The sequence below is a fragment of the Pseudoalteromonas sp. MSK9-3 genome, assembly GCF_003590335.1.
Lineage (GTDB): Bacteria > Pseudomonadota > Gammaproteobacteria > Enterobacterales > Alteromonadaceae > Pseudoalteromonas.
Genome location: NZ_MIET01000011.1, coordinates 288,357 through 331,507 on the forward strand (window position 1 = coordinate 288,357; position 43,151 = coordinate 331,507).

The following is a 43,151-nucleotide window of genomic DNA, read 5'->3' on the forward strand; positions in this document are numbered from 1 at the left end:
AGACGCTTCACGGCCGGTTAAGCCCCCTAATAGAACTAAACGGTTAAAACCATCGTTTTCTAGGGTGTTATTCCATACATTGGTCAATGCAGCTCTGAAGCGTGCTGATACTTTATCAAAATCAGCAACCCCTTTGCTATCCAACAACATTGAGAAATCCATGATCCAGTTAACTCGACCATCATTAGTTTTAACTGCATACGGTGTTTCACCGATAACGCGTAAACCAAAGTTTTCAAGCATTGGCATAACATCAGAAAGATGAATTGGCTCATCTTTATGGAATAAGCTTAAGCGTACAATTTGTGAGTTTGCTTCTTCTTGTGGACGATAAAATAGCATTTCAAGCTTATGTTCATCATCTAATTGCTCAAGCTTTTCAATATCTACTACCGCAGCACTTGGTAATACTTGATCTTTATAAGCGTGTGGGAACGCACTCGCATATTTACGATTTAATTCATTACCTCTAGACTCACCGGCACTTTCAAGCAGTGCACCTTGTAGTTTGTCTTCCCACGTACGAGCGGCTTCAACCAAGTTGTTTTCGATGTCTTTCACGTTATATTCAATGTTGTTGTCAGCTACGCGCACGGTGTAATGCGTTCGTGCAAGCGTAGACTCGGAGAAATAAGTTGTGAACTCAACCTTTTCAGAAGACTGAAACGCATTTGCTAAAAGTTGCTGAGTTTCACGACGAAGTGCTGTGTTATAACGCTCACGAGGAACATACACCATGCACGACAAGAAACGGCCATATATGTCTTTACGAACAAATAAGCGACACATATCGCGTTCTTGAATTTGTAACACCCCCATCGCAACTTCAAGCAATTCTGCTTCACGAGCCTGCACGAGCTCATCACGAGGGTATGTTTCTAGAATATTCAATACCGCTTTATATGCGTGAGTGCCTTGAGCAAAATCACACATTTGCATTATGCGGTTAATCTTTGATTTTAAAACCGGCACATCTGCGGCACTGTTATTATAGAAGCTTGATGAAAACAAACCGATGAAACGGTCTTCACCAATAACATTGCCTTTGTCGTCAAATCGTTTAATGCCAACATAATCAACATAGGCAGGACGGTGAACACGGGATAATGAATTGGTTTTAGTCAAAATCAGTAAGTTTTTACTACGCGCTTCTTTGCGCGCAACTTCTGGCAATTCAGACAAAAGGCGACTGCCTTCCGATGATGAGTTTTTCATCAAACCAAGACTCGTTCCTGAAACAGGTTTTAATTCATGATCCCCTTGCACTGGGCATAAATCGTATTGGCGATAACCCATAAAGGTAAAATTATCGCGTACTAACCAATCGAGAAACTCAACCGTCTCATTAATTTCGGCTTTGCTGCAATCCGAATCCCTTGTCGGTAATTCATTACTAACCGCAACTAACCTTTCTCGAATAGCCAACCAATCCGCTACAGCAACCGAGACGTCTTTTAATACTGACTCTAGTTCTGTTTTAAAAGATTCTATGATTGTTTCATCCGTTTGACGGTCTATTTCAATAAAGAAAACGGTTTTAGTCGAAGTAAGTTCTTGTTCTGTTTTTAAGTTCGTAAGGTCGCTGATTTGCCCATTGTCACTGCGCTTTATTTTCAAAGGGCAATGGAGTAACAGGTGAGATACTATATTTTCGCGGCTTAATGCCATGCGAACTGAATCAACCAAGAAAGGCATGTCTTTAGCTATGATCTCAACAATCGTGTGTGACGACTGCCATCCATCTTTCGCGACTTCTGGATTAAAAACACGAATGACAGCATCATCCGAAGTCTTTTGTTCTAGAGAGTTCCAAAGACTAAGTGCGGCACCATATAGGTCACTGTCGTTACGATTGGCCAAATCCTCTTTAGACATGTTGCTGTACAAGGCTTTGGCGAATGTTTCAACGAGTGACACGTTTTCGGCATGAACTTTCTTATGAATCAACTTGCAGACGTTATCAAGAATAACCGATGCTGAACCTTCATTTTGTGTCATTATGTGTTCCTTAATCTATACCACCTTTGAACGGTAGATTATTTGTACAGCCATTTATTAGCGTGGAGTCAAATGAATTTTAACCTTTCTGGCGCTAATAAACAGCTTTTTCGATGAAAACATTTGAGCCTTTTCAGCTATTTGCTCATCTATTCACAAAATATAGATATAAATGGCCAATCATGGCCATTCTAAAGCACAATTATTCACAGTTTTTTTTCTGGTCGGTCCACAGTAGCGTCCCAATAGCCGGTAATAACAGCACGGCACCCAGCATATTAACCAAAAACATGAAGGTTAATAATATGCCCATATCAACTTGAAACTTCAGTGCGGAGAATATCCAGGTACTCACACCAATTGCTAATGTAATTCCCGTGAATAACACTGCACTGCCTCGCTCAGCTAATGCGTTTCGATAAGCTGCTGTCAATGGCACACCTTGCTTTAATTGGCCCATCATTGACGACAATATATAAATACCATAATCAACGCCAATACCTACACCCAATGCAATAACCGGAAGTGTAGACACCGTCAGTCCAATCTCCAGTTTAACCATAAGTGCTTGTGCTAATGTCGAAACAATATAAAGCGGTAATACCACAGCAATAGTGGCTTTAACACTTCTAAAACTGACCAAACATAAAATAATCACCGCACCATAAACATAAATCATCATAGGTAACTGAGCCGCTGCAACAGATTCATTGGTTGCAGCCATAACACCAATTGGCCCCGACGCAAGTTTAAAGGCCACCTTATCTGTGCCCTCTTCCTGTGCGAATAGCTTTATGTTTGAGATTACATGATCAATTGTCTCTGCTTTGTGGTCTTGCATGAAGATGATCACTGGCATCACAGAGCAGTCGCCGTTCAATAAACCGGTACTGGTCTCAACGCGAGATGTAGCTTGTACCAAAGACGCGCTATTTCTAGGCAGTGTCTGCCACTTTAGATTACCCTCGTTGTAACCCGTATTCACTGCTTGTGCAACAGAAGACAGCGATACCGCTGATTGTACACCAGCTAAGTTCTCTACCCGCCATTGAAAGCGACTAATACGCTCCATGGTGTCATATTCAGTACACGCTGCAGGGTAAGCCTCTACAATGACCTTCAGTATATCTGATGAAATGGCATACCTATCAGAAATTAAGAACGTATCTTGATTATACTGTGCATCTTGATGAAGCGCAGGTGCGCCAGCATGTAAATCTCCGATACGCATACTCTGAGACTGCCAATAGCCAAACGCAAATAAAATAGCCGACACAAACAATATAACGCGTGCCCACTTTTTATCTGTGGCCTTCACCAAGCACTCGCGCACCATAGTAAATGCCTTATTAGACCGACTATTACCATCATCTACCCGCTTTATTTTGCTTGAATTGAAGTACGAAGCCAAAATAGGGAGCAACACCAAATTAGTAAATATAATAACCGCCACACCTAAACTCGCAGTAATAGCTAGTTCGCGAATAATACCAATATCAATGGCTAACAAAGTCAAAAAGCCGACTGTATCCGAGAGTAGTGCAATTCCCCCGGGGATCAACAAAGCCTTAAAGCTTGCTTGCGCTGCCACTTTACTTGAAACCCCTTCAGCAACCTTTTTACCAATTGCATTGATCATCTGTACGCCATGACTCACGCCAATAGCGAACACCAAAAATGGCACAAGAATAGACATAGGATCTAAGCCAAAGCCCAGTGCAGATAACAGCCCTAGTTGCCACACAACGGCAATAAATGAGCACGCTATTGGTAACAGGGTTAACTTAAAACTCTTACAGAACAACCAAACCATGATAAACGTAAACGCAATAGCTAAGGCAAAAAAGAACACCACCCCTTTTGCACCATCTGCAATATCGCCAGCCATTTTTGCAAAGCCAATGATATGGATAGATACTGACTCAGTGCTCAGTGGCTTTCTGATCTCATCTTCTAGCTTTTCAGCAAACGCCAATGTGTCTAACTTTTGTTGCGTTTGCGGATCAATTTCCATTAATTGAGCCGACACCATTGCACAACTATAATCACTGGCAATCATTCTGCCCACGACATTCGCTTTTTCAATATTTTGCTTTACAGTCGCCAAACCTTGCTCTGTTGGGGAAAAGTTGGCAGGAATTATAGGCCCCCCCGCAAAACCATCTTCTACAACCTCGACAAAACGCGCACTTGGCGAAAATATAGAGTTCACTAATGGTCGATTCACACCGGGGATGAAATACAGCTGATCATGAACCGCCTTAAGCTGGGCGAAAAAATCAGCATTAAAAATATCGCCACTTTCATCACAGACAGAAAGTAAAATACTATTAGCACCACCAAACTGCTTTTCATGTTTTAAATACAGCTGCATATACTCGTGCTGCAGCGGAATATTTTTATTAAATGAGGCATCGAGTTGAATGTGAGTCGCTTTGTAGCCCAGCACTGCCGTAAGCAAGCAAAACAATACAACCACTATCAATCTATGTCGAAACACCATATATTCAAGTTTACTTAATATAGCTTGCATTACTGCCCTACCTCCCAAGCTACTAATCCTTTCTCTGTTGCCATGAACAATTTATCATTCAGCTTTACCGCAGCCATTACAGAGTGGCCACTTTCAAGTTGCGATTGCGTTACCTGTGTACCATATTTGAAAATAAAACCACTATTGGCTAACAAATAAGCTTGTGCTCCTACATGCACAATAGAATTAATTGTCGCTGTTGTGTCAATTGACAATGACTGGAAATCAAGCGTGTCAATATCAGCAACAAAGGCATTCCCTCTTAATCCCGCAACAATAAGCTGGTTACCTGTATGCTGAACAACCGTAAAAAATGATCCAGGGTAAAACTCCTCTAGCCTCTGCCATGATTTTCCATCATCATCGCTGAATGCAACAAGCCCCATTTCACCGACTAAAACCTGTTTGCCTTCTAACAGTAAGAGTCGATTAAAATGTGGCAGGATAAACTGGGTTTCTTCTTCGTAAGCGGCAATATCTTCTTCTTTTAATTGCGCCAAATATTCTTTGTCATCTGGATGTACAAATTCATTAATAAACTTTTTATGCCAGGTTTTACCACCATCATGGGTGCTATAAAACATGCCATATGCGCCAATAGCATAGCCATTCTCTGCGTCTTTAAATTCGATGTCTAAGCACGGCTTACCCATATCAGGTGCATACTGTTGAACTTCCCAATTTCGGCCGTCATCGTGACTGAATAAAATAGTGCCATCATGACCACATGCCCACGATAATTTTGCACTTAATGAGGTAACTGCTGTTAATAATACTTGCACTGGCACACTTGATTGCTGCCATGCGTTACCATCCGAACTTGTTATAATCGCGCCATGTTTACCTACAGCAATTAAACTAGACCCATTGTATGTAATATCAGTAAATAAGGTCTTTTCAGGAGATTGAACTTGAAGTGCGGCCTCTGGTACGGCATAACTATTTGCAGAAATTACAAACAGCATAAATATACTAGCAATGGTTTTTTTAATCATGCTGACTACTCAAAATGCTATATGAACGGCGAGAGTTCGCCTAGATATGAAATGCCAATAGCCCAAGGGCTATTGGCAAAATGGAAGTAACGCTATATTAACGCTTACCTTCGCGACGTAATGCGCTTTGTGTAAACTCATTATCTTGGAACGACTTGCTGAAGTCATACATTTTCTCTTCATTATCTAACCCTATTGCTAGGTAACGACGAGAGTTAAGATCATGATACACATCTAATGTACTCCAATGTGTAGGTACATCGTAGTAGTTTAAACCATGTGCCATAGCAACTCGGTACATTTGATCTCTGTTGTCATAAAGATCGGCAACGTGAATTTGCCAGCTGTCCTCGTCGATGTAGAAAACACGCTTTTTATAAATATGACGCGTTCCATCTTTTAAGTTAGCTTCAACCACCCATACACGGTGCTTTTCATAACGCACATGCTCGGGGTTAACATGACCGGCCATAAGAATGTCTTCATACTTTAGCTTATCACTATGCAACTTATAGCTATTATATGGAATGTACAGTTCTTGTTTGCCTTTCAATGTCCAATTGTAACGGTTTGGTGAGCCGTTAAACATATCAAAGTCATCAGTCGTACGTAGACTATCTGATGCAGTTCCTGGTGCATCGTAAGCAACATTTGGCGCGCGACGAACTCGACGCTGACCCGTGTTATAAGTCCAAGCTTGACGTGGTGTCAAAATTTGGTCCATTGTTTCATGCACAAGCAAAGCTGTACCTGCCAATCTAGCGGGTTGTGTTACTTTTTGCTTAAACTTGAACAGCACGTTAGATTCTCTAAGCTCATCAGGCGTCGCACTTGGATCTGAATATTTAACCAATAACTTTTCATCAAACCCAATAACATTATAAGACCCCGACTCTGTCGGCATCGCCTGTCCACCAAAACGAGCAATAGATAAACCACGATATCTTAATAAATGATTCCAGATTGCTTCTAGGCCATTTTTTGGCACCGGAAACGGGATCCCAATCGCGGTATTTTTAATACCGTTACCACCTTCAATCAGCTCGGCGGTAGATGCATATTTTTTGGTTGCGTCATAAACAAATTGCGGATAAGCAGCCGTTCGACGTGTTTCATACACATTCATTTTAAACGTATCTGGGTAAGTCTCGAAGAGCGAAACTTGACCCGGGCTCAGTAATGACTTGTATTTATCTAAATTTGACTTATCAATCGTAAATAAAACTTTGTCATTTGCAAACGGATCTGGATGATGCATCCCTGGCTTGTAATTAGCTGGAGGCTTCGTGATCCCACCAGACCAAGCTGGGATAGAGCCATCAGCGTTACCTGCTTTTTGCGCACCAATTGGTGTCAGATCTGCGCCTAAACGTGCTACTTCTTCTGCCGACATTTTTGCCATCGCACTTGGTGCTGAAAGCATTGCTATTATTGTAGCGGCGATAAATGTAGGTTTTCTAAACATACTGAAAGCCCTTAAATTGAATACTTAATATTGAAAGATACAAAATCACGGTCTGCAAATGTGTTGGTTGCACCGCCACCCCAGAACGTGTTGTAGCCAAAATCAAATGACCATGCATTTTGATAGTTGAAGTTCATAGTCACACCCAACGATTTACGATCTTCTACAAACAAAAACATTGGATCAGGGGTAATACCATTTACATCATGGGAAAAAACGACTCTTGGCGAGAAGTTAACCCCTGCAAATAAGTTGTTATAATCGCCCTTCGCGATGAGTCGGTAGCCCCATGCTGAAGCTGACGGGAATGGATTAACCTCAGGACCATTAGACACCGCTTGGTGAATAAGATCATAGCTGCGCCCTGTTAAACCTTCAATCGTGCCACTTCTGCCTGTACCTGCAACATTCAAACGCAATTCATCGTAACTCGGCATGTCTTTAATTGTCACACCACCGACTTCACCTACCACTGCCCAGCTATCGGCACCAAGAGTTGGGCCAAACAAGTGAGTTGCAGTAAATTGTAACTGCATTGTATCTTTCAATACGTAGCCTTGTGCGATCTCCCCTGGATTCACATAACTCACCGCATCGCCTTGGCTCAGCTGTGAAAAACCAGCAAAATCGTCTCGACGACCTGCATAAGCTAGCTGCTCAACCATACCGGCATACAGTAACTCTACATCATCAATTTGAAGAGGCTCATCTTGACGGTACGTAAACTCACCAGCAAATGCCGTCTCACCTATCGCCGTATTAAAACTAAGACCGTAAAGCTTAATATCTTCAGGGTACGCAATCTGACCCTGAGTAAACGCTTTTAGATTGGTAATGTTGTCTTCTGTGATGGTATTTTGCGAGATATATTGCAGATCAGCGCCAACCGCAGCGTTTGTAAAATCAGATGCTTTACCTGATATTAATGGACGGCGGCTATGGTAGTTAATGTAATACAGTGCAAATTCAGTGTCATTTAGTTCAGGAGAGTAAATGCCTAAACGTAGACCATACTGACCAGAGTCTTTCGGTTCTACTTTCCCCGCATCTCCTTTGCCTTTTAACGCAACTTTTGTTGGGTACTGTAAATACATATTGCCCAGTAAAGACTGTGCTGACGCGCTGTTTAATACATTTGGATCTGACGTATCTAAACCTTGTAAAGCTAATGCGCCCAACCAGTTAGCCTGTAAATTATTCAATGAATCACTTAAGTGCATTAAATCAATATCAGGGTTTGAAGTGAAGCCTAACTGTATATTCTGGCCATACCCGTTTTCAGACGCAAAATCGTTGGTAGAGAAATAACTACCAGAAGCCGGTAAGCGTGTCTCATGCCACTGGTACTGATAAAAGCCTTCCAGCGTGATATTTTCAGTGATCCCTAACGATGCCCAAAGCATTCCAACCGGAATAAACGCTTCTTTTAATTCAGAGCCAGGCGCTTTCAAGCGGTCAATATCAACAGGGTTAACGTTTATACCATGAGAAATAAGGGTGCTTTCCCCCCAATTCACTACTTGTTGACCTAATCGGACTGATAATGGATTATTGCCACCGTTAAGGTCAAAGTCAGCCCATACAAACGCATCTAACAAGCGAATGTCAGAACACACTTGCTTTTTAGTATCGTCATCCGCGCACGGATCGACTTTTCCTCCTGATACCGGATTACGATATGCGAAATCACCATCTTCCATCGCAAAATCGTAAAAATACATAAAGCGAGAAAAAAAACCGTAATTGTCTTTGGAAATACCAAAGTCATGAGTCCCTTTTATAAGCTGCGAAAATGTATCGCCTGAATCGAAGTTCAAGTTCCCCGCATCACCATTGTTTGAATAGGCGCCTGAATTTGCCCATACCTCCGCAGATGAATAAACAGTATTACCTGTCAATGCGTTGTAACCGTCCCAGTTAAACCTTGGGTGATTACTTTTACCAATATATTGGAAGTCTCGATCCTCAACACGGATACTTTGGCCGTATGAAAAAGTTGAGTCGAAAGTAATCTCAAAGTCACCAACTTCAAAATTTGCAGCGAACAAAGGTGAGCTGCCTAGCGTTAACGCCGCAGCACTAAGACCGAGCATTATTTTGTTTTTAACAAAGAGCGATCTTTTTATCATTATTTCTCCCCCTTAAAGCGGGTTTTTATAATCAAGTTATTGTTTTTTGTTGTCGTAACGATAGAAGCGATTAAGTCAAATTACAAATAGAACGCGTTCAATCGGTGCTTTTTTAACGTTTTAGGCTCTATATTACTCATGGTAAGACGTCCTACCAGATAATATATAACACGTAATTTAAGTTTATAACAAACTCATTTAACAAAAATACAATATTAGTCATAAGAAAACGTCATCACTAAGCTATTTTTTCAAGCGAAATGAATGCACTTTGTTCATCTAAACAGAGCCGAAATCGTCCACGGATCCCTATCGACGATACAAATTTTCTTACATGGATAACCGGAAAGCGAATTCGCTTTCCGCCGTCTTCTACTACCTGAACAAATTTTATGCTGCCATTATAAAAATCTAAGCACTGTTCATAGTCTAAATACATGCTAAAAAAGTACTCTTGCATAACTCAGCTCAGCGCTTTCTCAACTTTTTCATAGAGATCGTCGCTCAAATTCGGTAAGTCTGCCAAACGCTGTAATTGCACCTTCATCGCTTCTTGACGCCTACCATCAAATTTGCGCCAAGACATAAATGGTGTAACCATTCGAGATGCATTTTGTGGGTTTATGGCGTTGAGTTCGATTAATAAATCACCAAGGAGTTGATACCCAGCACCATCCTCTCGGTGAAATTGAGCTGGATTATTTCGAGCAAAACTACCAATTAAGGCGCGAACTCGATTTGGGTTTGATTTATCAAAGCACGGGTGTTCATAAAGCTTGTATAAGGTATCAATGGTATTTTCGTTGTCAGTCGTTGCCTGCAAAGAGAACCACTTATCCATTACTAACAGGTCATGACGCCATTCAGCATCAAACTTATCCATTAGTTTATGAGAGCAATCAAGCTGCGCTGACGTACCAGCCTTCAATGCCCCTAATTTCAACGTCATGTTCTCACTGTCACTTTGTGCACAGATCCAATCCTGTATTTCAGGATCACTGACTAATGCGAGATAATATAAACATATATTCTTCATCGCGCGTGCAGATACACCGTCATGCGATAACTGTCCGTGTTCTTTAGATGCACAGAATGCCGCTTTAAGTTCATCAACTAAATGATTAGCAATATTTTGTTTAAAGTTATGGGTAACTTTCACAAGCGCATCGACAGGCACTACTTCAAACATGGCAGCTAACGCATCAAAGTTTGGTAAAGTCAAAAGTTCAGCCAGTAGAGCAACATCACCTTTGCGCTGGTTCAGAAGCTCTTGAAGCGTGTTAATCAGTGTAGATTGCAGGCTATATGTATTGCCCACATTGAGCTGCTCTACAGCTGTGCAAACTTCTAACGAAAAGGCCTGTTGCATTGCTTCCCAACGTGCATAGTCACTACTTGCGTATTTAATAATATGCAGTAGCTGGTCGAGATGATAGTCATACTTCACAATACACGGGGCTGAGAAGTCCTCTAACAAGACAGGTACCGGCTTTGACTCAACATTTTCAAATACAAATTGATGAGTATCAGTCGTTAAACTTAAAGTTTTAGCAACTTCATGGCCATTACAAATGAGTGGAATTGCCTCCCCAGCGTCGTCTAATAGTTCAATTGCAAACGGAATATGTAGCGGATCAGATACCGGGTCATTTTGTGCATGATGTTGGCTCACATTCACTGAGAATATGTTCGCGTGATCATCATAATGCGTCGTCACGTTTAGTGTAGGAGTACCAATCTGTTCATACCACAATTTAAACTGCTGTAACTCAACGCCACTTGCATCTTGCATTGCACTGACAAAATCATCACATGTCACTGCCTGACCGTCATGCCTGTCAAAATATAGTTTCATCCCTTTTTGAAACCCTTGCTCACCTAGTAAACTATGCATCATTCTAATGACTTCTGCACCTTTGTTGTACACAGTCACTGTATAGAAATTATTCATCTCTATTACTTGTTGCGGCCTAATTGGATGTGCCATTGGGCCTGCATCTTCTGCAAATTGATGTGCTCTCATTGCCATCACTGCATCAATACGGTTTAGTCCCCTAGAGCCAAGGTCACTACTAAACTCTTGATCACGGAATACCGTGAGACCTTCTTTTAGCGATAATTGAAACCAATCTCGGCAGGTTACCCGATTACCAGTCCAATTATGGAAATACTCATGGCCTACAATAGACTCAATGGTATGATAATCTCTATCGGTTGCAGTTTGTTGATTCGCTAAAACACATGCACTGTTAAAGACATTTAACCCTTTGTTTTCCATTGCCCCCATATTGAAAAAATCAACCGCGACGATCATATAAATATCTAAATCGTACTCGAGATCAAATCGACTTTCATCCCATGCCATCGCGCGTTTAAGCGACTCCATAGCATGAGGCGCTTTATTAAGATTGCCTTTATCAACAAATAATGCCAGTTCAACCGAACGACCAGAGCAGGTAATAAACTCATCTTTTAAGACATCAAAATCACCTGCAACCAAGGCAAATAAATAACTGGGTTTTTTAAATGGATCTTGCCACTTGGCAAAATGACGGCCATCGTCAGTCGTTCCTTCATCCACTTTATTACCGTTAGATAATAAGTAAGGAATTGACTTATCCCCAAAAATAGTGACATCGTACGTCGTTAATACATCGGGTCTATCTAAAAAGTACGTTATCTTTCGAAAACCTTCAGCTTCACATTGCGTACAGTAGGCGCCGGCAGACTGATATAAGCCCTCTAACGAGGTGTTCGTACTTGGCGAAATCTCAGTATGGATCTCTAAATCAAACGCACTTGGCAACGCCCTTAGTACTAAAAGCGTGGCTGATTGTTCAAAATCAGTATGCGCAACGCCGTTAACCAGTAACTTGACTAATTTTAGTTCAACGCCATTAAGACTTAACTCTGTTTCACCGCTTTGCGCAATATAATGGGCCTTTGAGATCACCGATGTGGCTGTTGGCTTTAAATCAAATGATAAATCCAAATGAGAGATCTGGTGTGAGGGAGGTTGATAATCTTTCAGATATTTTGCTTGTGGCTTTTCTTGCATATTCATTTCCTTAAAAACGCCCCAATGCAAATTGGGGCGTAACGAATTAAGCTTGCTCTAAATTTTTAGGCTTGATCCTTAGTATTTTGACACCTAAATAGGCATAAATCACGGCTAATAGAGGGTTAATTAAATTAAAGAATGCATACATCGCATAGTCAAACGGGTTAATTAATAAAACGCTTTGCATATAGGCACCACAGGTATTCCAAGGGATCAACGGACTGGTGATAGTCCCCCCATCTTCAAGTGTTCTTGATAGATTTACACTGCGTAATCCACGTTTTTTATATTCATCTTTAAACATGCGCCCTGGCACTACAATAGCAATATATTGATCCGCCGCAACTACATTGGTCCCGATACATGTCGCTATCGTTGAAGCAATTAATGATCCCGTACTTTTGGCTATCTTTAGAATACTACGGACAAATATCTCTAATAATCCCGTTTTTTCCATAATGGCGCCAAACATCAAGGCTGTCATGATCAACCAAGTTGTTGTCAGCATGCTCGCCATGCCACCGCCACTGAGCAGATCATCCATCTTACCGTCACCCGTTGAGATGTTAAACCCTTCATAGAAAGTGGCCCATACGAGTTTAAAGTAGCCTATTAACTCTCCTTGAGAAGCATCAATTTGACTTTGTAATAACTCGCCCTGAAAGAGAATAGCCCATATAGCGCCTACTACAGCACCAATTGATATTGCTGGAAATGCGGGCATTTTCTTAAACGCTAAAACGAGTAGCACTAGCAGCGGTACAAGCATTAATAAATTAATATTAAAGTGACCTTGCAAGATCCCCACAATTTCGTCTATGCGCCCTACGTCAGCACTTACATCAGCATTAAATCCCATAAAAATAAAAATGATCAATGCGATGACAAAGCTCGGAACTGTCGTCCATAGCATATGATGTATATGCTCAAATAAATCAGCACCTGCAACGGCAGGCGCTAAGTTCGTTGTTTCAGATAATGGACTCAGTTTATCACCAAAATAAGCTCCTGAAATTACTGCACCGGCAGTCACTACTTGGTCTAACCCCAAACCTGTGGCCACGCCGAGTAATGCAACACCAATGGTGGCGGCTGTGGTCCAGGAGCTACCAATGCTCATTGCAACGATGCCACAAATTAAACAACTCGCTGCATAAAACCAACTGGGGTTGATGATTTGTAAACCATAATAAATTAATGTCGGCACGGTGCCCGATAATAGCCAAGTACCAATTAATGCACCTACCATCAATAAAATTAAGATAGCACCAAGGGAAATCGTGATCCCTTTGATCATGGCCTCTTCCAGTGTTTTCCATGTATATCCATTCTTTAAACCCACTAATGCTGCGGTAAATGTTGCGAACAGCAATGCTATTTGGTTGGGGCCGGAAGATGAATTATCGCCATATAGATATACAGCAGCTCCTAATAAGCTGACAAGAACCACTATTGGCGTCAATGCATCCAATAGTGATGGTACTTTTTGTTGTTTCAAATTGAGCACTCCTCTGCATAGCTAATGCTAATGCTTATTCTTATTTTTTCTAGTCCCTAGACGAGACCCTTGTTGCCATATTTGCAGGTCGCAAATTAAATTGTCAGCATAATAACAAATTCACTGTTAAATACGTAACAAAAAAGGCGCCTAAGCGCCTTTGTATCTATATAGGGGTCGACTTAAAGGTCGTTTTTCGCCAACCGACCGAACGAAATCAAATCTTGTGTGATCAACGCCGCTTCTTCAAGATACGGGTCAAGCTCACTAATCACATCTGGTACGTCGTCTAAATCTTTAATTGCTTCCAACCCTAAGCGTTTTAATCGCGCATTTGTTCTCACTAACGCTCTTTGCTCCGACTCTTCACGTTCTTTTAAGCGTTCAGACTCCATCAAAGAAATTTTCTTATCATCTTTTTGTGCTTTATAACGAGCAATATCGTCATAGACATAATTGAATTCAGGCTCTGTTTGCATACGAGAAACATGCTTCGAATCCACATATTTAACTACTGGCGTAAGATTATCTAAACTATTATATGTTGCACGTTTGATGCTATCCCAAGGTAACGCATTGTCTTCTTGGCTTTCGCCCCACTCTTGAGGCTCAATAGCTGATGGCAACATAACATCTGGGATCACGCCTTTGTGTTGGGTACTTCCACCATTAATACGATAAAACTTTGCAATTGTGTATGTCACGCTTCCTAACGGGTTGCTGAATAAATCTAGTGTTTTTCCAAGCCCACGATGTTGTTGAACGGTGCCTTTACCAAAGGTTTGTTCACCTATTACAACACCACGCCCGTAATCTTGAATTGCCGCCGCAAATATTTCTGAAGCCGATGCGCTATATCTATCAACGAGCACTGTCATAGGTCCATCATAAAATGTGATCCCATCTCTGTCTTTTTGCGCTTCAACACGGTTATACAAGGTGTGAATTTGGACTACAGGACCTTTATCAATAAACAAGCCTGTCAGTTGCGTCGCTTCGTAAAGTGAACCACCGCCATTTTGACGAAGGTCAATCACGATGCCATCGACTTCTTGTTCCTTCAGTTTTGTGATCTCAACTTTAACGTCTTTTGAAAGGTTATTGTAAAAACTTGGAATTTCTATTACACCAATCTTACTCGTCAAGTCTGAATATTTAGCTTCGAATACTTCTGATTTAACTGCACGGTCTTCAAGGCGAATTTTATCACGTGTTATTTCAACAACCTTTGGCGTACCATGCGCATCTGAGCCTTTTAAATATTGTAATCTTACTTTAGTCCCTTTTGGGCCTTTAATTAAGTCAACAACATCGTCTAAACGCCAGCCAATAACATCGACGAATTCTTTGTTATCTTGGGCCACACCCACTATTTTATCGTCAGCTTTGATCCGCTCAGACTTATCTGCTGGTCCACCCGGTACCAAAGACCGGATCACCGTATAATCTTCATCGTACCCTAGTACAGCACCAATGCCTTCAAGCTCTAGGTCCATATCCATTTTAAACTGTTCAGCTCGACGTGGAGAAAGGTAAGAGGTGTGAGCTTCAACACTGCGCGCAAATGCATTCATCATTACTTGGAAAGCATCTTCACTGTTAGTTTGTACCAATCGTTTTTGCGTATTTTTATATCTTTTTGTTAGGATCTTTTTTATATCTGCCCAATCTTTACCTGTGAGCTTTAATCGTAATGCATCTGACTTCACTCTCTGACGCCAATATTCATCAAGTTCATCTTGGCTCGTGGCAAAAGGAAGGTCTTCTCTATCGTAATAAAAAGCATCAGGCTTATCGAACGTGATTTCAGTATCCAATAAGTCAATTGCAAACTGAAAACGCTCGTAACGACGCTTCATGCTCATATTGAACATTTCAAACGCAAAATCCAGCTTTCCAGCTTTTAGGGCATCGTCAAATTGAAGACGATATTTTTTGTAAGCTTCGATGTCGCTCTGTAAAAATAGTGACTTTGTGTAATCTAAAGATTCTACATAGCGATCAAATATTTCTTCTGCCAAAGCGTCATCGAGCTTAAAACGTTTATAGTGTTGGCGAGTAAATAAGTTGGTCACCCTTTTGCTTGCCGTTGTATGTTGAATTTCCGGTTTTAAATCCGGTATGTCTTTTTCCGTCACCGAATCAGGTGAGGCGATCGATACGCTTGATAAAAGCGCCGCTACAACGGGAATGAGTGTCAACTTTTTACTCATACACAACTCCTTAAACTATGTACAGGCTATCTACTTTGGTTTTTACTTGCATACCAGTTACTAATTCTACGTGAACATCATCTTTGTTCACTTCAGTAATTGTTGCATTAACCAAAGCTTGTCCTAATTTAACTTTAACTTTGTTATTAACCTTGACCTCGTTCGCTGGCAATGGTTCAACTTTACCTGGGTTTCTTTTTGCTTGCTGTGAAGCAGGCTTTTTATTAACTCGGGTATTTTTATCACCAGAACGAGGATGTGCAGGGCCTTTCTTTTTGAAAGACTTATTATCACCATCTTGACGAGGACGCTGTGTCTTCTTGCGCTTAGCCATTTTAGCTCGGCTTTCTTCAAGGGCTTTTTGCGCGTGCTCTACGTGCTCTTGCTCAACCTTTTCAGCGTCTTTTCCATCAAGATCGATACGGAATTCGTTTTTAGTAACCGCTTCCAAATAGCGCCAGTTTGACGTGTATTTACGCAATGCTTGACGTACTTGAGTCTTGCTTACCTTTTCAGAACCTTCAATACGCTCAGCAATATCTTTAAAGATACCGACTTTAAGCGGCTTGATGCCCTCTTTTTGTTTAAAACACTGAGGAAACTCTGAATATAAAAAATCCAGAACCTCATTAATATCTTTTAGCTTGTTTGTGGCTTCCATTTTTAAACCTATTTGTTATACCTTTTCATCTAATGATGAATGGATATAGTGTATTACCCAGTCAGTTAACTCTTCAAATTCAACTTCTATTAAAGCTAAATCACCACGAAGATGTTCCCATATACCGTTGATTATATTGTCGATGCTCTCACAATCGAGATCATCTGGTAAAAGTTGCCAAGCAAAATGAATTAACTCATTTAAAGTCTCGGTAACTTGCTCTTCTTCCCCTTCCCAATCGCCTACGTCGGCAATCGCGAAAAGGTAATCTTGCACGTTGACTAAATCTTTCATTATAAAGTAGCCTCAAAGCACTTTACTAACGCTTCTAGTCCTATTTGGTCTTGCTTGTCAAACCTTGCCAAGCTTGGGCTATCAATATCTAAAACAGCAAATAAGCGACCATCTTTTATTACTGGGATCACAATTTCAGAATTTGACGCTGCATCACAAGCAATATGCCCTGCGAATGCATGCACATCATCGACCAATTGAGTTTCTAATGATTGTGCAGCGGTCCCGCATACACCTTTACCTACAGGAATACGTATACAAGCAGGGTTGCCTTGGAAAGGTCCTAGTACGAGCTCTTGTGGTGTATCTATAAGATAAAATCCGGCCCAATTAATGTCGTCTAAAGACGTAAATAAAAGTGCACTGATATTCGCCATATTTGCGATTACATTACGTTCATCACAAATTAAAGAATTGGCTTGGTTTACAAGTGTCTGATAAAAATCTTGCTTCTGCATCTACTTAATATCACAGTTACGTCATACAAAAGCTTAAGGTACTCTTTCATGCTATTAATTGAAACCTTTTCTGCAGAAAAAGTATTAAATATCTGTAAATCTCAGCCCGGTTGATTAAATTACCAGCAGTCAGTTAAGCAAAGCGCCGTAAGCCAAATAGAAACAGTCCAGCAGCTAAAGCAGCCATGACTGTATTGACGACAAACCCAGCCCCAGAACTCGCTGCCAGCAAATAACTAAATACCGCACCACCGAGCATTCCCAGAGTAAGCACGGCCGAGTATTGAACCTTATTATATTTATGCATCAGCAAATACCCTGGCACAACAAAAGCAGCCATCGCCAATCCGACAATATGTGCATTAGCAATTGCACTCATCAGTAATCCAACAAACACTGACCACATGGGTTGTTCTAATGACACTCCATAATATAGCCCTAAAACAGACCCTATAATGATTGGCGATAATAACGACATACCAATACTCTTGATCAATAAAGGCTTCATATATTTAATCCAGCTATTACAACAATGTAGTCACATTGAAGCATTAGCCAGCAAAAGCCAGTCGACTTTAGTCGCATTGGCGCAACCCAGATAAAATTTGAACAAAAAAAAGCCGCTTAAAAAGCGGCTTTGATATTCATTTAAGAATAATGGCGGAGAGATAGGGATTTGAACCCTAGAAGGGCTACAAACCCTTGCCGGTTTTCAAGACCGGTGCTTTCGACCACTCAGCCATCTCTCCGAAAACGTGCGCTAACTATTAAAGTTAGTAATAAATGGCGGAGAGATAGGGATTTGAACCCTAGAAGGGCTACAAACCCTTGCCGGTTTTCAAGACCGGTGCTTTCGACCACTCAGCCATCTCTCCGAATACTGCGCTAACTATTTAAAGTTAGAAATAAATGGCGGAGAGATAGGGATTTGAACCCTAGAAGGGCTACAAACCCTTGCCGGTTTTCAAGACCGGTGCTTTCGACCACTCAGCCATCTCTCCGAAATTTTTACTGCTAAGACTTGTAAATAGCTTCTACAAGTCTTATATAAATTAGTGGCGGAGAGATAGGGATTTGAACCCTAGAAGGGCTACAAACCCTTGCCGGTTTTCAAGACCGGTGCTTTCGACCACTCAGCCATCTCTCCGCAGCGGGGCGAATATTAGATAATCCCTTTGGCAATGTGAAGCTTTTTTTTAAAAAAAACGTTTAAGTGCTTAAAAAACGGCTCATTCGTTCAAACATAAAGCAACAAGGGCCAATGTAAGGAACTTTTTATTTTATTGAGACTCTATTTGATCGACAAAGTTTGCCCAACCATATAAGTCTTGGTAACCTTAGTACAGTTTAATTATCGGAACATTGTTTCACTTAAGGAGTTTAACATGGCGTTCAATCACTCATATGGCACAGCTCAACCAGCTATGTCGACAATCGAAACTAATAAGGTACTTAAAAACACGTACTTCCTATTAGCTATGACGCTTGCTTTTAGCGCTGTTACTGCGGCTATTTCAATGACAATGGCTTTACCTCGTTTTACTGGTATCGTTTGTTCATTGATTGGTTTAGGTCTTATTTTTGTTATTCAGAAAAAAGCTAATTCGTCGTCTGCAATTGGTCTAGTGTTCTTATTTACCGGTATTATGGGTTTTGGATTAGGCCCGCTACTTAACCACTATGCTGCTATGCCAAATGGTACATTGTTGATTATGCAAGCGCTGGGTTCGACAGCCCTGATCTTCTTCGGCTTGTCAGCTTATGCACTAACCACTAAAAAAGACTTCTCATTTATGGGTGGCTTTTTAACGGTTGGTTTATTCGTTGTTATTATTTCAAGCATCGTGAATATATTCATCGGTAGTAGCATAGCATTTATGGCGATCAATGCAGCCGTAGTATTACTGATGTCTGGTTTGATCTTGTATGATACAAGCCGTATCGTAAACGGTGGTGAGACTAACTACGTTATGGCAACCGTTGGCTTATACCTAAATATCTATAACCTATTCACATCATTGCTAGCCCTTTTAGGCTTAAATGATGACTAACCAGTTAGTTCTGGTAAACTAAGCCCCATTGTTGGGGCTTTTTTATGGGCTAGTTTTGAGTAAATTTGTACTCTCTTTACATTCAGGTGTATCTGATCACCTTACATTACATAACCTATCTCGTTTTGCACATGCAGCTTTATCTCAAGGTCATGAGATCCCCTGCATTTTTTTGTACCAAGACGGTGTTTATCATGCCTCTCAAAGCCTACAATTGGCCAGTGATGAGTTGAATGTGTCCGCAATATGGCAGTCACTATCAGACGAAGGGATCTCACTTATCTTATGTGTTACCGCAGCAGAAAAACGCGGTATAGATACCAAGAACACGGGAATATTCAAGGTCGCTGGACTTGCTGAATTTGCCATGCTCAGCGCTCAATCAGACAAATGGGTGCAATTTAAATGAAAAATATTATGGTCATTAGCAGCCACAGTCCGTTTGATAATATGCACACTCGAGACGCTTTAGATATGGCCCTTATTTTTGCCGCCATTGATCAAAATGTTAGTTGGCTTTTTCAAGGCTCAGCTGTACTGGCACTAAAATCTGATCAGGCACCACAGGAAATGGGAATAAAAAACTTTTTAAAGTCTATCAAAATGCTCGAAATATATGACATAGACCAAGTTTATGTTTGCCAATCAGCGCTCGATTTATATCAGCTAACACTGGCGGAGTTGAGCATTGATGTTCACATTGTTAACACTGAGCAACAGCGTCAGTTAATCGCTCAACAAGACCAAATAGTGACGTTATAAAAATGAACACATTACATATTTTCTCAAAGCCACTTAGCACATTTAGCACATTTCGCAGTGTCACTGTCACGTCGTTAATTAGTGATTCAGATGGTATCTTATTAATGGGTGAGGCTTGCTTTGACCAAGCTAGCTATCAAAACTTAGCGAGTCAACAATATGTGTTGTCTCATTGCCTAGTTGCGAGAGGTATTACTGCACATCCATCATTTTCTTCTATCAGCGATGTTGAATGGGTAACGCTCATCGACAACGCAAAAAAATCAATTACTTGGTAACTATGTTAGAAATAAATAATCAAATCATTGAAACAGATAAACAAGGCTATTTACTCGACCATACTCTGTGGTCACGTGAGCTGGCCCCCATAATTGCTGAGCAAGAAAATATCACGCTGAGTGATGCGCATTGGGAAGTGATCACTTTTGTGAGAAACTTCTATGAAGAATACAACACCAGTCCAGCAATTAGAATGCTAGTAAAGGCCATGGCAAAAGCCCTCGGCGAAGACAAGGGAAACAGCATCTACTTATACAAGCTATTCCCAAAAGGCCCCGCTAAACAGGCAACTAAAATAGCGGGTCTGCCAAAACCTGCACGCTGTATTTAATTTTTGATAGGTTAATAACGAAATGGGTTAACGTTCTCACGTGCAAAATTAGTTGCACAACGACAAAAACCCAAAATAGGTCAGGCAAAATAAAAAGGCGCTATTTCAGCGCCTTTAATAATCTTAATTTTGTCTTGTCCTGAAATGTGTTTACACATATAGGACTTATTTTATGAAGAGCACTAAAACTAAAGGCATTAAGCGTACTCAACGAGACTATACATTAGGCTTTAAATGAGCTAGTAGAAAAAGGCGAATTCACGTATAAGCAAGCGCAAAGTCATTACAGCATTCAAGGTCGTAGTACCGTTCTGGTATGGCTGCGAAAACATGGTAAATTAGATTGGTCTAAATCAACTTATATAACCGACATGCCTAAATCGAAAGAAACCCCAGCACAAAAAATTAAACGTTTAGAGCGTGAGATAGAAGACTTACGCCTAAAGGATTTAATCAAAGATGAAATGATTAATATAATGGATGAAGAATATGGAGCGGGCTTGCGAAAAAAGTACATATCCGAGCTATCACGCGCACAAAAGAAAAACAGCAAGTAAAACTTGCTTCGTTATGCCGTGCATATGGCATAACGCGACAAGGTTACTATCAAGCTATACGCAGGATAGGTGCTCGGAATAAAGCATTGGAGCCAGTCAAGGAATTAGTGATGTATTGGAGGCAATTCATGCCTCGTATTGGTGGGAAGAAACTTTACCTGATGATAAAGCCAGAACTGCAAGAGCGTGGTATTAAACTAGGCCGTGATTGTTTTTTTGATTATTTGAGAGAGCATGACTTTCTTGTAAAACCAAAGAAAAATTATACTAAAACAACAAATAGTAACCATTGGATGCGCAAGCATCCCAATTTACTAAAAGAATACACGCCTACAGTGGCCGAGGAAGTCTTCGTTAGTGACATTACCTACGTAAATTCAGCGCAAGGCGTACATTACCTATCGTTAGTCACTGATGCTTATAGTCGAAAAATAATGGGTTATGAGCTGAGTGATGAAATGAAAGCAACCGATGTAGTCAAAGCATTGGAAATGACGATTAAGCAACGCGTATATAAACGTAATGCCATTCATCACTCAGATAGAGGTTTACAGTATTGCTCTGAAGTATATCAAAATACGCTATTAAAAGAGGGGATTAGGCCATCGATGACCGATGGGTATGACTGTTATCAAAACGCATTAGCAGAGCGTATTAACGGGATATTAAAGCAAGAGTTTCTATTGTATAAATGTTGCAACATCGCAGAGTTAAAACAGCTCGTTGAAGAATCGATATTTATATACAATGAAATACGACCGCACTTAAGTTTGGATATGAAAACACCAAATCAAGTGCATAAAAAAGACCTGGCGCTTTCGCACCAAGTCTTTCATTAAAACCGTCAACCTATTTCAGGACGGGACATTTACATTACTTTATATAAATTATTTTGTATAAGCACGTGGTAGCTTTGAGTCTGTTGTATAACGGTCTCGTAGCTTATCGTGACGAGATTTAGTGCTAACCTCTTCACCATTGATCCACATCTTTTGGACATGAGTACTTATCTCAAATGGGTCTGCACTCCAAAGAACGAGATCTGCACGCTGTCCTTTGGCTATTGTGCCACCTTCAATGCCAAAGCTATCGGCTACGTTAGCCGTTAGGGCTTTAAGCGCGCCTTCATGGCTCATACCATTTGAAACAGCAATACCCGCGTCAAAGCGCAGTTGGTAAACATTATGGCTACCATCACCACCGATAGACAATATCACTTTAACACCCGCTTTTTCTAACACACCTGCTGTTTCTAAACTTGCATGCAATGAATCAAAATCAGACGGTAAATTAGACACAGCGCTTACAATAACGGGGATCTGGGCATCTGCCAATTGCGTCTTGACTAACTGGGCATCTTCGCCTCCCCAAATAATAACATTAATATCAAATTGCTCTTTGATTTTAATGATCTCTAGGATGTCTGAAGCACGGGTCAAATGTGTCACTATCGGCATTTTCCCATCAAGAATTTGCGTCAATACTTGCTCTTCTAAAGACGGCTTTTTAGCCTTTTTGTCTTTTTTGTCATCTTTTTCAGCAAGCGATTGCTGATGCCCTTCTAGCTTGTCTACCAGTTGTTTATAAGATAACGCGCGAGAACCATCGCTTTTAGCCCCTAAATGCACAACGAGTGCAGAGTGCTTATCAGTGACGCTGCCAAACTTTCCACTTAAGTCAGCAACAAATGCCAAGCCAGCAAAAATACTATCGCCACCATGTGGTACTGTCACATTTTGTGTTACACCACCCTTACGTGCATAAGGGATCAATGAAGAACGAGGGTTAAATGCCGAGCTAGTATCAAAGTCAATACCCGCTTTATCATCACCCGCATCACGAGAACGTGATACCGCGCCTACTTCAACCAGCCCTAATTGGTTCATAGAACCAATAAAGCCCGCAGTGAGAACTTGGTCTTTTGCATCAATGGTCACATCAGCCGCTACACTTGCAGGGTTAATCGCTGTGATTTTGCCATTTTCAATAACAACCGTCGCATCTTTCAAAATGCCTTGTTCTGTTGATGTATGAACCGTTGCATTAGTGATTGCTGTAACTTGAGCAAATGCCGAAGAACTCACTAGTAACGCACCGGTAATTAAAGATACTTTAAATTTAGTCATGGTGTGCACTCCTATCTTTGGCCAAGCATGAAATCACTCACTGCTTGATACTTTTCATCATTTCTATCATAAACCTTAGCGCCATCAACATAGACTGTTTCTGCTTTCGCATACACGCTAAACGGGTTTTTATCCCAAATGACAACATCAGCTTGTTTACCCTGACTCAATGAGCCGGTTTCTTTTTCAACACCTAAAGATTTAGCGGCGTTATACGTGATCCACTTAATTGCATCTTGCTCTTTTAACGCAAACCCGTTTTGATTCGCCGTATGCATTATTTTCGACGCTTCATGATTTAAACGCTGGATAGTCGTATCAGAATCTGAATGAACCACAGCACATGAGTTCTTAACTGCATCAACAATCGCTACGTTTTCTAGAACCATGTCATAGGCTTCCATTTTAAAGCCCCACCAATCTGGCCATAGCGCTGCACAATTGCCATTTTCTGCCAGTAAATCGGCTATTTTATACGCTTCAATACCATGGTGGAATGTGCCTGCGTGATAATTAAACTCTTTCGCTAAATCAATCATCATTGCCATTTCCTCTGCTTTATAACAGTGGTTATGGATCATGACTTCTCCATCTAATACGCCACGTAACGTGTCGTATTTAATGTCACGTTTTGGCGCATCAGGGTTCAATCCTGCTGCATGTGCGGCATCATACTGCTCCCATGCTGACTTATATTCGCTAGCCTCAATCCAAGCTTGACGATACCCAGCCATATTCCCCATCCGTGTTTGAGGCGCAATTTTATTAGAGCCATATACACGTTTCGGGTTCTCACCACAGGCCATTTTCAAACCGTAAGGTGCATTAGGGAACTTCATAGCTTGCATGGTATGGGCTGGCACGTTTTTCAACGTAACAGCACGCCCACCAAATAAATTTGCCGAACCGGGTAAAATTTGTAATGTTGTGATCCCGCCTTCACGTGCACGATTAAAGCCTGGATCTTGTGGCCATACTGAATGCTCAACCCATACTTCTGCGGTATTAGGGCTCGTCATTTCATTACCATCTTGATGAGATTCCACAGACGGACTTGGGTAGGCGCCTAAATGAGAATGAACGTCAATAATACCAGGTGTTACCCATTTACCTTGGGCATCAATAGTATTGTCTGCATTCACATTTAAATCTTTGCCAACTTGTGCAATTTTACCATCGACAATAAATACATCTGCTTGCTCTAATCTTTCACCAGTACCAGTTAACACTGTAGCATTAGTGATTAAAGTAGAACTATTATCAAACACTGTATAAGTGCTTGGATAAGGGTTTTTGTTAATCTTGACGTGATCTTTTTGCGGGCCTTGGTCTTGACAGCCCGCCAGTGCAGCACCAAGCGCTAACACTAATACGGAGGGAGCAAATTTTTGCATTGTTGTCATCTCTTCTGTTTTTTTTCACTGTAACTAATATAGCGTTAAAAGGCGATTTAAATACCTTAAAACGCAATATTACACGATGAATATCATCGTTTTCCTATACTATTGTGCTATGTAATCTTCATATAATTTAGCAAGCGCCCCTTCGAGATCAAGTTCAGGGTAACGTTTTAACAGCTGTGTACTCGCCCTTGCGACAAAATCAGAGTTTTGTTTGTGTTGCTTTGCAAATTCTTTTATTCGATCGAGTGAAAGCGCCGCCTCTGTTGGTTTTTTAAAACGATGCATATACTTACTTAATGCTTTATCAAAATCGCCTTCACATTCTTCTACCAGTAAGGTATAAAATTTACCTTTTTGTAAGGCGTAGTTCGAGTAGCAATGCTCTAGAGCCGCTTTAAAACTGTCGAAACACTGTTCCCCCACAAAAAACTCAGAACGAGCATGTGGGGTAGCAACTGACGCTCCTGCAACTTCTAACGTGTAATTTGGAAAATCGAGTCGGTCTTGAGTTTCTTTTCCTAGCCGCATACCCGCTGCGATACTGGTATGAAACTCTGGGCTCATTTGGCTTAACTCATCTTGCTCCCAGACATGAAAGACCCTCACCGCTTGGGCATATTTTTGAGCAAGTTTACGTTTGAGCTTTTTCGCCCTATCTAATAACAGCAAATCTCTTTCATTTGCAAGTAACGCATTACATTCATAACAGCTCGGAACGGCTATAAAATCTGCAGTTTCAGAAAACTCAATCACCAGTTCACAATGGCTTAATGGAGGACAAAAATCAGTATCTGTGGCTTCGCAACCACAGTAATAGCATAGTTGATTAAACTGTATAGATTTTGCTAGTGCCTTTTGATAATACTTTGACAGGCTTTTGAATTGTTTTGACATAAATTTACATTACACAGTTATAGATTTTAAAATTATGATACAGCAAGGAAACTTTACTGATAACACAATGTAAAAATGCAGAGTTTATAAAAAAAATACGCTAAATGTGTCTATCGACAGCCTAAAAATTTCATACTAATCAATAGCTAATAAAACAGTATTCATACTCACATAATTGGTTACACTCTGTCGATATTGCTTTACAGCATTTAGAGAGATAGCAGGTAATACTTAGTAGTGTATTCACACACCACAATAAATGGAGCATGATAATGAACACATTAACCGTATTAACCAGTGCAGTAATTCTATTGACCGCTGCAACGTCTTCAGCCAACGAATTTGTTGCCGCCGACACATCGGTTGCGACTCAGCTTTGTATGGCCGTTGCTTCCAATCACAAGCTTACTCTGCGCAAAGAGATACGAGAGCATAATATCAGCAGACCCGTCTTAGCCAATCGGCTAGCCTGTAACGATATGCCAATAAGTACTTTTGCGTCTCGTTATAATTTGGAAAACTCTGCAAACTTCCTCAATATCAATACAGCAACGAGCACACATATTAAGGACCTGTCTGTTTCTATCTCTGACAGCGCTGCGCCAATCACTGTATCTGGGTCAAAATAAATGTATATCTCTGAGCCATTAATGCGCTTTGATATTTCCTAGCGCATTAATATTTTTAGGCCGTTTAAGGTAAATTGACGAGCGCAGCGGCTAACCCAAACACTCCTCCAAACACCCCACCCCAAACAACGAGCCACCCCAAGTGCGTTTTAATCATATTTTGAATAATATCTTTAACCATTGTTGGTGTGAGTTCATCTAAACGATGATCAACGGCTTGTTCTATCGTGTCATGAATAGACGAGGCATTCCCCCCGATTAACTCGTTGACCATCAGCGCTTTAAACTTAGGCTCTTGGGTAATATCAATGAGTGTATATTGCATTTTTTCAACGAAAGAGCTGCGCATTGGTTGTAACGCTTCGCTACCTCCAAACATAGTCAGCATAGGTCCAAACTGCGAAGACTCAATAACCCCAACTAATGTGTCAAACGCAGGATCTAAGTCAACTTTTTTGATCACTGGTGTCAAATCTAAGTTCTCTTGTTGGCTCTGTAGCAAATGACTAACTTTGTCTTTGTGAAAAAACTCTTCTAAAATCAGTTTTCTAATCGAACTTTTAAACTCTTTAAATTTTAGTGTGATCACGCCTGAACCATATAAAAATGGTACTTTTTCAAATAACATATGAATAGCAACTAAGTTTGTCACCGCACCTGACAACGCAAAAATGCCAATTGAGAAAATAATTGCATGTCCACTTACATATCCCACTAACACACATAACGTCGCAACAATATTTGTAATTAAACTTTTATTCATTGATACACCTTATATATTTCACCGCGGCATTTTATACGGTTGAATAAAAAAAATATACGTTTGTTAAGCGTTAAAACCACCACACTATGCACTTATTCTCATACCAACATACTGGCAACCTAATATTAGGGGTAAAAAAAGCGACTATTCATTTGAGTTCTATCCGTTTTCATCCATAGTTTGTTTAACCAGTTGTCGTTTTCAGGTAATGTGTCATATGTGGAATATGGTTAATCAACAAATATCAAGCGCACTGCACAGTGATTTTGAGTTCACAGACAAAAAGCAATTAGCCTCTCATAACAAAGAGAAGTTGTATAAAATCTGTGATGATAAGCATGCCTATCTCGTGAAAGTTGACCGACTTACCGCCTTAGAAAGATTTGAAGCGCAAGCACATTCATTAGACCTTTTAACCCGTGATAGTGACTTTATGATAGGGGACACGATTACCATAGGGAGTAGCTTAGACTTTAGCTTTATGGTTTTGGAGTGGTTAGATACAGAACAAAGTACGCCTAATTGGCACAATTGCGGCGCGTTACTTGCCAAAATGCACCAGCGCCATGAGCAAGAGATGTTCGGCTTAGAGCACGATAACTATATTCAGCAAGTACTCCAGCCAAATCAATGGCACAAAAAGTGGGAAACATTCTTTGCTGAAGATCGTATTGGTTGGCAGCTCCAACTATTAGCAGAAAAAGGCATTATGCTCGTTAACATCGATGAATTTGTCGCACTTATAAAAACACTGCTGCCTCACCATGTACAACCTTCCCTATTACATGGCCATTTCTGGTCAGGCAATATCGCATTTAACCAAGACAAACCCTGTCTATTCAACCCTGCATGCTATTACGGCGATAGCGAAGTAGATATTGCCATGGCAGAGCTTTATACCCCGCTGCCTGAAGCCTTTTACACCGGCTACAATACGGTCAAACCTGCAAAACAAGAGCGTACCTTACAAAAAGCGATCTATCAGCTTTACCCTATTCTTTTAAGTGCAAACTTATTCGCAGGTGATTACCTTTATCAAGCTAAAGAGCGTATTCAAGAGATATTAAAATAGTCATAATAAATCTGTCATACTGGCATTTGGTGCTATATTTAGATTAGTGCAATAGTTAGGTTAATAAGACCTAATGGAGAGCCAGATGAAAACTGTGTATGACCAAAGAATTAGCTGTCCACACTGTGGGCACCATATATTTGTAAGCCTTGATACCAGCGAAGGCGATCAAGACTTTTACGAGGATTGCGCCGCATGCTGTAACCCTATCCACTTAAATATGCATATAGATAGAGCATTCAATAAGCTTGAGTTACATGTAGATAGTGACGACGAACAAATATTCTGAATTTAAGTCAGAAGGAATACTGCACTTTTAGGCAACTTGGGTACTTTTACGTAAATACCCTTCTACTGTATTAACTATCGTATACGTTTGTTGGTCAACCTCAATATTGAGTAAATCTCCAGCCATTACGCGCCCTAGATTTGTAATAACCAAAGTTTCAGGAATGAGATGCAGCCAAAAACCGTGTTCATCCATTTCCCCTACCGTTAAACTCGCGCCATTTATCGTGATAAACCCTTTATAAAGCACAAATTTAAGCCACTCAATTGGTAAACTTAAATGCATTTTGCAATTATCGTGATCTTTCACCACTGAGACAACTTCTGCCGCACAATGAATATGTCCCGACACAATATGGCCGCCGATCTCGGTACCAAATGTTAACGAGCGCTCAAAGTTAACCTTAGAGCCACGTTGTAATAATCCCAAATTTGTTAATTTTAATGACTCATCAATCACATCGAAGTACACTTGCCCAACAACATCTTGAGGGTTTACCTCATAACGTACGACCGTTAAACAACATCCGTTAATTGCAATGCTTGCACCTATATCTAAATGCTGTAAATAGCTGCTTGCAACCGATAGAACCAGCCTTAACACTCCTTCTGATTTATTGCACGAAATAACCGTTGCTTGAGTTTGAACAATACCTGTGAACATGAAAGACCTTGATGAATGATAATACCAATAATGATACCTCATTGCGCCTCATGGCTAAAGGTATTGGCTATATTCAATGAATGATTAATCTCTGGCTTTATAGTGACGGTATGATTAATATTGGGTTTTTACCCATGCAGTGTGATTATGAAGTTCAGTTATTGGGAAGCCAAGCGCTTACTCCAACTTGCCACCCCCGTATTTTTAGCACAAATCATGTTGGTCCTCATGTCTGTCGTCGATACGATTATGGCGGGCCAAGTCAGTACCAATGATCTTGCTGCCTTATCAATTGCTACCGGCATCTGGAACCCGCTCGTCTTCTCATTACAAGGAATTTTGTTAGCCTTGACGGGCATTGTCGCCCATTGTTTTGGCGCCAATGATGAAAAAGGGATAAAACAGTATTTTCAACAAAGCCTCTACCTTTGTTTATTACTGTCTTCGCTTGGTTTCATCGTTGCTCAGTTCACACCAGCGGTATTTTTAAATCTAGGCACGACACCCGAAATTACCGATTTGGCACAAGGCTATATCGATTTCGTCAAATGGGGCATACTCGGTTTTTTATTATTCTCTGTATATCGAAATGTTACAGAAGGAATAGGCCTAACAAAACCGGCTTTCTACATCAGTATCATCGGGCTTGGTATCAATGTAGTCGCAAACTATATTTTCATTTATGGAAAATTAGGGATGCCTGCGCTTGGTAGTGCAGGATGCGGGCTAGCTACCGCATTGGTATTTTGGGCAATGGCCTTAGCGCAAATTATATATAGTTTTAACAGTAAAAAAGTCAAAGGGAAATGGCTACTCCAAAGCTTAAAATTACCGAACCTCCATCTTATGGGCTATATCGCCAAATTGGGGCTGCCTATTTGCTTAGCGACTTTTTTTGAAGTTACCTTATTTGCCTGTATTCCATTGTTCATCGCAGACTTAGGCGCGATTGCTGTATCAGGACATCAAGTCGCGGCAAGTGTAACCACCATCCTATTTATGATGCCTCTGAGCTTATCAATGGCAATTGCCATTCGGATTGGTAACCTGTCTGGGCAACAAGCCAATACTCAATTAGAAACGGCAATTTCTACCAGCTTATTCCTTGCTGTTATGATTGCTGCTTTTGTCGCTCTAGTTACATTTTTAGGCCGTGACGCTATCGTGTTGCTGTATACCAAAGATGAGCAGGTCGCGTTACTCGCATCAAGTATTATTATACTTGCATGTGTTTATCAGCTCCCTGACGCATTACAAGTTGCTGCCAATGGTGTACTTAGGGGGCTAAAATATACTAAACCGATCACAGGTATCACATTTTTCTCATACTGGATCATCGGTTTTAGTTTGGGCTACGTATTAACTAAAACAGATATAATCACTCCCGCTATGGGCCCCAAAGGTTTTTGGGTTGGGATCATCGTCGGGCTCAGTGTTGCTTCTGTGTTGTTATTAGTCAGTGTAAGGAATCGTCTTGTTAAAATTAACATTACTTAGTATATGCATAGTCTATATTGCTGGTTGCTCGCCACAGCCCAGCAATACTTACATTGAATATCAACAGCGGCTAAGCTCTGTGGTGGACAAAGTTGCGCTAAACAACGAAGAACTACAACAACTGCCTCACCCTAATGTCGACAAGCCTTCTTCCGAAGTCAGTCTATCAATCATAGAATTTGCCAGTATAAACCACTGTAAACTGAGCCAAATAATCGCAAAAAAAAATAATCAATTGGGCAAAGTACAGCCTGCAAGCGAAGCGCTTAAATATAACATTGAGTTTGTGCAACATGTGCAAAACTGCCTTGATGATCCGCAAACTCACGATACGGCAATAAAAAACAAACTCATTGCAGTAAAAAAAGAAAAGCAGCTACAATTTGCGCAATCTTTTGAACACATGCTTTTTAATGAAGCTGAGCTCTCCCAGCTCACCTACCTCACCGCCAGTGAAATTGCGTTTAACCGCCACCTAGAGCAACAAACAGCCAGCTTAGAAGCACTGACTGCACTTTCTAATTTACAAGCGCACTTACTACATCAGGCTGCCGTGAATAAGATAAATCCCGACAACATTACCATCGCGCTGCAAAAATTACATAAAAACAAATTCATTCCCAAGCTCATCACATCCACCAAACAACACATATTACTCAACAACACAACCACACGCTGGTTAAACCAAATAAAAATCAGTGATGAGCTGTGCCCAGTAGGTAAAAATAAGAAAAAAGCGCAAATACTCAGCAATGTATTTTCAAAATTTTATTTAGAGAAGCTGCAACCCTATCAATCACAATTGACCAATATGCTAGAAAAAGCGTCTCCGTTATTATTCAAGCTTTGGAGAAATCACCCTGATTTAGCGGAATCTTTTAACACTGAACATACCAACTCACTGCTGAACCAAATGAAAGTGAGTGCGATAACGCACGTCAAGTGGTGGCAAGACTTCTATAAAACGTGTGAAATTCGTCCTTAATGAATAAAAAAAGTGCAAACAAACAAAAATTTATAAAACACGCTTGATCAAAACGCATTGTCGCTATATATTAGCCGCCGTTGCAAAGTAATATTCATTACATAACAACGTTATAGTACGACCGTAGCTCAGTTGGTTAGAGCACCACCTTGACATGGTGGGGGTCGGTGGTTCGAATCCACTCGGTCGTACCAACTCTAATTTAGAGTTCATACCTGAAATACAACCGTAGCTCAGTTGGTTAGAGCACTACCTTGACATGGTAGGGGTCGGTGGTTCGAATCCACTCGGTTGTACCAAAAATAACATTATAAAACGCCTCATCCTCTATTCCACCAAGTTTCATATAACATTCAAATAATACGTCAATATACATAGTTCGCTTTACATAAATCTAAATCCTCAGTCTGCCATTTACTCAATAAAGCCGCATGTCACTATTATTAATAGTACAGAGACTGAAAAAACGACTTGTTTTTGTTAAGTAATCTATACAGTGACGCCTCACTTTTTTAATGAAAAAACAGCATACACTACGACCAACAAAGTTAACCCTTTAACTTTTTTAACTTTAGATTTACAATACTTATATGTAAATGCATAAGAAAAAACACTTACTTAGGATAGACTGGTCATTAATAATGAAAAACGATGTGACTTTGTTAATACAAAAGTGGAAGGCAGGCTGTGTCGAATCTGAAAATGAGCTTAAATCAGCGATATTTTTACACTTAAAAACAAGCTTAAAAAAACATAAAGCTAACTTACAAAAAAATAACCCCGAACTTAGTTTAATGCCTAATACGACGTCTTTTTTAAATGAATACTTTATTTACTTTGCTCCTCCCACTAAAGATTACTTCAGTAGAAAACAGTATTTAAAAGACGTATCCACTTTTATACGAAATGCTTTAGTGAGTGAGCTGAGAAAAATACATGCATCTAAACGTGGTAATTTAATAACCCATACATCTTTAAGCCAGCTAGACCAACAAACTATCATTGAAAATGAGCAGTACACTATTTTTGATGAAGCAATAAGCCTACTCAAAAACAAGTCAGAATCATGTTACGAAGTGGCTCTTTTTTACTATTTTTTAGGTATGACAGGCGACGAAATAGCAAACGAGCTCAGCTTATCAACAGGAAAGGTTTATCGGCAACTTGATATAGCAAACGCTTTTCTACGTAGTAAGTTCGTAGACACACTATGACCATCAACGAGAGCAAAAAAACCGATGCCCTCGATATATTTTCTGATTTATTAGCTTTCTCAGATAGTGAAATGACCCTTGAGCTGTCTAAGATAAACAACCTAGACAATAAAGTTGCCGCAGAGGTTAAGCAGCTCATCTCCTCACACATCCGAAATAAACAAGACCACTTTTTACCACTTTTACTTTCTAACAGTGTAAATTTTGCACTTGGCAATAATGACCTATTGTTTTTAAGTGGGGAAATTATCGACGGTTTCAAGTTGATAGAACTCATAGGAGAAGGCGGCCAAGGAGTGGTTTATAAAGCTCAGCGCTGTGATGGAAAATTTGATCAAACCGTTGCCATAAAACTTCTTTACCCTGCACCTCACCTAACTGCCGGTATGACAACGCTTAACTACGAAGCTCAAAGCTTAGCTAAGTTCAGCCATCATGGCATAGTGCGCGTTTTTAATATTGGAGAATACCAACATTACTATTATATGGTTATGGACTATGTGCCTGGTTTACCGCTAAATACCTTCTTGTCCAAACGGAACTTATCCCTTGATCAAGCTTTTAGTATTTTTCTCGATATATGTGATGCATTAGAGCATGCACATAATCAGCAAATCCTGCATGCAGATATAAAACCAAGTAACATATTGATAAATAGTAAAATGAAGCCGAGTTTGGTTGATTTTGGTATCGCGCGAGAGTCTCATTCTAGCTTATCCGTCAAATCAAATACAAAGCCTCTGGGCTTTACTCTAAACTTCTCAAGTCCCGAACAATTAAATGGTGATACTTTAAACTTTTCCAGTGATGTCTATTCTGCTGCTAAGGTGTTCCAATACGTCTTAAAAAACCACTTTCGACAAACGCAACTTAAAGTACGCCTGATTAATTCAGTCCTTGAACAAGCTTCTCTAAAAGAAGCGATTAATAGAACGCCAACAATCGCTGAACTTAGAAAATCACTGCAATCTGCATATGTATTAGACGTGTCAAAAATAAAGGATGTATCAAACACAGATAGATTCACATGCTATTGTGCAAAGTTTAAGCCTGTATTCACATACTTTTTCTTTATTTCAATTTTTTCGGCATCCTTTTTGTATGTTGTATCATCTAAAAACACAACTATTAGAGAGCAACAAACCAAGCAAAATCAAGCTATTGATTTTCTAAGCACACTCTTTACAGCACAAGAGAATAACGGTGAGTTTTATAAAATACTAAACAATGACACTATGAAAGGAGGCAATACCCAGCCTCTCATTAGTCCTATTAATAACTTTGAGGGACATGGTAATTTTTTTTCTCCCTATGTCTTTACCAATCATGGAGGTAAAGTTAATGAAGAAATTAAATTGAAAGTCATACCCGATAGTATCAACATATCCGATCTATCACTTAAGGTTAAAGGCGGTGGCTATATTAGTAGTGATGGGTATTATCACAACATATTTTATGACGATGGCATCCACACGGTCACCATTCAAGCTTTAAAATATAATAAAAAATATGAAAAATTAACTTTAAGGTTCGTAATTCGGAATGGGTCTGATTTACCAATAAAATTTAGCGATGTCACACCATATAACCCCTATTATACTAATATTCATTATTTAGCTATGCGAGGTATCGTCATTGGACGACCCTCTCATGATGGTAAACAACGAGTATTTCAACCTGAACAAGTTTCTAAACAAGCTGAAGCGCTTTCTATCCTTTTTCTATCCGCACACGAGAAAGGTCTAATTCAATTAAGTAAAACCGATAAATATTTTAAAAACCTAGTAATACATAATCAGCAAGGCTTTATTGAAGACTTCTCTTGGGCTAATGCATACCTCAACTACGCCCATAAAGCTGGATTTTTACCATCGCCTCATGCTTTCAACCCAAAAAAGCCAGTTTCAAAAGAATGGCTAGCTGTAACTGTAAGTCAGCTTTTGCAGCTATATGACCCAAACCAACTCAAAAGTTATACACCGATTCACTTTAAAGATATGACCACCTTTAACGACTTAAAATCACTAAAGCACGCACAACTATGCCACTTCTACAAATTTTGTAGCGCTGAAAGTAACTACTTTCACCCAAAAAAAATAGTTACCAGAGCCGAAGTTGCCGACATAGGCGCTAAGATCCTACAATTACCGGCAAGAAAAAACCACACTTTATAACTAGTTACTGAAATTTATAAGTCGTTTTAGCTCTCCCGTAAATAGTAATTAACACCAAGCCAATCAAAAAATGAAAAAAAACAAGTCAATTGCGTGCCTTTTCCCCAGAAAAAAACTACGTAAATTTCTTATCACTGCAAAGCATATAGTACTGCGCTTTTTAATATACAAAGCCCAACTATAAGACTGATGAGTATGGCTTATTGTAAGGTCACTAATTTACCATATACCGGAACCATAAGGTCAAGATGTACGGCAGTAAACCTTTAATTTAATTAACACTCAAGATAAACGCTCGATAAGGATTTATCATATGAAACTCATAAAAAGTTTACTATTTCTTTTTGTAATTATTCAATCACAAGGCTTATACGCCCAAGATTATAAATTTGCCACCCTAAAACCCGGTGTCAAAAACGACTTAGAGAGTTTAATTTCAAACTCTAATAATTTCTCTAGAGAAACAGACCATGTTTTTGGTGGAAGTATTCTATATTTAAAATACACAAACAATATTGCCAATATATTTAAAAAGTACGGTTCAACAAGTGCTAGTAAGCATGATAGTAGATATATAACCTCTTTAAATGACCTAATTTCGGTTGGTGAAAGCTTCGATACTTACTTTCAATGCGTTCAATTTATTAGAGCTTTATCTGATGCTGAGCATACAAGCCATTGGCGTTGGAGTGGTGCAAAGTTAAATTCATCTATGTATCTAAAATGGCGAGTAATTGCAAAATTCAAGTCTAACGGTAAATACTGGCAACCAGGAGATTCAAAGCCATATGGTCATGTGGCTATTGCTATCGGCTCTAATTCAAATGGCGTATACGTAATCGATCAAAACTGGGAAGGTAATGGTACCGCTGATTATGGAAAAGTTTCTGTACACTTGCTCCCATGGCATGAAGCAGAAAATTACTCACTCTTAACAGTTCCAAAGACTTAGTTTAAAGGATTCATACCATCACTTAAATAACATTGATGGTATGAATCCCATACAGTTGAACTTATGAAGGAAAATAATAAGAATAGTATTTGATAAGCACAAAGTATAATAAATCGCCTCATATAAATCTGTAACTGCTATCGTGTATCGGTACTTTCCTTCACATTTACTTCACAGCCAATCATTTACCTTGTTCCACTCCATACAGCACGGGTACGAGTACATGATGAACATAATTAGAACATTGATAGTGATCACCGCTTTAATAATGATGAGTGGCTGTAACATAATAAATATTTTTAAATTACGCAGTGCAAACGATGACGTCGTGCCAAATTGGCATAGCCAATTCAATCAATTTGATATAAAAACAGATTACATTGGTGAAAAAACGTTTATATACGGCAGTATTAATGGCGTTGATAATTTCAAATTTTTGATAGACACCGGTGCTTCATTTACTATCCTACTTGATTCCCCAAAAGTACGTGCCTTAACGTTACCTAAAGGCTACGAGTTACAACTAGGCGGTTGGGGGGATGAAGAAGACAGCCAAAGCCATCAAATTACTATGGATTCACTCAAATTCGGTGATTTGGAAGTTCGTCAATTTCATGGGGCGTTTATTAAGACCAGCAAAACCCGCTATTTTGACCGCCCTGACGAGTTAATCTTCGACGGTGTGATTGGCCATGATTTATTACGCCATTTTTCTTGGACATTTAATAAAAAAGCAAATCAAGTCAGTGTTTCAAAGCACCCTTTCACCCCGTCAAAAAATACTTACGCAATCCCTTTTGATATTTTTATGAGCAAGCTCTATGTTGAAGGCAAAGTAGATTTTGGCGACCAACATACTACTCAGCAAGACATTATTATTGATACCGGTAGCCGACATTATTTAAAGCTCAGTGCACAATACCTAGAAAACCATAAAATCCCTTTGCCTCCAGCATATGTGACAGGCGCAGATATAGGCCTAAGTGGTAAAACGGAGCATAAGCGCGTTAGTTTACCAAGTGTAAGCTTTGGAAAGTTAACACTGCCCCACATTAAAACAAATTTAATAGAGAACGCCGATGAAGATGACTATTGGGTGATTGGTAACGGCATATTTAATCAATTTGAAACCACGGTTGACTACTTTAGCAAAACGCTTTATCTAACCCCAATTAGCAATCATAAAATGACAATTCGCTACAACTTAATGGGCTTAGAAGTCCGTAAGTTATTATCAGGTGAGTTCTTAGTGCGTTATGTTATGCCTAACTTACCCGGCGAGGGAGCTGGCATAAAAGCAGGAGATGTCATTACGCATCTAAATACAATCCCAACTAAAAAAATCTCTAAAGATGAATGGCTAACTTATAGCACACACCCAGCCACGTACACGCTATGCTTAGAAAACAAAGCCTGTGTTGAGTTAACCAGTCAGCACATACCCGGCTATTCTACTCATTAAATTTTTCGGCCAGTGGTTACGCTGGCCTTTGACTCAACTTCGGTTTATTAAAAACAGCTGGCGGTGTTTATATTATTGATAGCACAAAGGATCGCGTTTATCATTTGAAATCGGCCACCTTTGAACTTGCTCATTTTTTAAACAGAAAATTATTTACTGCGGGTCGTATTGGGCCGGCGGGTATTGCGGTACTCCCAAATAGCGATTTAATTATAGGGCTATACTCTGAAGGTACGTTAGTGCGCGCAACGATAGATAAAGAAGGAGATAAACCAGCCTTCTCTCAACTAAACCTGCAACGAAGATTAGAAAATTCTGATGGATTATATCCTCTTCCAAATGGCCGATTACTCGTATCAGAAGTCGCACCTATTTCTGGCAGTGGTAGACTGAGTATTATCGATTTACTTGCTCGCCCTTATCCAGTCACCACAATCGTTAATGATTTAGCATCTCCATTAAACTTAACATTTAAGAAACAATGAGTTGTTTATAACCGAAAGCCGTATTCGCCACCTGTTACTGCCAGATGGTAAAAGTCCAGAACCCGATATATTTTTCATAAGAAGGGTAAACCTACAAGCTCTACTTTAAGTGAATTTAACACATATTTGTAGGCCAGATTATCACGCATGTGTGATTTAGGCCTTGAATATTATTTAATTAATTTTAGTCCTTCAAAAATTAAAGCCAAATCCAATAAATTAAGAAAATCCCTTTATAAAAACAAGGTTTCGACCCATACACCAAACAAAAAATTAACACCCGTGACTTTTAGGATAATAAAGTGTACCTTACTCAGCTTGAATATTATTTATATGTTAAAAGCAGGTACTTAGAAGCGTGTCATCCTAAAAACCTGGGGGTTATAACTAACAACAACCTTAAAACCTTTGTTCTACAGGCTATTTTTTAACAAAACTATAATGCTCACTTTAGCCGTTTTAAATAGCAAGTTATTGCTATAAACCGCTGTTCTCATCGTAATATCTGACTCAGATATATAACAAAGCACACAATGTGCATACTTTACAATAACAAGGAAGAATAATGTTAAAAATGAAGAGTCTATCTAAAGCGTTTCTTACGGATGCAGTAAAAACGCAAGCGTTACACCCCTTCGATCTTACCATTGAGCAAGGTGAGTTTGTCAGTGTTATCGGCCCTTCAGGTTCAGGTAAAACTACTTTTTTGAATATTACAGGGTTGCTCGAAGAGCATTCGGACGGATCATATGAATTAGATGGGCAAGATGTCGCACAATTTACCGATAAAAAAAAGTCAGCCTATCGAAACGAAAAAATTGGATTTGTCTTTCAGAGTTTTAACCTCATTCCCGAACTCAACCTCTATGACAACGTCGATATGCCGCTGCGCTATAGAAAGTTTACCCGTGATGAACGCGACAAGCGCATTATGCAAGCACTTGAACAAGTCGGGCTCGCAGGACGAAAAGCTCATTATCCAACTCAGCTTTCCGGTGGCCAACAGCAACGCGTTGCTATCGCCCGAGCCATTGCGGGTACCCCTTCCGTTATTTTAGCCGATGAGCCAACCGGTAACCTCGACTCAAAAATGGCAGAAGGCATCATGTCATTACTTAAAGACATCAACGCTGCGGGCACAAGTATCATCATGGTGACTCATGATAATGAGCAAGCTGCTCAGGCAAAGCGTATTGTGCAAATCAAAGATGGACACTTATCTGAATACACACAACAAAAAGCGATAGCATAAGGGTCATCAAGGATGTATTTTTATTATTTCAAACTTGCCCTGCTGAGCCTGCGCAAAACACCGCTGTTAACCTTGCTAATGGTCGCAATGATAGCAATTGGTATTGGTGCAACCATGACCACTTACACCATCAGTTATATGATGTCCAAAGACCCAATCCCGAATAAAAGTGCCAACTTATATCAAGTTCAGCTTGATAGCATGAATTACGAATTTGCTGATGGTAATATTTTGCCGATTACGATTTCGTATCAAGACGTTCAAGCATTACTAAAATCGGATATACCAAAAAATCACGTTGCGCTTAGTGCTATTCAGGCAGAAATTAGCCCGATCAATAACGAAGAAAGAGAGCCGAGGAACTTAGAAGTTCGGTCCACAACCAGTGATTTCTTCACTATGTTTGAAGTGCCTTTTTTGTATGGCGGAGGCTGGAGCGAACAAGATGGCAAAGATGCGGCTCAAGTAGCTGTTTTATCAAAAGAAACTAACGGTTGGCTATTCAATGGTGAAAACTCTGTTGGTAGAACCTTTTACTTTGGGGAAGATACCTACCGAGTCATTGGGGTCTTAGACGATTGGAACCCACTTCCTAAGTTTTACGCTCTTCAAAACGAAGCGTTTAAAAAACCGAATGGTCTATTTATCCCTTTCAATACGCAAATTAAAAATGAACTACTCACTTTAAAACTCATGAATAGTTACTGTTGGAAGGAGCCTGACGACCAGTCTTTTGCTGCCTTACTTGCATCTGAATGTATGTGGGTCGTTTTTTGGGTAGAACTCTCGAACGAGCAAGATCGTGAACAGTATCAAACATTTATTGATAACCATGCTAAAGAGCAACAAGCACTGGGCCGATTCCCTCGTCGTATCTTTAATAAACTTCTCCCATTACAAGAATACCTGATAGTCGAAGAAATTGTGAGTGATGACAGTAAACTGGCTGTTTGGTTAGCTGCTTTATTTTTATTAGTGTGTTTACTTAATTGTATGAGCCTTATGATTGCTAAGTTTGATGCGAAGGCGGGCGAAATTGGATTACGTCGAGCTGTGGGAGCAAGTCAAAATGATATCATCAAACAATTTGCAATTGAGTTATCGGTGATAGGCCTAGTGGGCGGGTTACTTGGGTTAGTTTTTGCAAAGCTTGGGCTCATTGCAGCAGCAAATACCTATCATTATTTACACTCTGGTTTGATGCAAATGAATAGCCAACTCCTTATAAGCACTGTGATTTTAGCAGTTTCTTCAAGTTTAGTATTTGGACTTTATCCAATTATTAAAGCAAGTCAGATGCAGCCATCAAGCCAACTTAAAAGCTTATAGGATATATAAAAATGCGTGATTTTTTACCTATCATAAAAACATTTAAAAAGAAAAAAACGACCCCTATTCTATTGGCATTTCAAATTGCAGTGACCTTTATGGTGCTCGTAAATGCCATTTATATGATTCATGAACGCAACGAGTTAATAGCAAGCCCTGTCGGAGTCGACATACACAATACACTTGTCGTTATTACTAATTTATCTGATGAACAAGGCGATTTAGCCAATCAACTAGAAGATGACTTAATCGCGTTAAAAAATATTTATGGCGTTGTTAACGCAGCGCCGATGACTGCACTACCACTTGAAGGCTGGGGAGCTTTTTTAGAATTTAGGTTCGATCCAGACGAAGAATATGTGGCCTTTGGCGGCTATTTTGGCTCCAACGAGGATGTGATTGACGCTTTAGGGCTTAAATTAATCGCAGGAGAAAGTTTTTCTGCGTCAGATATACAGACAACTGAGCTAAATGGTCTGCATAAATCGGCTAAAATACTTATCACCAAAGCCTTAGCAAAAAAAATATCTCCAGATGACTGGAGGGCAATACTGGGTAAAAGTATCTATTACTACAAAGAGCCTCATGAAGTAATCGGCGTAATAGAACAACTACAAAATGCATGGAGTTCATGGAGTGCGGTTGAATACACGGTTATTTCGTCAGTACGAGAAACTAACCAAAGTCAACGCTATATAATTCGCATTGAACCAGGGCAACTAGAGAACGTCATGAAAGCAATACCCGACGCACTACTCACACATGCTTTCAAACGAATAGAAACGATTGAGCCTTTAAGTGAAGTAAAAAAACGTAGCTATCAAGAAGATGTCGCAACCAATCAATTACTCACATCGGTCTGCATTGGCTTAACTATTATCACCTTAATTGGGATTTTAGGGCAGGCTAAATTTACAATTAACCGACGGATAAAGCAAATTGGTACCCGGCGTGCACTCGGGGCCAGTAAATCTCAAGTAGTTGGTTACTTTATGTTAGAAAATGCCATCATATCAACAATAGGCGTCGTAATAGGCATACTCGCCGCAATCATACTCAATAACCAATTTGTGGAACTACTTTCAATCACTCCAGTACCTGTAAACTTTTTACTATTCGGTGCTATTGCGATTATATTACTCGGCCAATTAGCCGTAGCGTATCCGGTGAGTCAAGCGGCTAAAGTGTCACCTGCTATAACAACGAAAGGCTAATAGCCATAGCCCCTATTGCCAAAAAAAGCATAGGGGCAAGCTGTTTATTGGTGCTGTAAGTAAACGTTAAATTGCCTTAGTTAATAGCTATACCACCTACCCTTCGTTACACCTACCGTGTTATAGGCGTTCTCGTAAATAAACCCGCATACTTAACGTAAATAAACCCGCGCTTACTTAATAACTGTACCCTGCCCTCTTTTCTTCGCCTGAAGAAGCTGTCCCAATGCACATGGCTAGATTAAGAAAAACACATATGATTCAGAAGTTTAAAACTTCGGTTTTAACGCTTTGATCAAGCCTGCATCCACCCAATAGATATCTGCATTATCGCCACCATATGAACGATTAAAGAAGAAGTATTTTCCGTCAGGTGTAATACTGCCATATTGCTCTTGATGCTGTGTGTTAACCTTATTACCGAGGTTTATCGCAGGTCCCCATGCTCCGTTTTGCTGTCGAAAAGAAACATATAAATCATTATCACCCAGCCCTTCTTTTCTTTCACTGTCCCAAATAATATAAGATTCATCTGGCGCAATAAAAGGGTGAGCTGTCCATTTACCTGAGTTTATTGCTTTACTCACTGATTTCGGCGCTTCACGTTTACCCTCGACTAATCTTGAATAACGAATATGACCTACTTCAGTTGCTTCATCAAAAAAGTATGTACCTTTCTTTGACGCTGTTAAACGCATGATGCGAATAGCGTTAAAAGACTTGCCAAGGCTTTTAACCTCAGACCAACCAGACTGGGTACGCTCCCGAAACATCCCCCCAAGATGTAAAGTATTCCCATCAACAGACACAAATGGCTGCCCCGCTCTTGGCGGCACAACAGACTCTATCCATTGGTTATTTTTGTATTCAATAACACACAACGTATTCTTTTTATATTCGCCTCCCCTCCTTCTGAAGTACAACTCTTTTAGATCAGGGCTAAAACTCACTGCGGCTGCCCTAAACCCTTTATCTAGCATGTCGGGCGCAAACGGTTCAGGGGTCAAACCGGGTGGTTTTTGACCTAGATATAAATCCTTAAATGCTGGTAAGCCATTTTTACTGTTACAGTTACCACTCATCGTCAATGTCGATAAGAGTAAAAAAGTTGAAATGCAAGTACGCTTCATAACTGGCCTTAATTTAACATCAACAAATGATCTACGCTCTTCTGAAAACCAATTGCAGCGATTAAATAGATAAATGAACTAATTGAACGATTAAGCTATGTCATCTAGTTTTAAAATACCTGACGCTCTCCTGATTTTTACCCAGGGCAAGATCACGAACTTTACCTTGACTTAAAAGTATGATCTTATACGTCTTTTTAGGTTGCTACTTTTATGTCTGATCCTCTTTTTCTAGAATATTTTGAATCAATTGATGACCCTCGCCAACAAGGTAAGGTCGTTCACAAGCTCTTTGATATCATATTCTTAACTGTGAGTGCTGTTATTTCAGGA

38 protein-coding genes, 6 tRNA genes and 1 pseudogene (1 of these 45 only partly in view) are annotated in these 43,151 nt (G+C 39.9%); 22 read left to right on the forward strand and 23 right to left on the reverse strand.

Annotated features, from left to right (window positions below; translation table 11 throughout):
* The 17 genes from BGP78_RS05065 to BGP78_RS05145 form a co-directional block, all read right to left on the reverse strand.
* Positions 1-1,998, reverse strand: the 5' portion of a protein-coding gene (locus BGP78_RS05065) for an NAD-glutamate dehydrogenase (protein WP_119860386.1). The gene continues 2,841 nt to the left of window position 1, outside the view; 1,998 of the gene's 4,839 nt are visible here — the first part of the coding sequence; the start codon lies at positions 1,996-1,998; the stop codon falls past the left edge of the window.
* Between the two features lie 202 nt (positions 1,999-2,200).
* Entirely contained in the window at positions 2,201-4,531 is a 2,331-nt protein-coding gene (locus BGP78_RS05070; protein ID WP_119860387.1) for an RND family transporter, read from the reverse strand.
* On the reverse strand, positions 4,531-5,526 hold the full coding sequence (locus tag BGP78_RS05075; protein ID WP_182912223.1) for a YCF48-related protein: 996 nt from the start codon (positions 5,524-5,526) through the stop codon (positions 4,531-4,533). The genes BGP78_RS05070 and BGP78_RS05075 overlap by 1 nt, the downstream gene beginning before the upstream one ends.
* Positions 5,527-5,623: 97 nt before the next feature.
* Positions 5,624-6,991: a DUF1329 domain-containing protein gene (locus BGP78_RS05080; RefSeq protein ID WP_119860388.1), complete on the reverse strand. Its 1,368-nt coding sequence runs from the start codon at positions 6,989-6,991 to the stop codon at positions 5,624-5,626.
* Positions 6,992-7,002: 11 nt separating this feature from the next.
* Positions 7,003-9,120, reverse strand: coding sequence for a DUF1302 domain-containing protein (locus BGP78_RS05085; protein WP_119860389.1), 2,118 nt, complete (start codon positions 9,118-9,120; stop codon positions 7,003-7,005).
* A gap of 238 nt (positions 9,121-9,358) precedes the next feature.
* A complete protein-coding gene (locus tag BGP78_RS05090) occupies positions 9,359-9,580 on the reverse strand; it encodes a DUF2835 family protein (RefSeq protein ID WP_010363942.1) in 222 nt (73 codons plus the stop codon).
* Positions 9,581-9,583: 3 nt separating this feature from the next.
* Positions 9,584-12,184 carry an aminopeptidase N gene (gene pepN / locus BGP78_RS05095; protein ID WP_182912224.1) on the reverse strand — a complete coding sequence of 867 codons (2,601 nt, stop codon included), beginning with the start codon at positions 12,182-12,184 and terminating at the stop codon, positions 9,584-9,586.
* A gap of 40 nt (positions 12,185-12,224) precedes the next feature.
* Positions 12,225-13,679 carry a Na+/H+ antiporter NhaC gene (nhaC, locus tag BGP78_RS05100; protein WP_119860391.1) on the reverse strand — a complete coding sequence of 485 codons (1,455 nt, stop codon included), beginning with the start codon at positions 13,677-13,679 and terminating at the stop codon, positions 12,225-12,227.
* A 182-nt stretch (positions 13,680-13,861) separates the two neighbouring features.
* Positions 13,862-15,892 carry a carboxy terminal-processing peptidase gene (prc, locus tag BGP78_RS05105; RefSeq protein WP_119860392.1) on the reverse strand — a complete coding sequence of 677 codons (2,031 nt, stop codon included), beginning with the start codon at positions 15,890-15,892 and terminating at the stop codon, positions 13,862-13,864.
* Positions 15,893-15,902: 10 nt separating this feature from the next.
* On the reverse strand, positions 15,903-16,553 hold the full coding sequence (gene proQ, locus BGP78_RS05110) for an RNA chaperone ProQ (protein WP_119860393.1): 651 nt from the start codon (positions 16,551-16,553) through the stop codon (positions 15,903-15,905).
* Positions 16,554-16,568: 15 nt separating this feature from the next.
* Positions 16,569-16,847, reverse strand: a complete 279-nt coding sequence (locus tag BGP78_RS05115; protein ID WP_119860394.1) for a hypothetical protein — start codon at positions 16,845-16,847, stop codon at positions 16,569-16,571.
* The gene (locus BGP78_RS05120) at positions 16,847-17,305 is read right to left on the reverse strand and encodes a GAF domain-containing protein (protein WP_119860395.1); all 459 of its coding nucleotides are present in this window, start codon (positions 17,303-17,305) and stop codon (positions 16,847-16,849) included. Before BGP78_RS05120 ends, BGP78_RS05115 begins: the two co-directional genes overlap by 1 nt.
* A 133-nt stretch (positions 17,306-17,438) precedes the next feature.
* Entirely contained in the window at positions 17,439-17,813 is a 375-nt protein-coding gene (locus BGP78_RS05125; protein WP_119860396.1) for a hypothetical protein, read from the reverse strand.
* A 150-nt stretch (positions 17,814-17,963) separates the two neighbouring features.
* Positions 17,964-18,054 (reverse strand) — tRNA-Ser (locus BGP78_RS05130).
* A 35-nt stretch (positions 18,055-18,089) separates the two neighbouring features.
* A tRNA-Ser gene (locus tag BGP78_RS05135) sits at positions 18,090-18,180 on the reverse strand.
* A gap of 35 nt (positions 18,181-18,215) precedes the next feature.
* Positions 18,216-18,306, reverse strand: a tRNA-Ser gene (locus tag BGP78_RS05140).
* 55 nt (positions 18,307-18,361) lie between these two features.
* Positions 18,362-18,452 (reverse strand) — tRNA-Ser (locus BGP78_RS05145).
* Positions 18,453-18,690: 238 nt separating this feature from the next.
* On the opposite strand from BGP78_RS05145, the gene BGP78_RS05150 reads away from it, so the two are divergent.
* From BGP78_RS05150 to BGP78_RS05175, 6 genes and pseudogenes are all read left to right on the forward strand, one after another.
* A complete protein-coding gene (locus tag BGP78_RS05150) occupies positions 18,691-19,356 on the forward strand; it encodes a Bax inhibitor-1/YccA family protein (protein ID WP_119860397.1) in 666 nt (221 codons plus the stop codon).
* A gap of 55 nt (positions 19,357-19,411) precedes the next feature.
* Positions 19,412-19,765: a sulfurtransferase complex subunit TusD gene (tusD, locus tag BGP78_RS05155; RefSeq protein ID WP_119860429.1), complete on the forward strand. Its 354-nt coding sequence runs from the start codon at positions 19,412-19,414 to the stop codon at positions 19,763-19,765.
* Positions 19,762-20,118, forward strand: coding sequence for a sulfurtransferase complex subunit TusC (gene tusC / locus BGP78_RS05160; RefSeq protein ID WP_119860398.1), 357 nt, complete (start codon positions 19,762-19,764; stop codon positions 20,116-20,118). Before tusD ends, tusC begins: the two co-directional genes overlap by 4 nt.
* A 2-nt stretch (positions 20,119-20,120) precedes the next feature.
* Entirely contained in the window at positions 20,121-20,396 is a 276-nt protein-coding gene (locus tag BGP78_RS05165) for a tRNA 2-thiouridine-synthesizing protein (RefSeq protein ID WP_119860399.1), read from the forward strand.
* 2 nt (positions 20,397-20,398) lie between these two features.
* Positions 20,399-20,728, forward strand: a complete 330-nt coding sequence (locus tag BGP78_RS05170) for a TusE/DsrC/DsvC family sulfur relay protein (RefSeq protein ID WP_119860400.1) — start codon at positions 20,399-20,401, stop codon at positions 20,726-20,728.
* Positions 20,729-20,900: 172 nt separating this feature from the next.
* Positions 20,901-22,124: pseudogene (locus BGP78_RS05175) on the forward strand (IS3 family transposase).
* A gap of 48 nt (positions 22,125-22,172) precedes the next feature.
* Here BGP78_RS05175 and BGP78_RS05180 read toward each other — a convergent pair.
* The 3 genes from BGP78_RS05180 to BGP78_RS05190 form a co-directional block, all read right to left on the reverse strand.
* The gene (locus BGP78_RS05180) at positions 22,173-23,411 is read right to left on the reverse strand and encodes an amidohydrolase family protein (protein WP_119860401.1); all 1,239 of its coding nucleotides are present in this window, start codon (positions 23,409-23,411) and stop codon (positions 22,173-22,175) included.
* Positions 23,412-23,422: 11 nt separating this feature from the next.
* A complete protein-coding gene (locus BGP78_RS05185; protein ID WP_119860402.1) occupies positions 23,423-24,805 on the reverse strand; it encodes an amidohydrolase in 1,383 nt (460 codons plus the stop codon).
* Between the two features lie 108 nt (positions 24,806-24,913).
* A complete protein-coding gene (locus BGP78_RS05190; protein WP_119860403.1) occupies positions 24,914-25,708 on the reverse strand; it encodes a hypothetical protein in 795 nt (264 codons plus the stop codon).
* Between the two features lie 272 nt (positions 25,709-25,980).
* Between BGP78_RS05190 and BGP78_RS05195 the strand changes: the two genes are divergently transcribed.
* Positions 25,981-26,337: a DUF3718 domain-containing protein gene (locus BGP78_RS05195; protein WP_119860404.1), complete on the forward strand. Its 357-nt coding sequence runs from the start codon at positions 25,981-25,983 to the stop codon at positions 26,335-26,337.
* Between the two features lie 64 nt (positions 26,338-26,401).
* Here BGP78_RS05195 and BGP78_RS05200 read toward each other — a convergent pair whose 3' ends face one another.
* A complete protein-coding gene (locus BGP78_RS05200) occupies positions 26,402-27,100 on the reverse strand; it encodes a DUF445 domain-containing protein (protein WP_119860405.1) in 699 nt (232 codons plus the stop codon).
* Positions 27,101-27,317: 217 nt separating this feature from the next.
* On the opposite strand from BGP78_RS05200, the gene BGP78_RS05205 reads away from it, so the two are divergent.
* Together BGP78_RS05205 and BGP78_RS05210 are read left to right on the forward strand one after the other, a co-directional pair.
* Positions 27,318-28,172, forward strand: a complete 855-nt coding sequence (locus BGP78_RS05205; RefSeq protein WP_119860406.1) for a fructosamine kinase family protein — start codon at positions 27,318-27,320, stop codon at positions 28,170-28,172.
* Between the two features lie 85 nt (positions 28,173-28,257).
* On the forward strand, positions 28,258-28,461 hold the full coding sequence (locus tag BGP78_RS05210) for a CPXCG motif-containing cysteine-rich protein (RefSeq protein ID WP_119860407.1): 204 nt from the start codon (positions 28,258-28,260) through the stop codon (positions 28,459-28,461).
* A 27-nt stretch (positions 28,462-28,488) separates the two neighbouring features.
* Here the strand turns inward: BGP78_RS05210 and BGP78_RS05215 are convergent, their stop codons facing one another.
* Positions 28,489-29,124 carry a riboflavin synthase subunit alpha gene (locus tag BGP78_RS05215; RefSeq protein ID WP_119860408.1) on the reverse strand — a complete coding sequence of 212 codons (636 nt, stop codon included), beginning with the start codon at positions 29,122-29,124 and terminating at the stop codon, positions 28,489-28,491.
* A gap of 147 nt (positions 29,125-29,271) precedes the next feature.
* Between BGP78_RS05215 and BGP78_RS05220 the strand changes: the two genes are divergently transcribed.
* From BGP78_RS05220 to BGP78_RS05275, 12 genes are all read left to right on the forward strand, one after another.
* Complete coding sequence (locus BGP78_RS05220; protein WP_119860409.1) at positions 29,272-30,621, forward strand: MATE family efflux transporter; 1,350 nt, start codon at positions 29,272-29,274, stop codon at positions 30,619-30,621.
* Positions 30,599-31,606, forward strand: coding sequence for a DUF3080 family protein (locus tag BGP78_RS05225; RefSeq protein WP_182912225.1), 1,008 nt, complete (start codon positions 30,599-30,601; stop codon positions 31,604-31,606). Before BGP78_RS05220 ends, BGP78_RS05225 begins: the two co-directional genes overlap by 23 nt.
* Before the next feature lie 117 nt (positions 31,607-31,723).
* Positions 31,724-31,800, forward strand: a tRNA-Val gene (locus BGP78_RS05230).
* A gap of 28 nt (positions 31,801-31,828) precedes the next feature.
* Positions 31,829-31,905: transfer RNA gene (locus BGP78_RS05235), tRNA-Val, on the forward strand.
* Positions 31,906-32,259: 354 nt separating this feature from the next.
* Positions 32,260-32,820, forward strand: a complete 561-nt coding sequence (locus BGP78_RS05240; RefSeq protein ID WP_171044476.1) for an ECF-type sigma factor — start codon at positions 32,260-32,262, stop codon at positions 32,818-32,820.
* Positions 32,817-34,994, forward strand: a complete 2,178-nt coding sequence (locus BGP78_RS05245; protein WP_119860412.1) for a serine/threonine protein kinase — start codon at positions 32,817-32,819, stop codon at positions 34,992-34,994. Before BGP78_RS05240 ends, BGP78_RS05245 begins: the two co-directional genes overlap by 4 nt.
* A 313-nt stretch (positions 34,995-35,307) precedes the next feature.
* Positions 35,308-35,946 carry a BPSL0067 family protein gene (locus BGP78_RS05250; protein WP_119860413.1) on the forward strand — a complete coding sequence of 213 codons (639 nt, stop codon included), beginning with the start codon at positions 35,308-35,310 and terminating at the stop codon, positions 35,944-35,946.
* 223 nt (positions 35,947-36,169) lie between these two features.
* Positions 36,170-37,408 (forward strand): aspartyl protease family protein, encoded by a 1,239-nt coding sequence (locus BGP78_RS05255; RefSeq protein ID WP_119860414.1) that lies wholly within the window; start codon positions 36,170-36,172, stop codon positions 37,406-37,408.
* Positions 37,409-37,512: 104 nt separating this feature from the next.
* Positions 37,513-37,893: a hypothetical protein gene (locus BGP78_RS05260; protein ID WP_119860415.1), complete on the forward strand. Its 381-nt coding sequence runs from the start codon at positions 37,513-37,515 to the stop codon at positions 37,891-37,893.
* 565 nt (positions 37,894-38,458) lie between these two features.
* Positions 38,459-39,145 (forward strand): ABC transporter ATP-binding protein, encoded by a 687-nt coding sequence (locus BGP78_RS05265; protein ID WP_119860416.1) that lies wholly within the window; start codon positions 38,459-38,461, stop codon positions 39,143-39,145.
* A 12-nt stretch (positions 39,146-39,157) separates the two neighbouring features.
* Positions 39,158-40,474, forward strand: a complete 1,317-nt coding sequence (locus BGP78_RS05270; RefSeq protein WP_119860417.1) for an ABC transporter permease — start codon at positions 39,158-39,160, stop codon at positions 40,472-40,474.
* An 11-nt stretch (positions 40,475-40,485) separates the two neighbouring features.
* Positions 40,486-41,688 carry an ABC transporter permease gene (locus tag BGP78_RS05275; RefSeq protein ID WP_119860418.1) on the forward strand — a complete coding sequence of 401 codons (1,203 nt, stop codon included), beginning with the start codon at positions 40,486-40,488 and terminating at the stop codon, positions 41,686-41,688.
* A 269-nt stretch (positions 41,689-41,957) separates the two neighbouring features.
* Here BGP78_RS05275 and BGP78_RS05280 read toward each other — a convergent pair whose 3' ends face one another.
* Positions 41,958-42,818 carry a PD40 domain-containing protein gene (locus BGP78_RS05280; RefSeq protein WP_119860419.1) on the reverse strand — a complete coding sequence of 287 codons (861 nt, stop codon included), beginning with the start codon at positions 42,816-42,818 and terminating at the stop codon, positions 41,958-41,960.
* Between the two features lie 213 nt (positions 42,819-43,031).
* Between BGP78_RS05280 and BGP78_RS05285 the strand changes: the two genes are divergently transcribed.
* Positions 43,032-43,151 (forward strand): transposase family protein (locus BGP78_RS05285; protein ID WP_147386052.1); only part of this gene is annotated, 120 nt, incomplete at its 3' end.

Coding starts and splice junctions, on each gene's coding strand:
- BGP78_RS05180 (WP_119860401.1), bottom strand. CDS start 23,411: ATGACTAAATTTAAAGTATCTTTAATTACCGGTGCGTTACTAGTGAGT.
- prc (WP_119860392.1), bottom strand. CDS start 15,892: ATGAGTAAAAAGTTGACACTCATTCCCGTTGTAGCGGCGCTTTTATCA.
- BGP78_RS05270 (WP_119860417.1), top strand. CDS start 39,158: ATGTATTTTTATTATTTCAAACTTGCCCTGCTGAGCCTGCGCAAAACA.
- BGP78_RS05205 (WP_119860406.1), top strand. CDS start 27,318: ATGTGGAATATGGTTAATCAACAAATATCAAGCGCACTGCACAGTGAT.
- BGP78_RS05220 (WP_119860409.1), top strand. CDS start 29,272: ATGAAGTTCAGTTATTGGGAAGCCAAGCGCTTACTCCAACTTGCCACC.
- BGP78_RS05275 (WP_119860418.1), top strand. CDS start 40,486: ATGCGTGATTTTTTACCTATCATAAAAACATTTAAAAAGAAAAAAACG.
- tusC (WP_119860398.1), top strand. CDS start 19,762: ATGAAAAATATTATGGTCATTAGCAGCCACAGTCCGTTTGATAATATG.
- BGP78_RS05080 (WP_119860388.1), bottom strand. CDS start 6,991: ATGTTTAGAAAACCTACATTTATCGCCGCTACAATAATAGCAATGCTT.
- BGP78_RS05185 (WP_119860402.1), bottom strand. CDS start 24,805: ATGCAAAAATTTGCTCCCTCCGTATTAGTGTTAGCGCTTGGTGCTGCA.
- BGP78_RS05255 (WP_119860414.1), top strand. CDS start 36,170: ATGATGAACATAATTAGAACATTGATAGTGATCACCGCTTTAATAATG.
- BGP78_RS05190 (WP_119860403.1), bottom strand. CDS start 25,708: ATGTCAAAACAATTCAAAAGCCTGTCAAAGTATTATCAAAAGGCACTA.
- BGP78_RS05170 (WP_119860400.1), top strand. CDS start 20,399: ATGTTAGAAATAAATAATCAAATCATTGAAACAGATAAACAAGGCTAT.
- BGP78_RS05210 (WP_119860407.1), top strand. CDS start 28,258: ATGAAAACTGTGTATGACCAAAGAATTAGCTGTCCACACTGTGGGCAC.
- BGP78_RS05215 (WP_119860408.1), bottom strand. CDS start 29,124: ATGTTCACAGGTATTGTTCAAACTCAAGCAACGGTTATTTCGTGCAAT.
- BGP78_RS05195 (WP_119860404.1), top strand. CDS start 25,981: ATGAACACATTAACCGTATTAACCAGTGCAGTAATTCTATTGACCGCT.
- BGP78_RS05200 (WP_119860405.1), bottom strand. CDS start 27,100: ATGAATAAAAGTTTAATTACAAATATTGTTGCGACGTTATGTGTGTTA.
- BGP78_RS05265 (WP_119860416.1), top strand. CDS start 38,459: ATGTTAAAAATGAAGAGTCTATCTAAAGCGTTTCTTACGGATGCAGTA.
- BGP78_RS05115 (WP_119860394.1), bottom strand. CDS start 16,847: ATGAAAGATTTAGTCAACGTGCAAGATTACCTTTTCGCGATTGCCGAC.
- pepN (WP_182912224.1), bottom strand. CDS start 12,184: ATGAATATGCAAGAAAAGCCACAAGCAAAATATCTGAAAGATTATCAA.
- BGP78_RS05090 (WP_010363942.1), bottom strand. CDS start 9,580: ATGCAAGAGTACTTTTTTAGCATGTATTTAGACTATGAACAGTGCTTA.
- BGP78_RS05120 (WP_119860395.1), bottom strand. CDS start 17,305: ATGCAGAAGCAAGATTTTTATCAGACACTTGTAAACCAAGCCAATTCT.
- BGP78_RS05245 (WP_119860412.1), top strand. CDS start 32,817: ATGACCATCAACGAGAGCAAAAAAACCGATGCCCTCGATATATTTTCT.
- BGP78_RS05250 (WP_119860413.1), top strand. CDS start 35,308: ATGAAACTCATAAAAAGTTTACTATTTCTTTTTGTAATTATTCAATCA.
- proQ (WP_119860393.1), bottom strand. CDS start 16,553: ATGGAAGCCACAAACAAGCTAAAAGATATTAATGAGGTTCTGGATTTT.
- BGP78_RS05165 (WP_119860399.1), top strand. CDS start 20,121: ATGAACACATTACATATTTTCTCAAAGCCACTTAGCACATTTAGCACA.
- BGP78_RS05125 (WP_119860396.1), bottom strand. CDS start 17,813: ATGAAGCCTTTATTGATCAAGAGTATTGGTATGTCGTTATTATCGCCA.
- BGP78_RS05280 (WP_119860419.1), bottom strand. CDS start 42,818: ATGAAGCGTACTTGCATTTCAACTTTTTTACTCTTATCGACATTGACG.
- BGP78_RS05150 (WP_119860397.1), top strand. CDS start 18,691: ATGGCGTTCAATCACTCATATGGCACAGCTCAACCAGCTATGTCGACA.
- BGP78_RS05085 (WP_119860389.1), bottom strand. CDS start 9,120: ATGATAAAAAGATCGCTCTTTGTTAAAAACAAAATAATGCTCGGTCTT.
- BGP78_RS05070 (WP_119860387.1), bottom strand. CDS start 4,531: ATGCAAGCTATATTAAGTAAACTTGAATATATGGTGTTTCGACATAGA.
- BGP78_RS05075 (WP_182912223.1), bottom strand. CDS start 5,526: ATGATTAAAAAAACCATTGCTAGTATATTTATGCTGTTTGTAATTTCT.